A 46,154-nucleotide genomic window follows, 5' to 3' on the forward strand; every position below is an offset into this window, starting at 1 on the left:
AATAATTTAAAATGAAAATAATGGCAATTAATTGACGCTTGAGAAAATATAAACAGGAGAGGGATTTATGTTCAATATTCGTAACTACTCAGTCATACATTTCATTTAGAAGTTTGGTAAGGAGTATGATTCCAGTGAAAATACGCCCATTGTTACCTATAGAAAGTTATTTTCATTCTTCAGCATATAGATTGCTGCCATGAAGTTAAAAATGGATCTACACCTTGCTACCTCTCTTTGTTTTAAAACGTTGCGCGTGGCAGGAAAAGGCCCTGACCGCTCCTATACATAGCCAGTCCCATTTAAAAAAATGCTTTTCTGTCGGTTTTTCATAGAGTGACTGAGTAGTTACCTATATTAAACAAATTAAAGAATTTATTCCAAATTATTACCTGTTCTTATTAGTGGACCGTATTCTTGAAATTGGTATATTGTGGTTTCAAATCCACAATAATGTTATTAATAAAAATATAAAACCATTACATGTTATCATAAAAAGACAGAATATTCTTTAATGTGGAGGGGTTAATTTGCTAGATGAATTAAAACTTGTTATTGATGCGAAGGCTACTCTTGGAGAAGGGCCTTGTTGGGATAGTAAAAAACAGCTATTGTATTGGGTTGATATTTTGGAAAAGAAGGTTCATATTTATAATCCTATTACAAATGAAGATAAGGTGATTTTTCTTGGACAGATGGTAGGATCAGTGGCCCCGAGTGAATGTGGTGAAATGATTCTAGCTTTAGAGAAGGGCTTTTATTTCTTAAATCCAGATACGGAAGAACTACAGGCTATTTGTGATCCTGAAAGTCATTTACAAGAAAATCGTTTTAACGACGGGAAATGTGACCCGGCAGGTCGTTTTTGGGCAGGCACCACAGAAGGTATTGGCATTGATGGAAAGGGAGCTCTTTACTGTTTAAATACCAATTTAACTGTAAAAAAGAAAGTAGAACATGTAAGTACTTCTAATGGATTAGCGTGGTCACCAGACCATAAGTATATGTATTTCATAGATACACCGACAAGAAAAGTAGTTCGTTTTAATTATAATATTTACACAGGAAATATTGAAAATCCACAAGATGTTGTTGCTGTGCGAAAAGAAGAAGGATTTCCTGATGGAATGACAATTGACGAAGAAGGAATGTTGTGGATTGCTCATTGGGGCGGTTCTAAAGTATCGAGGTGGAATCCTTTGAATGGAGAGCAGCTGCTAAGTATTTCTATCCCGGCCAAATATGTAACTTCTTGCACCTTTGGCGGAAATGACTTAAAAGATTTATACATTACGACGGCCAAAATGGATACTACAGATGCAAGCGCTGGTGGAGTATTTCGAGTAAAAACGAATATAAGAGGATGTCCTACATATCGGTTTAGTGTAGAAGTTTACTAATTTAGAAGTGTAGGATATGTCAAAAATAATGTATATAAATACAAATTAAAAAATGACATAAAAACCACTTTTTTTAGGGAAGGACTCCTTTTTTCGCAAAAAAATAGTAGTTTTATATTCCAAAATTTTTTTATCATATGCTGTCTGGTTACACTATCTTTGAAGTAAGGGGATTCACTCGAAATTATGTTAAACTAAGAATGGGATTTATAAAATTCTGAAAAATGTGATTCCTATCTGAATAGCGATATTTCAATAAGTTATAACATTTATATACAGAAAAGAGGACTGAGATTGCCCCTTAAAAAAGAAAAAAGGTTTAACTCATCGTTGCCAACGAAAGAAAATAGGTGGTTATCAAAAGTTACACATTTACCTAGTTCCTATATGGTTTTTATTTCTAGTATACTGATTTCTCGACTCGGTGACGCTCTTTATACGTTTGCTCTTCCTTGGATTGCCTATGAGTTGACAGGTTCTGCAATAGTTATGAGTTCGCTTTTTGCTACTGGTGTATTACCTATTGTATTATTTGGTCCAATAGTTGGCGTAATGGTAGACCGATTGGATCGCCGGAAGTTGATGTGGACAGCTGATTTAGGATGTATGGTCTTGGTCGGACTAGTTCCTATTCTTCATTCCTTAAATGTACTTGAGATTTGGCACCTATATGTTATTTCTTTTATATTAGCTGTCTTATCCATGTTATTTGATGTAGCTACTGTTACAGCGATTCCGTATATTGCAGGTCAAGAGTTAACAAAAGCGAATTCAGCATACCAAATGGTTAATCAGATTGCTAGTTTAGCCGGTCCAACATTGGCAGGTATGACAATCGCCATAATAGGAGGATTTAACGCGCTCTGGTTAAATGCTGTATCATTTGCAGCTACTGTAATTGCAGTATTACTCTTACCTGAATTAGGGGGGAATAAAGAAGGCGTTAAAGAAGGTAATGTATTACAGGGCATAGGAAGGGATTTGAAAGAAGGACTGAAATGGCTGACGAATAACCGGCTTAATCTTGCTTTATCTCTTCAAGCTATGGTTGGTAACTTTGGTGCTAGTAGCGTACTGGGAGTATTTATGTATTATTTGCTTTCAACATTACACCTATCTCCTGAACAAAGCGGTTTTAATTATACCTTAATTGGAGTTGGGGGACTTATAGGAAGTATTATTGCAGTTCCACTCGAAAGGCGCTTTCGGCGTGGAATTCTTATCCCTGTTCTTCTAGGTATAGGTGCTATTGGCCTAACTTATGCAATCTGGAGCAAATATTGGTTAGCACCCGGTATTGCCTTTGGTGTTGCGATGATCTGTAATATAGCTTGGAACACGATCGTAGCGTCAATCCGGCAAGAAACTGTGCCCACCGATATGCAAGGAAGGGTTCTAGGCTTCTCACGAGTACTTACTCGTCTTGCGATGCCATTAGGAGCTTTAGTAGGTGGGATCATTTCTGGTTATAATCCAGTTGCAGTGTTTGTATTGGCGGCATTTGCAAAGGTAATGGAAGTTATGATTGCACTTATTAGTCCTATCCGTAAGCTATGAAGGAGAAAAGATGATTTTTCATATGTGCAAATAGGAGGGAATACAATGGCAGCATTTTTAATCATTTTAGGTACGGGCATACTTGTATTCATCAGTCTCATTCATATGTACTGGGCATGTGGTGGATCATGGGGGAGTAAGGTTGTTCTTCCGATGAAAAAAGATAGCGGTGAATATGCTTTTATTCCGCGAAAAATAGGGACTTTTGCAGTGGCACTTGCCATTTTATGTTTTGCTATGATTTTATTAGCACAAAGTGGATACTTTCCTTTTTGGAATCCAAGTCGTTACACAAGATGGGGATGTATCGTTTTAGCTGGGATTTTCTTGTTACGTGCAGTTGGTGATATGAAGTACGTTGGATTCTTTAAAAAGGTAAAAGGGACAAAATTTTCGGTGTATGATACGTGGTTATACAGTCCGGTTTGTTTGTATATCGCATTTGTTTTTGTAGTGGGGGTTTATTGATAGTAGTATGTGGAAGGAAACCTTTCGTTAAAGGGAGGTTTTCTTTTTTGTTCTGAATTTCTTTGTTATTTTTAACGATGTTTATTATAGTATATATATGCTTTTATTGAAGGGAATTGAGATTCTATACATAAAGGTCTAAATCATTCAATGAATTTATAAATTGAAAGGTTTACTTATACATAATAAGAGGATGTGGAAATACAATGTCACTACAGTCAAAATATTTAGCAGGAATTTCACTTGGAATAATGGGAGTTGGGTTTGCCGCAACAATTCCGTTTCAAGGAACGATAGCAGGTGGGATTATACAAGGCGGCTTTGAAGCTGGTTTAGTAGGCGGACTTGCCGATTGGTTTGCAGTTACGGCGCTGTTTCGTCATCCGATGGGAATCCCAATTCCGCATACAGCACTACTACCAAAAAATCGGAAACGAATTACGAAAGGACTTGTTTCCACACTGGAAAATGATTGGCTGACGAAAGAAAGTATAACAAGTAAGGCAAAAGAGATGGAGTTAGCACAAATAGTATTGCAGATTGCAGAAAGAGAGTTGCAATCGGATAGCGTGAGAAAAGGTATTGTTACAATTGCTGAAAAAGCGATTCTGCAAATTAATATTGAAAAATTAGCTACTATAATTGAAAAAGAATTAAAAACGTATTTGCACACGATTCATACAGGACATATACTGCAAGTCCTTATTGATCAATTGGTTGCAGAAGAGTACGATGAAAAAACATTTGATTATATGTTAGTTAAAGCAAAAGAGTGGACACTTCAAGATGAAGCGCGTTATCAGCTCGGAAGTTTAGGCATGAAAGCGATGGAAAATATAAAAGTAGAGGGATTTTTACAGTTTACGCTTAAATCTTTTATGAATATGGTAGATGAAGAAAAAATCGGAAACATTTTGCAGAAGTTTGTGATTAGTAATATTAGTAGTTTACAAAATCCTGATAATAGCACAAGACAACTTATATTAATGAAGATTCGTCAAGAACTTATTCAAGTTAAGGGAAATGAAGCGCTATTACAGGAATTAGAGAATTGGAAAGCAAGTTTGATTGCAAATTGGGAAGTTAATGAAAAAATAGCAGGAATGTTGGGTCAAGCACAGGAAAGAGTAGTTGCTTTTGTTAAAACAGAAGAGTTTACAAATAAATATCTTCTTTCATTTTTAAGGGCGCAAATGAATCAAGTAAAAGAAAATCCAGTAACGATTCAAAAAATGGAAGAATGGTTGCAAAAGCAAATTGTAACTCTTGTCGAAAACAATCATTCTAAAATTGGAAAGCTTGTACAAGAAAATCTTGATAAGCTAGATGATCAAAAACTAATTGAAATGATTGAAAATAATGTAGGAAAAGATTTGCAGTGGATTCGTGTAAATGGTGCTGTTTGTGGCTTTATGATTGGGTTAGTTTTGGAAGGGATTAAAGCAATTATATAGGAAAAAACCTTCCGCATGATGAATGTGGAAGGTTTTTTTTACTTCTTATTTTTCAAGAACACTTATGTCTATATTATAAGTTTTTTGAATGTTTAGCTGGTGTGTACCATTTCCTGTTTTTATGGTGTTTTTATACCATTGTTCTTTTTGATTTGAATCGGGATTCTCCTCTGAAGTATTATTTTCTGTTTTCGTTAGTTCTTCTACATGTTCCCAAGGTGTACTACCATGAGAATCCTTTTGAGTGGTTACAGCTGATAGTGTCATATCACTATCTTTTACAAGATGAACAGATACACTTGAACTTTCTTGTACAGACCAATTATTTTGCAATTGACCTGGGTAAAGAGAGAGTTCTCTTTCAGAACCACGAATTTCCACGTTTTTATTTTGCGGGAGGACAAGTGTTGCTGTCATTCGTGATTGTGAAGCGAAGAATTTATGGTAAACAGGTAATGGTTTTAATGTCACATACATCGTTTCGCCGACTGTTTGAATCGCAATGAATTCGTCCTGCTTTAGTTTGTCTTTTTCATTTTCTTTCATAGTCATTTCATATGTTCCTAGCAAATGTACTTTATTGCTGTTGCTTCCTTCTATCATACCTTTCGAGAGGACTCCCACCTCTAAACATATGTGAAGGTGGTGAGGTGAATCGAAAAAAATATTTTATGCTTAAGTAAAACGATAGAAACGTACGTTCTTGTTTTGGTGTAATATCTTTAACAAGGAGGTGAAAAAATGACAACGGAAAATCAAATACATTATAAAACTCTTCAGATTTGGATTAAAAAAGGACATCGTATGTATTCTTATTTTCAAGAATCTTGCCAAAACGCTAAAAATATGTATAACACGACAAACTTTTATATACGACAAGTGTATACAGGTTTGACACAAGATAAGGAATTGCAACCTTTACAAAAAGAAATTTTGGATACAATTGATAAAAACATTGGGAAGATGAATCATACACAACTTCTTGCCTATCAAAAGAAATTGGAAAAAGAGAAAACAAAACCAAAAGAAAAACAAAAAGAAGTGAAATGTAATTTGTTTTCAGAACCAACTACAGAAAAACCTTATGTAGATTTTAATTTTCTGGATGCATTATTTAAAGCGATGATTCAGAAGGATTATCGTGCTTTGCCTACGCAATCTAGTCAATCAATCATGAAAAATGTATTCCGAAATTGGAAGTCTTTTTTTGCTAGTTTAAAAAATTATAAAAAGAATCCTAACAAATATACTGGAAAACCTAGAATTCCAAAGTATATTCGTTCTTCTGAAAAGGAAATCCTGTATACAAATCAAGATTGTATCATTAAAAATGATAAGTTTTTAAAGTTTCCAAAGACAAAACTGCAATTAAACATTGGGAAATTGGGGCTTACTGAAGGTAAACTGAAGCAAGTTCGTGTGATCCCAAAATACAATGGATATGTGGTGGAGTTAGTGTTAGATGTTCCTTCAGAACAACAATCCGTCGAAGAGAATGGTCGTTATATGAGTATTGATTTAGGTATTGATAACCTTGCAACCATTGTAACAAACACAGGTATGAAGCCTGTACTTGTTAAGGGCAAGCATGTCAAAAGCATAAATCAATATTACAATAAAATGAAGAGCCATTTTACAAGTGTTCTAAGGAAGGGCAAACAAACAAATGAAGGACCTTTTACTTCTAAAAAAATAGAAAAACTTCATCAAAAGCGTTACCTGAAAATAAAAGATATCTTCCATAAGGCTAGCCATCATATTGTAAAACTAGCTCAAGAAGAGAGAGTTTGCAAAATCGTTATTGGTCAAAACAAAAATTGGAAACAAGAAACGAATATGGGAAAGAAAAATAACCAAACATTTTGCCATATCTCGCATAGTTTATTGATTCAAATGATTACATACAAAGCGAGTGCGGTAGGCATTCAAGTTGTTGTAACTGAGGAATCTTACACATCAAAAGCAAGTTTTCTAGATCACGACTTCATTCCAACGTATGGAACAAATGATCAAAATGCAACTTTTTCAGGGAAACGAATGAAACGTGGTATGTATCGTTCTGCAAAAGGAATCGAAATCAACGCAGATGTAAACGCTGCGGCTAATATTTTACGAAAAGTAGTCCCGAATGCATGGACAAACGGGATAGAGGGGTTAGGCGAGAAACAGCTCGCTAGTGTGTTAACTCCACTGACGTTAATCGTCCATTAGGTCGAAACGTTAGAAACCCCCACTTCAAACTTTGTTAAGTGGGAGTATTCATTGTAAGAGGGGCATTACTTGTATTAACTACAATTTTTTTATAGAGTCAGGTATGTCATACTGTACTTCTGGGATGTTATTTGTTCGTTCAGTTGTATGCATAGAATAACGAATCTCTTCTAGTAAGCCAGTGGATAATAAGAAATAGAAGGCAATACCAATTGTTCCTAAGACGCCGATAAAGAAAATACTAAAAATATCATATTTAATGATAGGTTGCTCTTTTTTTCTGTGAAAATAATAAAAAACAACCTAATGTAATAGTTGCAATCCCCATAGATATCGTCCCTACACGCCATGTTCTCATTCTTTCGCACCACCTTTTTCTTCTTTATTTCCTAGTAATAATTTAAAGCCACCACCAATTAAAAGGAGGGCAACGATAGATGTTTGGAAATAGCGATAATACAATTCGTTAATATGAATGTTAAATATAGTAGCGAAATAATCGTTTAAAATAGGAAGGAGTGTTTGATTTAATAAATAGTAGCCTCCTAACCCGATAAGTCCGATGCCGAGCCATTTTTGATGATTAATAAAATAATCAATAATGGGTGTGTCTTGTAAGTCTTCTTTCCCGTATTTTGCAGTTTGCTGTAATGTATCAAAAAAGCTATAAAACCAAATAATAGGTACTAAAAATAAGAAGGCTGATAATCTTAATAAGTCGAGCAAATAAATAGCAAGTAAAAAAGCTGCCATTAACTGAAGACCGCGGCGCTGTAAGCCTAAGTACATATGGCCTGCTCCAGGGAACATAGCTAAAATAGAAGCAAATGTTTTGCTCTTCTTTCCTTGTTCTCGGTGCTTTTCAAATTCTTCGAAAATAGTACAATCGATTATTATATCACCGCGTTCTTTTTTCTGTAGTTGCTGGACAACATCGAAGAAATTATAAATCCAAAGAACAGGTAAAGTAGCAAGAAAGATAAGAAAGCTTTCTTGATTTGTTAATAGTGTAACGAACATAATCATGCTACCTAGCCCTGTAAAAGCGACTAAAAATGTAAGCCCGCGTTGCATAAGTCCTAATTGAAAATGCCCAAGTCCAGGTACGATGGATAAGAGAATGATATAAAATCGTTCACTTTCACGTGCTGATTCTTGCGTTCGGTCTTTCTCTTTTTTCCATGACTGATTTACTATAGAAATAATTAAGTCTAGTAGGTTTATTCCCCATACAAGTGCTAATAAAAATACGATAAGGAAAATGAAATCGCTATACCCAAAGTTAATAATAAATCCTACCGCAGCAATGAATAGTAATAATGAACAACCACTATATATAATAAAACGCCCAATCCGCTGTAAATATAAATGGCCGAGCCCAGGGATTAGCCCTAAAACAAGCGCTAAAAAGGGATTTTTATTCATGTTTTGAACCTCCGTTCGTTTTTGTTGTGTGTACCGTTTTGTTTACAATTTGTTTTGAAATCGAAACCCCACTTTGTTTGGAAGATTTTTCAAAACTAGAAGTTACCGTGAAAATATAATGAAATAAACCGCTTGCCATAAAAATTAACGTAGCTGCAGTTGCAATTATGTAGTGAATGAGCGTACTTTTTATTTGTTTTGGTTGCTTCCTACTCATTTTTTCTTCAGACTCTAAGGCTTCAAAGTTGATTTGCTCCATAACTTCATTTGTAAATGAATCATCATTTATCATTGGAAGGTTTTCATTCTGTTCATCAATGATCTCCATATAAAGTGCTAAACAATGATCACATTCATAAAGATGTTGTTCCATAGAGTCGCGTTCACTGTTTGATAGAAGGTCTAAAATATAATTACACCAAGCTTCTTTTGAAAAATGCGTCATAAAAAATCTTCCTCCTTCCAATGTTTTTTAATCCATTTTCTTGCTCTGTAAAGTTTCATTTCCACCGTTTTGACTTCAGCATTTTGTTGAGCAGCAATTTCTTGATAACTTTTTTCTTCTAAGTAATGTGCGAGAACGACATCACGATAATTCTTTGGAAGTTCTCTTAGTTTTTGAGCAATCAACAATTTTTGCTCTTTCGTCAATAACAATGCCTCAATATTATGGGAGGATTTTATATCTTCCTGAGTTTTTTTTGATAAGGAGAGTTCTTCACTTTCCCTTGCTTTCTTTCTCTTATAATCAATGGCATGATTTGTAGCAATCCGTGTAATCCACGTTTTGAATCCGCGGAATTGATAATTAGGTAGAAAAGCGTGGATCTTTACAAACACTTCTTGTGTGACATCTTGGGCATCTTCTTGATGTCTTAAAATAGCAAAAATAACTTGGAAAATATAATCGCGATATGTTTCTATAAGGATGCGGAAAGCATGTTCACTTCCTTGTTGTGCTTTTTCAATTAATTGTTTTTCCTCAATTGTTCTCTCCCTCCTTTTTGACACATTCTATTATATAGACGTAAGAAATGTGAAGTCTCCCTACACATGTTGTAAAAAAAGAATAATATATTTTTAGAGAAGGAGCTATATCAAAAAAAGTGTAAAAAAATGGTGTAGAGAAGTATATAATGAGCAATAGGGAAATGTTACATGGAGAAAGGATGTGAATGTTAGTAGGAGAATTTCCATACTAACAAACATGAAAATAAAAATATTAATCGCTGATGATAACTCTTTTATTAGAGAAGGAATGAAGATTATTTTAAGTACATATGAAGAATTTGAAGTGTTAGAAACGGTAAATGATGGACAAGAAGCTTTAGCATATTGTAAAAAACATGAAGTGGATATTGCGCTTTTAGATGTTCGGATGCCAAATATGAACGGTGTGGAAGCAACGAAATTAATTTGTGAACAAACAAAAACAAAGCCGCTTATTTTAACGACATTTGATGATGATGAATACATTTTAGATGCAGTGAAAAATGGGGCAAAAGGTTATTTACTGAAAAATAACGACCCGGAGCGTATTCGTGATGCGATAAAAAGTGTTCATCACGGCAATACTGTGATGCAAGATGTAGTTCTCGATAAAATTAAATCTAACTTACAAGGAAATAAAGAAGAAGGATCAAAAATAGATAAGAGTCTTTTCACAGAAAGAGAGCTTAGTATTATTGCTCTGATTGCGAAAGGCTTTTCGAATAAAGAGATTTCAAAACAGCTTTTTATATCAGAAGGGACGATTGCGAACTATATTACGTCAGTTCTGAATAAAACGGGCCTTGAGCATCGTACGCAAATTGCAATTTATTATTTAACAGGAACTGTGGAATAATAAAATGAATTTTTGGATGATTATTAGTAAGCTTATCGTTTTCCTTTACATCGTGTTTAGTTATGTCCATTCTAATGTTACAAATTTGCCATGGATTGTATTTACGTTACTTTTGTATCTTTGTATAAATGTTACGATCTATATTTTCAAAATAGATGCAGTGAAAAAAGTGATTATATTTATATCAATTGTGACTATAGCTGTTTCGTATGAACAAATTCATCCATTATTACTGTTATTTTTACCGCTGAATTTATATGAATATACTTCTTATTATATACAGAAAAGAGAGATGCTTCTTTTTATTATGCTTCTTCCAGTTATGTTTGCCCAGGAAAATATACGTATGACATACGGTTTAATTGCTGTATTTAGTTTTGTTGTTTTTACAATGGCCAAGCTTTATATGGAAAGGCTATGTAAACTCGAATCAGAAAATGACATGATGCGCAAAGATTTGCAAAGGCTCACAAAAAACTTGAATGAAAATAAAGCATACATCAGACAATCGGAATACACATTTAAACTAGAAGAACGAAATCGATTATCACAAGAAATTCATGATAAAATTGGTCACTCTATGACATCTGCGCTAATTCAAATGGAAGCTGGGAAAAGGTTGATGGATACTGATAAGAAGAAATCGGCAGAGTTGCTTCAAAACGCCATCCATATTTCTAAGGACGGAATTGAGAGTATTAGAATTACGTTGAAAAATATGAAACCACCAACTGAACAAATGGGTATTCATCGTATGAAATTATTCATAGATGAATTTGCGGTGAAACATGATATGAAAATTTTATTTGTACATAAGGGGAATTTGGATGCTATTTCGCCGATACAATGGAAAATCATTGGAGAAAATGTAATGGAGGCGTTAACGAATGCTATGAAATATGCTGAGGCCACAGCTGTTTCGATTGATATTCATGTGCTTAATACTGTTGTGAAGGTGCAAGTGAAAGACAATGGGAATGGTGTAACGCAAGTGAAAAAAGGGCTCGGCATTATTGGTATGGAAGAGCGTACAGCTTCTATTGACGGGACGATAATTGTAGATGGTACAAATGGTTTTTCTGTAACAATGCTACTGCCGATACAATAAAAATAAGTGAGATGAATGATCTCATATGAAAAAAGTGAATATTCTCATGTAAAAAGAATGAACTTCTGCACTGAGCAGGTTCATTCTTTTTACTTATAATAACAGTAGAGAAACTGAAACAGGGGTGAAATGATGAACGCATTAGAAATCAAAAACTTAACGAAAAAATTTGGTAATTTCATCGCAGTAGATAATATATCTTTAGCTATCAAACAAGGCGAAATATTTGGGTTTTTAGGTTCAAATGGTGCTGGTAAAAGTACAACAATTAATATGGTTGCTGGGTTATTGCGAGGTAACGAAGGGGAGATTTGTATACTAGGGAAAAATATAAAAAAGCATAACCGTTTTGCAAAAATGAACATCGGTATTGTTCCGCAAGACATAGCAATCTACGAGGAATTAACAGCCTATGAAAATGTAAAGTTTTTTGCAGGATTATATGGATTAAGAGGAACGGAATTAAAAGCGAGAGTAGAAGATGCCCTTCAGTTTGTAGGACTTAGTGATAAGCATAAAAGCTACCCGAAAAATTTCTCTGGTGGAATGAAGCGAAGACTTAACATTGCTTGTGCAATTGCGCATCGTCCGAAGCTAATTATTATGGATGAGCCGACAGTAGGAATTGATCCGCAGTCAAGGAACTACATTCTCCAGTCTGTTCGAAAGTTAAATGAAATGGGGAGCACAATCATTTATACAAGCCACTATATGGAGGAAGTAGAAGAGATTTGTACGAAAATTGCGATTGTCGATCATGGAAAGATTATTGCAGAAGGAACGAAAGGACAGTTAAAAGCGATTATTACTGATACGAAAGATATTTGGATTGAAGTAAAAGCAATTGAAAATATGGATGTAAACCAACTGAGGGAAATTAGTGGTGTTAAGGCTGTTCAAATAGAAGAAAACGTCATTAAAGTGAATTCTGATACTGGAGTGAATAATTTAAATAAAATCATTCAATATTTTATTAGTCACGATGTAGAAATACGATCATTAGAGGAACAGGCACCAAACCTTGAAACAGTGTTTCTGACGTTGACAGGAAGAAAATTACGAGATCAATAGTAAATAGAAAAGGAGGTTCATCGCTTGAACATCTTCAATATTGCTATCACGCAAATGAAAAAAGAATATCGGGATTTAAGAACATTAGTTTTTATGTTAGCATTCCCAGTGGTGCTTATGCTCATCTTGGGAACGGCTTTAACAAATGTATTTAATGGTGACGGTCTCTCTATTAAAAATATACAAGTATTATATAAAGATGAAGCAGATAGTAAATTTTCGCAGTCATTTGAAGCGTTTATAAAAGAAACAAGTAAATCGGGAATTCGCTTTAAAAAGGTTTCAGCCGATGTAGATGGAAAAGAAGAAGTGAAACGAAATAAATATGCTGGCTATGTAGAAATGAATCAAGATGGTGTGAAATTATATGAAAGTGATCGAAATAGCATTGAAGGAAGTATTGCCCAGGGAATGCTTACTACATTTGTCGATAAGTACAACGTAGCAGTTGAAGTCGTAAAAGTAGATCCTGGGAAAGTGAGTACAGTCATTTCAAGTGGAAATCATAAGGATTATATACAAGAGACATCTTTACAAGCTGCTAAAAAACCAAGTTCCATGGATTATTATTCGGTTGTGGTGACGACAATGATTGCTTTGTACGCAGCGATGGGAGCGAGTTCTCTGATTCGAGAAGAGCGAGTACGCAAAACAGGAGAGCGTTTAATTGCAGCGCCTGTTAGTAAAGCGGAGATTTTCATAGGGAAAATATTAGGTAGTCTTGTCACAAATGGACTTTGTTTACTTCCTATTATTTTCTTTAGTAAGTTTGTATATCAGGCAAATTGGGGCGACCATATTGGCGTAGTGTTTCTTATTCTACTGACAGAAGTATTACTTGCGATTAGTTTTGGGTTAGGAATGGGATATATTATGAAAACAGGTGAGGCAGCTAGAGCGGTTATTATGGTTGTTGTACAGTTAGCTTCATTTTTTGGCGGAGCATATTTTGTAGTTGAAGAAAATACGGTTACAAATATGTCGCCATTAACATGGGCAAATACAGCACTTATGAAAATTATTTATGCGAATGATTTAGGAGCAGCATTTCCGGTAATTTCATTAAATCTTGGAATTGCAGCGCTGTTTTTATTGATTGCAATTATCGCATTACGTAGACGGGAGGGGCTATAATATGAAAGATATTTTATGGCTCATACAAAAAACATTATCTGTACTTTTGAAAAATAAGAAAAGTTTACTTCTTATTATTGGATTGCCAATAGCAGGGGCACTACTTTCATTTCTTATTTATGGAAACGTAGGGCAGGGGACATTGCGTATTGGGGTTGTCAATTATGAAAATCAGTATATAGCAAATGATACGGTGAAATTTATAGAAGGATTAGACCATGTAAAAGTAAGTAAAATTCAATCATCAGAAATCGAAGAAAACCTTGCCTCGAAAAAACTTGATGCAGTGATTACGTTAGACTCTGGTTTTTCGCAAAGTGTTCGTGATGGAAAACCGAGTCGTATTGAAGTCTCCTCCATTAAAGGTGAGCAAATCACAAGTTTTATCAAATCTTATTTGTATAATTATATTGATAATATAACGGCAATAAGTAAAGTAGCGCAAAATGATCAAAGTAAGTTTGATCAAATGTATACAGGTTATCAAAAAAATTCGTTCAAGTTAACAGCTTATACGCTTAAGGATACTTCGAAAAATAAAGATATGACGAATCAAACAGTTGGTTATCTCATGATGTTTATGCTATTTTCAGCTGTGAACTTTTCAGAACTCATTTTGAAAGAAAAAGAAAACAGAACGTATTTTAGATTATTGTCGACACCGATAGATGGAAGAAAATATATATTATCTAACGTTGCAGTGAATATGGTTATCATGCTGGTGCAAATCATTGTAACGGTACTGTTTATGACCAATGTATTTCATATTGATCCCAATATACCGTTAATTGCTATGATTGGAGTATTGATGATATTTGGCTTAATCGCAATTGGTTTATCGTTAGCGATTGTATCTTTAGCGAAAAATTCAGCTTCAGCAAATGCAATGCAAAATATTATTATTACACCGACATGTTTGCTTGCAGGATGCTTCTTTCCATTTGATATTATGCCAGCATCAGTACAAAAAATTGCTGGATTTCTTCCGCAGCGTTGGTTATTGGATACAATTACGAAATTACAGCAAGGAACGCAGTTTGTAGACCTATATTTAAACATTTTAATCTTATTCGCATTTGCCCTTTCCTTCTTCTTAATTGCTATTTATAAATTTGGGCGTAATAATGATGCAAGGAATTTTATTTAACAAAGATGTCAAAAAGAGGACGATTTGGCGCTAAGTAGTTCAGATAACGTGGAGAAACACTAGAATTAGCATTCGAAATCGAGTGTGAAATCGTACCGGTTTTATACTCGGTTTTTTATTGATATGTAAAGGCTCTATCTGCTTTTGTTATCGAGTTAACAAGTAAAACAGCATACCGATTAGCAGGATGACAACAGTTATTGTCACTTCGTTATTTTGGGTGTGAAAAATAAACAAAAAGAATAGGTGATTTATGTTAAAGTATAAAGAGAAGGAAAATTTTTATTGTTCAGTTAATGGGTTCAGTTGGTTTAGAAGTCATTACAGGGAAGAGTTGGGATTCCAAAGACTTAGATGTTCATGTACCTGGTGATAAAAGAGGGTGGGAAGCGCCACCTGAACTATCTATACATAACTGGAATGATATTGTGAAAATCATGACTTCAATGGAATATAGCCTAATTGATTTGCATGAACATGAGTTCTCTAAAGAGGGATTATCAGTTGAGTTTGGTAGTATTGACACTTTACCAAATTTTGCAGGAGTACAATTAGGGGATTTAGAAATACATAAAAATGGAGACATAAAGTATTATTTACTAAATCCTGAGCAATATTTATGTGTTTACGAGTCTTCATCTAAGGATAGTTATCGAGCAGATAAAAATAATAATAAAGATATTAGAAAAATAGATTTCTTAAAAGGTATGATATATAATGACTAAAATTATTACTAATTTTATTGTGCTAACGGAGTGCTTTAATTAAGAAACTCTTCTTAAAAAAGCTCAGAGCAATAAACGAGGGCACTAAAAAACTGTCTACTTTGAGTAAGTAACAGAATTTTTATCAATATATATCCATCAAAAAGAAGGTAATCCCCTATATACAGTAGGTGGTTATCTTCTTTTTCTCTTTTAAGGGACTTTTTCAGTTGCCTCCAATAAATCCTGAGCTTGTTCGCGTTAAGACTCTTCATCTGTGACTCCCGTATGTATATATAATAGTAAAAAAAAATATGAAATGACATGTAAACGAGCATGAAAAATAACTTCTGCTGAAATACTATGTAGAAATAATTATTTTGTGCGGAAGGAAATTGAAATGGTGAAAAAAATACTACGGGTTATTTCTATTATCATTGCTATATTCGTTTTACTGCTTGTTTGTATGCATGTTGATGTAACACTAGGAAGAAAAATAGAATCGAAAAAAAATCAAACGAAAGAATATCCACTTCACTATAGTGATTTCCAACTATACGTTGAGGGGCAATCTTTGTATCAGCAGCTATTTTCTGATATAAAAGAGGCGAAACATTCAATTTTCACTTATTTCTTTATCCTTTCAGATGATAAAAGCAGCCGTACTTTTTTGGAGTTGTTGAAAGAAAAAGCAAACGAGGGTGTAAAAGTATACCTATCAGTCGATCGGATTAATGATTTGTCTTTCAAAAGAAAAATGAAAAATGAGTTACAGGCAAGTGGTGTTCATTTTACCTATAGTAGAAAAGCTGAATTACCATTCTTTTTTTATTCGCTACATCATCGGAATCACCGCCGAATTACAACAATTGATGGAAAAATAGGCTATAGTGGTGGTTTTAACATAGGAGACGAGTATTTAGGAAAAAACAAGAAATTTGGATATTGGCGAGATTATCATATGCGAATAACAGGAGAAGGGGTGAATGATTTAGAAGAACAGTTTGCCTCAGACTGGAAACGTGATACTTCTGAAGCAATAACTAGTATTTCAAAGCAGAGTGTCCCCGGGAAAACGTTACATACATTAACTAGTTATAATGGCCATGATCTGATCCAAAAGTATATTGAATTAATAAAGCAGGCAAAACAATCTATTGTGATTGCCACTCCGTATTTTATACCAAAAGATGAAAAGCTTATGAATGCTTTAATTCAAGCGAGGCAGCGCGGTGTTTCCATTAAAATATTGTGGTCTTATAAGCCAGATGTTCCTTTTATAAAAGAAGCTGCCTATCCTTATATTCGTCAAGCAGTCGAGAATGGTATTTCTGTATATGGATATAAAAAAGGGATGTTTCATGGGAAAGCTATGGTGTTTGATAATGAAACAATTGTTATAGGAACAGCAAATTTTACCCCGCGTAGCTTTCATATCAATGATGAGCTGAACTTCTATATAAAAGGCGGTCCGATTTTGCAACAATTAAATCAAGCATTAGCGCAAGATATTCAAGATTCAAAAGAAATGACGATATCATTCTTAAACAATTTGTCCTTTTTAGAGAAGTGTAAGGAAAAGATAGTAGGGATGTTTAATTATTATTTATAGGAGCAGAAATATGAATGGGAGAAACTACGGTTTGATACTGTAGTTTTTTCTTATTTATATTAATAGTTCGTAACTACTCAGGCACCCTATGAACAAAGGGCAGAAAAGCATCTTTTTAAATGGTTAAGAGGGACTGGCCATGCATAGGAGCGGTCAATGACTTTTCCTGCCACGCGCAAAGTTTTAAAACAAATAAAGATAGCGAAGTGTAGGTCCATTGTTAGCCCGCTATTCGTGGACAGTAAAGGTTGAAGAAGCACAAGGAAGAAGACTGCCCGTAAAAGCCCGATTGGTGAGAGCTTTCCATCAGTGAGAAAAGCGTCAGGAAGTTTCACTTTATCTTCATGACAACAATCTATATGTTGAAAAATGAAATAATCTTCTATAGGTAATAAGGGGCGTATTTTTGTTAGAATCGTACTCCTTACCAAACTTTGTAATGAAATGTATGATTGAGTAGTTACAATAGTTCAAGTGATGGATACATATTTTTACAATATATACTTTGGGTGATAAACTAAACTGGCAGGGAAGAATTATTTTTCATAAAGGCTAAGGAAGTATGTGGGTAGATTCCATGAGGGGGAATTGAAATGAAACGTCAAACTGTTATTCGCGAAATTGGGGAGCATATATGTGCGCTTACATTAAATCATCCTGTAAGAGTAGGTGTTAGTGGTATAACAGCTTCAGGGAAAACAACATTTGCTAATGAATTAGCGAAAGAAGTTGAAAGTCAAGGAAGAAAAGTAATTCGAACGAGTATTGATTACTTCCACAATCCAAGAGAAATTCGATATGCACAAGGGAAGGAATCGGCGAAAGGCTATTATGAAGATGCTCATGATTATCAAGCTATTTCTGAACGATTATTAATCCCATTAGGACCGAATGGGACAAAGCGTTATGAGGTACAATCACACGATTTAGAGAGCGATCTGTATATCCGCTCTGAACCAATATTGGCTTCAGAAGATACGATATGTATAGTAGATGGAACCTTTTTATTTAAAGAAGAACTGAAACATTTATTTGACTATAAAGTATATGTGGAAACAGATTTTCAGATTGCTAGAGAACGTGGTTCCAAGAGAGAAGCAAAAGCTTTTGGAAGTAAAGAGAAAGCTGAGGATATGTTTATACAGCGATATCATGCGGCTTGTCGTATGTACATAGAAGAGCATACACCAAAGGAGTGTGCGGATGCAGTTGTAAACAATAATAATATAGAAGGACCAGTAGCTATATTTAATAGGAGTTCTTTTTAGATTATACGGAATAATCTGATGTTTTATAAATTCTAATTTTTGGTTGTATAATGAAGAAGAGTACAATTAATTGAAGATTTTAAGAAAAAAATTTGAAAGTTTTGTGACAAACTTGTAGTTTTTTGTCTGATTTTGTAGGTTCGTCTTTATCATGTGATTATGCTTTTATACATTAGGAATTGAAAGCGTTCGCATGGAAGGGATGAAATACATGAAAAAATTCGGATTAGCTACACAAATTTTTGTAGCGCTTATTTTAGGGATTGTTGTAGGGGCAATCTTTTATGGAAATAAAACAGCTATTTCCTATATTACACCGCTTGGGGACATATTTATTCATTTAATTAAAATGATTGTCGTTCCAATTGTTATATCTGCACTTATTGTTGCAGTAGCTGGTGTGGGCGATATGAAGAAGCTCGGTAAATTAGGCGGGAAAACAATCCTTTATTTTGAAATTATCACGACGATTGCTATTTTAATGGGCTTAGTAGCAGCAAATGTGTTCCATCCAGGAACGGGCGTTGATATGAGTCATTTACAGCAAAGTGATATTTCAGCGTACAAAGCAACAGCTGATGCAACGGAGAAAAAAGGTTTTGCAGAAACAATTGTTCATATTGTACCAAAAAACGTGTTTGAATCTATTGCACAAGGGGACTTATTACCGATTATTTTCTTCTCAGTGCTATTCGGTTTAGGAGTTGCTGCAATCGGAGAAAAAGGAAAGCCAGTCTTTAATTTCTTTGAAGGCGTATTAGAAGCAATGTTTTGGGTGACAAATCAAGTCATGAAATTTGCTCCAGTTGGTGTATTTGCACTAATTGCTGTTACAGTTGCAAAATTTGGAGTGGCTACACTGCTTCCGTTAGGAAAATTAGTGGTTGCAGTTTACGTAACAGTTGCGTTATTTGTTATTGTGGTACTAGGTATAAATGCAAAAATGGTAGGAGTAAACATTTTCACCTTAATGAAAGTTATAAAAGAAGAATTGATTCTTTCTTTCACAACAGCAAGTTCAGAAGCTGTTTTACCAAATATCATGAGAAAAATGGAAGAGTTCGGTTGTCCGAAAGCCGTTGCTTCTTTCGTAATACCTACTGGCTATACATTTAACTTAACGGGATCGGCTATTTATCAAGCATTAGCGTCACTATTTGTAGCGCAAATGTATGGTATACACATGTCACTAACAGAGCAAGTTACATTGTTATTTGTTTTAATGTTAACGTCTAAAGGAATGGCTGGTGTTCCTGGAGCGTCCTTTGTTGTTGTGTTGGCAACATTAGGTTCAATGGGACTTCCATTAGAAGGAATTGCTTTAATTGCTGGTATTGACCGCATTTTAGATATGATTCGTTCGTCTGTCAATGTATTAGGGAACGCATTAGCAGCGATTGTCATGTCGAAATGGGAAGGTGAATTTGATCAAGAAAAAGCAAAACAGTATGTAGAAACTGTAAATCAAACAAAAGCAGCATAAATAAAAAGTTTAATCAGTGAGAGATTATGTATCTCTCGCTGATTATGCGTGAAACGAATTGCTGTATCATAAATAGTATATCTCCAGCTTCATTTTTTATTTCTTGTGAAATTTGATGTGGGAGAATGGTTATATATTAGTGCGGGACAAAATAAGGTGAGGAGTGAACACACATGGCAACAGTAACTGAAGCTACAAAAGATGTGCGAATTGAAAGAGATTTTTTAGGCGAGAAAGAAGTGCCAATGCATGCGTATTATGGTGTTCAAACGATGCGTGCGGTCGAAAACTTTCCGATTACAGGTTATAAAATCCATGAAGGATTAATTAACGCATTAGCGATTGTAAAAAAAGCGGCAGCGCTTGCAAATACAGATGTTGGACGATTAGAACTAAAAAAAGGTACAGCAATTGCAGAGGCAGCAGAAGAGATTCTTGAGGGGAAATGGCACGAGCATTTTATCGTAGATCCGATCCAAGGCGGAGCTGGAACTTCTATGAATATGAATGCAAATGAAGTGATTGCCAATCGTGCTCTTGAATTATTAGAAATGGAAAAAGGCGACTATCATTACATTAGCCCAAATAGCCACGTGAATATGGCGCAATCAACAAATGATGCATTCCCAACTGCAATTCATATTGCAACGTTAAACTCATTAGAGGGATTATTACAAACGATGGGATATATGCGTGATATCTTTGAATTAAAAGCAGAGCAATTTGACCATGTTATTAAAATGGGACGCACGCATTTACAAGATGCTGTACCGATTCGTCTTGGACAAGAGTTTAAAGCATATGCTCGCGTACTTGGACGTGATATTAAACGTATCGAGAAATCTCGTCAACATTTATATGAAGTAAATATGGGAGCGACAGCTGTTGGTACAGGATTAAATGCAGATCCACAGTACATTGAGGCTGTAGTAAAACATTTAGCGGATATTAGTAAATTGCCTCTTGTTGGAGCAGAAGATTTAGTAGATGCAACGCAAAATACCGATGCATATACAGAAGTTTCAGCTGCACTGAAAGTATGTATGATGAATATGTCCAAAATTGCAAATGACTTACGCTTAATGGCATCTGGTCCACGCGTTGGATTGAGTGAAATTATGCTTCCAGCTCGTCAACCTGGTTCTTCTATTATGCCAGGAAAAGTAAACCCTGTAATGCCAGAAGTAATTAACCAAATTGCGTTCCAAGTAATTGGAAACGACCATACAATCTGTCTTGCTTCAGAAGCAGGCCAATTAGAACTGAATGTAATGGAACCAGTGTTAGTATTCAACTTACTTCAATCAATCAGTATTATGAATAACGGTTTCCGTGCTTTCACAGATAATTGCTTAAAAGGAATTGAAGCAAATGAAGCACACTTAAAAGAATATGTTGAGAAAAGCGTTGGTATTATTACAGCTGTAAATCCACATATCGGATACGAAGCAGCAGCTCGCGTTGCAAAAGAAGCAATTGCAACAGGTCAATCTGTCAGAGAACTTTGCTTAAAAAATGGTGTGTTATCACAAGAAGAATTAGACTTGATTTTAGATCCGTTTGAAATGACGCATCCTGGAATTGCAGGAGCATCTCTTTTAAAGAAAAATTAAAAAAAGGGGGGACTTTCCCCTTTTTTTTGTTTACAATATAGAAATGTTATATATCAATAAAGGTAGGGGTTTTATGAGTAAATTTACAGTTTCCTCGAATGGAACTTTAGAAACAACATTACGGGGAAGAGAAGTATTAGCAACACCACTTTTAAATAAGGGCGTCGCTTTCTCGGCGGAGGAAAGAGAAGAACTAGGGCTGAAAGGGTTATTACCACCAGCTGTATTGACATTGGATGAACAAGCACTTCGTGCGTATGAACAATTTTGTTCACAGCCTGATGACTTATTAAAAAACGTATACTTAACAGCACTGCATGATCGTAATGAAGTATTATTTTATCGTATTCTTACAGATCATTTGCGAGAAATGCTTCCAATTGTATACACGCCAACTGTTGGTGTAGCGATTCAAAGATATAGTCATGAGTACCGTAAGCCACGTGGTGTATATTTATCAGTTAATGATCCAAATGGTATCGAGGAAGCCTTTTCTAACATTGGTGCAACTGCGGAAAATGTTGATTTAGTTGTAGTAACAGACGGTGAAGGTATTTTAGGAATTGGAGACTGGGGCGTTGGTGGTATAAATATTGCTATCGGAAAACTAGCTGTTTACACAGCAGCAGTTGGTATTGATCCAAGTCGTGTATTACCTGTTATTTTAGATGTTGGTACAAACAATGAAGATTTATTAAATAATCCGTTTTATATCGGAAATCGTCATCCACGTGTAACGGGAGAAGCGTATGATACATTTATTGATTTGTTTGTAAAAGCTGTATGTGACAAGTTTCCGAATGCATTGCTGCACTGGGAAGATTTTAGCACACGTAATGCACGCAAAATTTTAAATAAATATCGTGATAATGTATGTACATTTAACGATGATATTCAAGGAACGGGCGCTGTTTCACTAGCAGCTGTGTTATCAGCTGTGAAAGCCTCTGGTGTTCCGTTATGTGAACATCGCGTTGTTGTTTTTGGTGCGGGTACCGCAGGGATTGGAATTGCAGATCAAGTACGTGATGCGATGGTCCGCTTAGGTTTATCACAGGATGAAGCAAACCGACGTTTTTGGTGTATTGACCGTAATGGTTTACTTACTGACAATATGGATGATCTTCTTGATTTCCAACGTCCTTATGCACGTGAGATGTCTGAAGTCGAACAATGGAAGCAGTCAGAAACGATTGGTCTTGCTGAAGTTGTAAAACATGTACAACCAACTATTTTAATTGGGACATCAACAGTTGCTGGTGCATTTACAGAAGAAATTGTAAAAGAGATGGCAGCACACGTGGCAAGGCCAATTATTTTACCAATGTCTAATCCAACACCTCTTGCAGAAGCGAAGCCAGTCAACTTAATTTCTTGGACAGAAGGGCGAGCGCTTGTTGCAACTGGTAGTCCATTCGAACCAGTTACATATAATGGAGTTACTTATGTAATTGGACAATCTAACAATGCACTTATCTTCCCAGGCCTTGGTCTTGGTACAAATGTTGTTCGTGCTCGTGTCATGACAGATGGTATGTTTACGGCGGCAGCAGAAGCGGTAGCAAGTATGGTAGATACAAGTCAACCGGGTGCACCAATTCTTCCAGAAGTAGAAGAACTACGTAATATTTCAGAGATTGTTGCTGTTGAAGTAGCTAAAGCGGCAGTTGCTGAAGGTGTTGCTCGTGAGGTATTAAATGATAACGATATCAAGAAGGCTGTTAAGGATGCAATGTGGCAACCTGTTTATCGTCCAATCAAAGCAATTGAAAAAGTAACAGTATAGGAATAGAGCCCGTTTATATATTAAGCGGGCTTCCTTATTATATGTAAAGACTAAATAATGGGAAGTGACGTATTGAACTGGCATCAACTGTGGAAGAAAGATATTTCACTTTTAATTATGTTAATTTTGATTGTTCCGGTTGCTGGAGAGCTGAACTTTCATCCATTTAATGATACATTTCGTGTTAGCTTTGGAACACCGATTTTCTTCTTTTTACTATTATTGTTAAGGAAAATTCCAGCTGCTATAGCGGGAGTTCTTGTCGGGATATCTGTCGTAACATTTCGAATTGGCCTTGATTGGATGTTACAAAGTTCTTTTCATTTCTCAGACTCCTTTTGTATGCGTTATCCAGTTTTCTTTTATTATTTCGTATATGGAAATCTTTTTTCAGTGTGCAGAGTAAACCGATTTCATCAAAAGCCATTTATAATCGGGTGTTTTGGTATTACGATTGAAATTATTTCAAGCATGGCAGAACTTACTTTTTATCATATTTTTGTGCTAAGCACGATGATTACAGTTTCAGAAGTCAATAAAATTATTATTATTGCTATTTTTCGCAGTTTTTTTGCGCTTGGCTTTTTAAATATGATGAGTTTATATGAGACAAAATTAAAAGAAGCACAGGTCCGAAAAGAAAATGAAAAAATGTTTATGCATCTTTCTAATTTGTATGTAGAATCTGTTCACTTGAAGAAAACGTTGCAAGATGCAGAAAGGATTACACAAGAAGCTTATCAATTATATCGAGATCTACAAAAGAAAGGTAGCGCTGATAATGAGATAGAGGCGTATAGTAAGAACGCACTGAAAATTGCAGGAGAAGTGCACGAAATAAAAAAAGACAATCAAAGAATTTTTGCTGGGTTATCTAAACTTCTTTTAGATAAAAATCTTTCAGAATATGTAAATGGAAATGAATTAGCAGAAATGATTATAAGAATTAACGAGAAATATGCGCAATTATTACAGAAGGAAATTGTATTTTCTAAACAAGTAAAAGGGGAACATACGCAGTATCATGTATATACCGTACTGTCGATTTTAAATAATTTAGTTGCAAATGCTGTAGAAGCGATTGAACGTGCTGGTATAATTGCAATTTATATTAAGAAGCAAGGAGCGGTTGTTACGTTTGAAGTAATAGACGATGGTCCGGGCATTTCAGGAAAATATAAGGAGTTAGTATTTAAGCCTGGTTTTACTTCAAAATATGATCAATCAGGAACGCCGTCAACAGGAATCGGCCTATCTTATATAAAAGAGATGGTGACGGAACTTGAGGGGGAGGTTATACTACAAGACAGAGACGCTGAAAGAGGCTGCAAGTTTATTGTACGGCTGCCGGAATCTAGCCTTATTAAGGAAGGATGAGTCTATGTTTTATTACATCGTAGATGATGATGAAGTATTTCGTTCTATGTTAGCGAAAATTATTGAAGATGAAGACCTTGGAGAATTAATTGGAGAAGAAGAAGATGGGGCTTTCGTAGAAGGCGATCAGTTAAACTTTAAAAAAGTAGATATATTATTTATTGACTTATTAATGCCAATTCGTGATGGGATTGAAACGGTTCGGCACATTCTCCCATCATTTTCGGGGAAAGTGGTTATGATTTCTCAAGTAGAATCAAAACAATTAATAGGTGAAGCTTACTCTCTTGGTATTGAATATTATATTACAAAACCTCTTAATAAAATTGAAGTTGTATCCGTTGTACGAAAAGTGATAGAACGTATTCGTTTGGAACGGTCTATTCAAGATATTCAAAAGTCATTAAACAATGTATTTCAATGGGAGCAACCAAAGGGACGAATAGAATCAGGACTAGAAGAGAAAAAATTTGTTGATTTTTGTCGTTTTTTATTAGCAGAACTAGGGATTGCTGGGGAGAACGGAAGTAAAGATTTACTAAGTATGCTGGAATACTTATATCAATATGAAAAGAAGGCAACCTTTGAACATGGATTTCCAGTATTAAAAGATATTTTTCAACATATTACGGTTAAAAAGTTAGGTGAAATGGCTTCGGAATGTGAGATTGATAAAGAGAGAAAAGCTTCAGAGCAAAGGGTGCGCCGAGCAATTTATCAATCACTCAATCATTTAGCTTCTCTTGGTTTAACAGATTTTTCGAATCCGAAATTTGAAAGCTATGCTCCGAAATTTTTTGATTTTACAATTGTGCGTAAGCGAATGACAGAGTTAACAAACGAATCATTAGCAACAGCCGGTCATACACGAATTAATACGAAGAAATTTATTCAAGTGTTATATTTTGAAGCGAAGCGGTTGACTGAAGACGACTAAGTGGAGAAAGAACGATAAATGAAAAAGATGTTTGCTTATTTGTGGCAAACATCTTTTTGTATATCATTTTTACTGTTTTATATAAATACAAGTTGACTTTTTAACATATAAGTCGCTGCTATGCAGAACAAAACATGGCCGCCACTTGCTTTCTATCTTTGTTGTAAACTTTGCACGTGGCAGGAAAAGGAACTGACCGCCTCTATGCATGGCCAGTTGCTCTCGCCCACCGAAAAAGAAGAGGGTTTTCATGTTAGTTTTTCAATTTGCATCTATATATACGCCCATTTTTCCATAATATAGATTATCGTATTAATGAATTTTAAAAAGTTGTCTTTTAAAAATGAGTAACCACTTGTTTTGTTGTTTTAAATCTTTGCTTTTCTCTGCAAAATAAACCCACACATACACTTACACGAAAGATATAAAACGGAAATAGCAGTCCCTATCTTTCGGATTTGTCACCTGTATTACTGTTTGTCTTTGCGCCACCTGCTTTTTTAACACCTTTGCTTGTATAAGGTTTGGCACTCTTTTTTTTGTTGGCACTGGCTTTCCATCGATTCCAGCCCTTACTGCCTGTTCCTCTACCTGTTCCGCCTTTACCTTTAGCTTTACTCATATAATATAATCACTCCGTTATTATTGTATAGCAAATCTGTTTCCACAGTAGTCAATAAATCTTTGGAATAAAATTCTGATTAATGACTTTTTCCTTTCCGACAGTTGCTCATAAAAATGAACAGCAGGATATAATAGTATATCATAACATGGACAGTAATGCGCAAAATTCTCAGGTTAATGAGATGAAAGATGTGATAGACATTTCATTTTATATTGATACGCCATTAGACATAGCAATGGCGGGAAGATTTATTCGTAATCCTTTACATACTATTGATGAGGTTCTTTTCGAATGTGAGGTATACTTGCAAGCTGGGAGAGAGGCATATTTAGAGATGGAGAAAAGTGTGAAACCAAATGTTGACTACGTAATTGATGGGGAGATGGCGGTTGAACATATCGTAGAAGCAATTATGAATAAGTTGTAAGATCTCTAGCATAGTAATAGATGGTTTTTTATTATAAATACAAATTGAAAAAATGACATTTTAGATAGGCAAGAGCGTCTGGCCATGCATAGAAGCAGTCAGGGCCTTTTCCTGCCACGGACAATGGTTAAAACAAAGAGAGAAAACGAGTGCAAGATATTTTTCTCTCTAGCAGCAACTTGTAAGCTGAAACATTAAAATGGATTTATATAGTAAATTTTTCGATTCATGTCACGATTTATAAACCCAATTTGTCTTATATATGAACTGCAAAATAACAGTCTTAAAAAACAAGACGGATTAGTTGAAACATATATAGGGGGAATAGAATTGAACATTTTTCTTGCCGGAGCAACTGGTGTAATCGGACGCTCTTTAATTCCTTTGTTAGTACAGGAGGGCCACGATGTGTTCGGAATGATTCGTGATGAATCAAAGGCAAGTACAATTACAAAATTGGGTGCAAAGCCCGTGGTGGCCGATGCATTTGATCGCGATGCTGTATTCACTGCATTGCAAAATAGTCAGCCGGATGTAGTGATTCATCAACTTACATCGTTAAGTGGGGGAAGCTCCGTAGATAATGCAAAAATGCGAATGGAGGGGACAGAAAATCTTGTAGATGCTGCAAAATCAGCGGGAATTAGACGAATCATTGCACAAAGTGTTTCGTGGGCGTATGAACCTGGAGAGGTTCCAGCTACAGAGGAAGAACTGTTAGATATTACTGCTCCGTTTCCGCGAAAAACAACGATAGAAGGTATTATGGCGTTAGAAGAAAAAGTGTCTCAAATGCCAGAGTTTGTTATACTTCGTTACGGAACGCTTTATGGACCGGGAACTTGGTATGCAATAGATGGAATGATCGCTGAACAAGTACGACGACAAGAAATGGCCGCAACGGATGGTATCGTTTCTTTTTTACATGTAGACGATGCAGCTAGAGCTGCATTACTCGCACTAGAATGGCCACCTGGTTCGGTCAACATTGTCGATGATTATCCTGCACAGGGACAGGATTGGTTACCAGTTTATGCTTCTTCAATCGGTGCCCCTCAGCCTTCTGCTCAAACTGGTAGTAATCGAGGGGAACGCGGCGCTTCCAATACAAAAGCCCGAAAGGAATATGGGTGGGAACCCATTCATTCTTCTTGGTCTAAAGGGTTTCAAAATCATTTGTAGAATTTTATGTATACAAATTGAAAAACACTTTTTTAGGTGGGGGAGAGTGTTTGATCATGTATAGAAGCGATCAGTCCCTCTGCTTGCCACTCGCAGTAAAAAAACAACAGAGAACACAAGGCAGACCATTTTTGTGCTGCATGGCAGTGAGTTCTATCTTGGAAAATTAAAATAGATTTATTTAGTTAGTAATTTTGTTATCAATATTATTTTTAAAATATGTTTTTAAGAAATTTGCATAGGTAATCACAAGACAAATTGCTATGTAGCGATTGCGAAATAATGTAAACATATCAAGCCAGTATGCCATAGATAATGGACGATCACTTTTGATAGATGCAGGGAGAATGAAAGATAAGAGTATTGCACATAAAAGATGAATGAAAGCGAAAAAATAAAAAAGAGTAGGAAAAGCGTATAGAGATATAAACCAATTGCTGACTATTTGTCCTAATAGGCTAGACATTGTAAACGCTGTGCTTAAAATCCCGATAACATAGCCTTGACGCTTTGAAAGAAACAATTCAAATGCATATGCAAGAGCTAAAGGTGTAAATGTTGCTGCTACTAGTCCTTGCAAAGCTCTAAGAAACAAAAATAAGTTGTATACTTTGCAAAAGCTAATAGTCAGCGTACAAAAGGACAAAGCAAATAGTCCGAGAACTAATATATTTTTCTTCCCAAATCGATTGGATAAAGGAGCGAAAATTAAGAATCCAATGGCGTAGAAAATGGAAAATATGCTGCTTGAGAGATAGGCAACATTTTTAGGGATTTGAAAATAGAATATAAGTTGACTTTCGATTGGAATCATGATGAACCCTTGAGAAACGACACTTATCCCAGCGATGCAAAAAATAAATACGTATAACCATTCAGGAGCTTTATCCCGCATTAACGGGCAGTAAGACCCCCACCTCAAGATAGAGAGAGAATCGAAGAAGATAGGTGGGGGATAACTGCCCGTAAAAGCCCGATTGGTTCAACTAATAAGCAGTGGGGGATGAAGAACCCCCCACTAAAGTTCACTTTATTGGTTAAATTACTCATGAAGACCCTCCTTATAATTAATCTGCATTAATAAGACAGATTAATTTGTTGGAGTGTGACACATTGTATTGTGAATGTTTCTTTATAACGAATTATTCATAAATACATAAAATAAAAAATTGAAAAACATTTTAGAACTTTTTGTTGACTTTCTTCTTTTTTTGTATAGAATAAACATTAATAAAATGTTTCAGAGATGTGACAGTAAAACGACTGTGAAAGGAAGAGTAGTAATAGGACGTAGTCCAAGCGAGTCAGGGATGGTGTGAGCCTGATACGAAGCCTGTTATGAAGAACCTCCTGGAGTCGCTAACCGAAATCCTTTTTAGGAAAGTAGACTTAGCCGGGATCTTCGCCGTTACAAGAAGAACAGTATCGAGTTATCTCTAATCTCCGTACTGATAAGTGAGCAACCTCTGTTGCTAATTTGGGTGGTACCGCGGAACCAAAGCCTTTCGTCCCAGTTTTTTGGGAAAGAAGGGCTTTTTTTTAATGGTTTCTTTCCTCATTACATCAAAACATTTTAGGAGGAAAACATCATGTATCAAACATTAATGACAGTAAGAGAAACACAAATCGCAATTAAGGAAGTTAAAACATTTTTTGAAGAGCAATTATCAAAACGTCTTGAATTATTCCGCGTATCTGCGCCATTATTTGTAACGAAAAAATCAGGATTAAACGATCATTTAAACGGTGTGGAGCGCCCAATTGAATTTGATATGCTGCATTCAGGAGAAGAGTTAGAAATTGTACATTCACTTGCAAAATGGAAACGATTCGCACTGCATGAATATGGGTATGAAGCGGGTGAAGGTTTATATACAAACATGAACGCAATTCGCCGCGATGAAGAGTTAGATGCAACGCATTCCATTTACGTTGATCAATGGGATTGGGAGAAAATGATTCAAAAAGAATGGCGTACAGTAGATTATTTACAGGAAACAGTACAAACAATTTACGGAATATTCAAAGATTTAGAAGGTTATTTGTTCGAAAAATATCCGTTTCTTGGAAAATATTTACCAGAAGATATCGTATTTATCACATCACAAGAGCTTGAGGATAAATATCCAGAATTAACACCAAAAGATCGTGAACATGCAATTGCAAAAGAACACGGTGCCGTTTTTATTAGCGGAATTGGCGGAGCGTTGCGTTCTGGTGAAAAACATGATGGGCGTGCAAGTGACTATGATGATTGGAAATTGAACGGAGATATTTTATTCTGGCATCCAGTATTGCAATCTTCATTTGAATTATCATCGATGGGAATTCGTGTTGACAGCAAATCTCTTGATGAACAATTAACAATAGCAGGAGAAGATTTCAAACGTGAATACGATTTCCATAAAGGAATTTTAGAAGATGTACTACCGTTAACACTTGGCGGCGGCATTGGGCAATCAAGAATGTGCATGTATTTCTTACGTAAAGCACATATCGGTGAAGTACAATCTTCTGTATGGCCAGATGAAATGCGTGAAGAGTGTAAAAAGCAAAACATTCACTTGTTCTAAAAAACAGCTTCGGCGGCTAGACCATTTTTGTGTCGAATCGCCAATAAATGCGTCATTTCCGCCGATATATCGTTGGACAAGTAAGAAGGAACCGATTTCCGAAAGGCATCTGCTTTTCGGAGTCGGCTCCTCTTTTTTAATTTACTGATAAAAACGGCTCAATTTTTGCCATAAATGATTCATGAAGTGCTTCGACAGCTTTTACTAAATGAAGGTGGTCGATTACGACAGATACTTTAATTTCCGATGTACTTACCATTTTAATGTGAATATCTTCTTCTTGTAATGTGGAAAACATTTTCGCAGCGACACCTGGATTAGATACCATACCTGATCCAACGATTGATACTTTTGCTAAGTGGTTTTCATGCTCTACAGATTCATATTGCATTGATTCACGATTTTCTTCTAAAACGGTTAATGTTTCATTTAAGTCATTTGAATGTATAGAGAAGGATAAATGTACAGTTCCTTCATTTGTAATACTTTGGATGATAATATCTACATTAATATGAGCGCTCGCTAATGTGGAGAAGACTGTGGAAAGCTTTCCTTGTTGTAAGCCTTTCATTGTTACACGTGTAATATTATCTTCAAATGCAATGCCTTTTACGATTGATTGTTGTTCCATGTTACATTCTCCCCTTACAATTGTTCCATTTTTTTGTTCCATGCTTGAACGAACTTCTAACATCACATTATGATTTTTTGCGAATTCGACTGCTCTTGGGTGAAGTACGCTAGCGCCTAGATTAGCAAGTTCTAACATTTCATCATAGGAAATTTTATCTAATTTGTAAGCATCTTTTACAAGGCGTGGATCAGTTGTGTAAACGCCTGTTACATCTGTATAAATATCACATTTTTTTGCTTGTAATGCTGCAGCTAATGCAACTGCAGTTGTATCGGAACCGCCGCGGCCAAGTGTTGTAATTTCTTGGTCTGTGCTTAATCCTTGGAAACCGGCTACAACGATGATCGTTCCTTTTTGTACATAGGATTGAATACGCTCTATATTTATATCGGTAATTCTTGCATTGCCGTGTACGGACTCTGTTGTAATACCAGCTTGCCAGCCTGTGAGTGAAATTGCCTCGTACCCTTTCGTTTGCACAGCCATTGTTAATAAAGAAATTGTAATTTGTTCACCTGTTGTAAGTAACATGTCCATTTCTCGTTTACTAGGCTGAGCGGTAATACTAGCAGCTAAAGATACTAATTCATCTGTACTATGTCCCATTGCAGAAACGACCGCCACAATTCCATGTCCTCTTTCATACTCTTCAATGATTAAATCGGCAACATGTTGAATTCGTTCAACATTTCCAACAGATGTACCCCCAAATTTTTGAACAATAATTTCCATGATAAGAGCCCTCTTTCAAGTTTTTATAGATAAATAAACTACGAAAAGTGTTGTTAAACATAAGATGGGAAATATAGATCCCTTTTACTCCTGTAAAAAAGTAAATAAAAAACACCACCTCAAATAGACGAGGATGGTGCTGTTACAGGAAAAAAAGAAACAGAAAACGGAGCTAATAAAAAAACGCCAAAAAAGAAGATGATCATAAAAACATGATCTCCCTTTTTTGTAGATAGCTCTTCATATATACCGCTGTATATACGACAGTTCTGTTTCTATTTGAAAACAGCCCCAATGTATATGTTCAGAGACACATATACATTTCGGCAACTTTTCCTTTCATCCATATTCACTGACAATCTCTATGTCTCCTATAGAATACTCATAAAAGTTGCGACCTCTATCTCACTTCGTTAGGCGAGAGTAATTGGTTGTATGAAGTTGTTTGTAACATTTGTTTTATAGTAATCAAAATGTCCAGAGAAATCAAGTAGGTTATAATTATTTCGAAAATTTAAACTGTTGTAGAAAAAAATAAAAGTGGTATAAAATGTGGTTAAAAGAAGTAGTTCTAACAATATTTTACACGTAATTGGAGTGGAGGGGTGAGAATGAAAAAACAAAATCCTATTTATGTAAAAACAGAAATAGAAACTACAATGGATGAACTTTGGAAGTATACACAAGATCCAAAGATACATACGGAATGGGATGCACGGTTTACAGAAATATCGTATTTAGAGAAGAGCCAAGACGAACCACAGCGTTTTTTATATAAAACAAAAATTGGTTTCGGACTTGAAATTGCTGGAGCAGGAGAATCAATAGGAGAATTACAAAAAGAAGGCGGGGAACGCATTTCGTCACTGAAATTTTGGACAGATAGTAAGCTTTCGTTAATTTCGGTAGGGAGAGGCTATTGGAAGTATACACCGAATGAGAATAAAGTTCGCTTTGAAACGCAGTATGATTATGAAACGAGATTTGGAGGTATAGGAAGATTTATAGATTCATATATATTTCGTCCGTTATTAGGGTGGGCAACAGCTTGGAGTTTTGATGCCTTGAAATTGTGGTTAGAAAAAGGATTTCATCCGCGTTTATTATTAAAAAGAACAATTATATATCATCTCATTTGCCTTTTGCTATTTTTTGTGTGGATCTATCAAGGTCTTATTCCGAAAATTTTATATACTCATCCAGAAGAGCTACAGATGCTTTCCAAGCTTATTGGTTCAGAAAATGATGCTGCCGCAATGATTAAAATGGTTGGATTTTTGGAAATTGTGTTTGGGGTGATCTGGTTGTTACCTTTCCAAAAACAGAAATTATTTGTTCTTCATGCTTTCATAATATTAATATTGACAGTTGCGGCGGGATTTACAAATATCAATAGTTTCATAAAACCTTTTAATCCGATTACGTTAAACATCATATTAATTGGATTCTCAATAATCGGTTATATGAATAGTAATGATTTACCGCAAGCGAGGAATTGTAAGAGAAGTAGAAAGGAGTAGAAAATTGTCTTCCATTTACGAAACATTATTAGGAGAATCCTATCATCGATTACATCCAAAATTACAAAAACGGTATGCGATTACAGAAGAACTTGGTTTTACAGGAGAAGGGAGGATGGATGAAATTACAGAAGGTTCTGCGGCTGTAAGAATGTTTTTAAAAGTAGCAGCAAAATTCCGGATGTTCTTTTCAGAAAGAGGGACAGAAGTACCATTTGTTATCCAAAATAATGCAGAGAAAGACAGGGAAGGAGAGACATTTGTAAGATGGAATCGGATGTTTTTGTTCGGTGAAAAAAAGCGTTATTTTCATGCTGTCATGTATTTGAATGATAAACAAAATGAAATTGTCGATTATTTTGGTGAACCGCATTTGCTTGTATCGACGCTTGCGTTTCATGTTGATTCAAAAGGAGCAATGCATATTTCATCTAAAAAGCAATGGTTTTACTTATGCGGAATGAAGATTCCACTGCCAAAGTTTTTATATGGGCAGGCAAAGATTGTAGAAAGTTATGATGATGAATCAGAGTGTTATCGGATACATGTACAAGTACAAAATCCATTATTAGGACCACTTTTCTCCTATAAGGGGACGTTTACAGAAAGGGATACGAATCTATGCGAAATATAATGATTGGCTGCATGTGCTATGTCATTTTTCTTATATTAGAATGGCCAAAATTACACCCTGTTGAATCGATTATATTATTGTCTATTCTTTTATTTATCCCAATAGCGTTTTTTATTGTAGATAAGAAAAAAAGAAATGGAGACGAACTGTTTTGTTATAAGCTCGCAGCATTTTTTTATCCGGTTGCAGCAATAAGTGCAATGCTTGCTTTTGTAACAGACTATTTTCTATTAGCGATAATTTGGTTTTTATATACCGGTATTGTCGCGCTATTTGGAGTATCCCGATTATTAGAAAGAGGATGGAAACCGTTAGAAGAAACTGCAATTGATAGTGGATCTATATATTTATTTTTAGGTGGATTTTGGTTTTTTGCCTCTGTAGCAAATATACCAATTATGCAGTTTAGTTCAGATATTGTTCTACTTACAGCGGCTCATTTTCATTATTCTGCTTTTTTACTGCCCTTGTTTGCAGGTTTATTAGGAAGAAAACAACAAGCGAAAAGTAGGGTGTATACAACCGCTATGTTTATTATGATCATTTCCCCAATGACAGTTGCAATTGGGATTACATATTCAAGAACGTTTGAATTTTTTGCAGTGTTACTTTATCTTATTTCCCTTTATATTTACGGGATTTTTGTATGGAAAACAAAGTTTACTTCAAAGAGTGCAAAGATTCTTCTTATCATCTCTTCTAGTACACTTATGGTAACTATTCTTTTTTCGATTTTCTATTCATATGGCAACTTTAAGCAAGTCATGACGATTACAATTGCGCAAATGGTTTGGATTCATGGCGTTGTGAATGGATTGGGCGTAGCATTACCTGGTTGTATTGGCTGGATGATTGAAAAAGCTGCACCTATATATATTCGTTATGGAAAACCGGTGAGTCGTATAAAAGGTAAGATGAAAATTGGAGAAACTATTTTATTAGAAAATAGTTTAATAGAGGAGAAGGAATATACAGGCCTTATAAATAAAGTGATAGATTTTGATAGTAAACAGTTTAATACAAAGAATGTATCACCGCTTATTATTGATTTTTATGAGAACACGAAAGAATACGAGTTAAAAGCAACTATTCACTGGTCACGTTGGTTTTTGCCATTTGCTTTTCTATATGAAAAAATAAGTCGGCGTGTACAACAAATTCATTTAGGGATGGGAAATCGCTTAGAGAGGATGTATGGGGAAATTGTTGCTATAAAAGATGAAAAAGATGGTAGAAATGATGTTAGAGCGTGGGTTCGGAAAAATGAACAAAATGAAACAATCTTTGTCGCGCTCTATTCTCAGCATGAATATAACGAGGAAACATACATGAATATTGCATTGCCATTACCGTATGCAAATATGACGGGGATATTAAAATTTCGTAATGATAAAAACAATCTTATCATTACGAGTCGATTAAGGAATAGTGCAAGAGGGGATGAGGGGATATATTTACATAACCGCTTCTTTACCATTCGCTTGCCACTCGCAGAAACGTTTACGATAAGAGAGAAGGCTACAACAACGTTAACAGCACATCATCAAATGTGGCTGTTTGGTGTGAAGTTTCTCGAGATTGATTACGAGATAGAACAAAAAGAGAATATTGCTTAACGAAAAATGAGTTTGGTATGATACCAAGCTCATTTTTTTTTCGTATTTATATCGTAAATCTTAAGAATTCTTAAGAATTTACCTACAAGAAACTTAAAAAATTTCTGGGAAGATACTAATAGATACTAAGAGATAGGGGATGAAGTGATGAAAAATGATGTAGTAGAAGTAAATCAAGTAGAAAAAATATATGGAAAGAAAAAAGAAAACCATTCAAGGGTATTAAAAGGAATAACGTTATCGGTAAAAGAAGGTGAGTTTGTTGGAATAATGGGTCCATCGGGATCAGGGAAAACGACGTTGTTGAATGTAATTTCGACACTTGATCAAGCGACTAGTGGTACCGTGAAAATTGCTGGAACAGACATAACAAATATGAAAGGAAATGCATTATCTGATTTTAGAGCGCAAAAGCTAGGGTTTATTTTTCAAGATTTTAATCTTCTTGAAAACCTTTCAATTTATGAAAATATTGCGTTGCCGTTGTCACTGCAAGGAGTGCCTTCAAAAGATATTGAAGGAAAAGTACAAGAGGTAGCGATAAAACTTGGGATAGAAGCAATTCTAGAGAAATATCCAACTACAGTTTCTGGTGGTCAAAAGCAGCGTACGGCAGCAGCTCGTGCACTCGTACATAATCCAGCTATTATTCTTGCAGATGAACCAACAGGAGCGCTTGATAGTAAAAATGCGAAAAGTTTATTAGAAGCGATGCGTGATTTACATGAAAATCATCAAGTTAGCATTATGATGGTAACGCATGATGCATTTAGTGCTAGTTATTGCGAACGAATATTATTTATCCAAGACGGATTGCTCTATGAGGAAATTCACCGCAATGGAAGTAGAGAAGCATTTTATCAAGATATTTTAAATGTGCTAGGAAAAATGAGTTCTTCTAAGGAAGCGATATAAGGAGGTGGGGACATGTTACTGAAATTATCTGTACATAGTATACGAAAGATGATGAAAGATTATCTTGTTTTGTTAATTGGTCTTATCGTTAGTATAAGTATTTTTTATATGTTTCAAACGATGGCCTTAAATACTGAATTTACGAAAGAAAATAGTATCATTAACAGCATTCGTATTGTCTTCGGGATTGGTTCTGTGTTACTTTCGTTTATCACCTTATTTTACATTCTTTATGCAAATTCATTTTTGCTTACATTGCGCCGAAAAGAATTAGGTATGTATATGATGCTTGGGGCAAAAAAGAAGAAGGTTGCACAGTTGCTATTTATCGAAACATTAGGGCTTGGAATAGTTGCTTTAATGATTGGAAATGCGGTAGGGATTGGATTAGCCAGTGCAGTAGGAAAGACTCTTATAAAAAGTATGGATGTATCAGCGAAGGGATATGAGGCATTTTATTTTCCTGCTTTAATTGCAACGTTCCTTTTTTTCTTTGTTCTTTTTGTAGTGACAGGGATAATTAATAGCTTTCGTCTTCTGCGCAAAACAGAATTAGAGCTTATACGAGAAGATGAAACGCAAGATGAGGTTGAAAAAAGTAAACTTCGTATTACGGTTTTTACGGTGCTCGGAATTTTGATGTTAGGTATTGGATATTACGCAATCATTCATGTGAATGACTTGCAGGAACTGGGACTTATAGTTGCAACATTTTGTACGACAATTGGAACTTATTTTATATTTGGTTCATTATTTCCTTTATTTGTTACGATGTTAAAAAGAAATAAAAAAAGAAACGAAGCAGGACTTAATAGCTTTACGCTTGCACAGCTACGTTTTCGAATTAATAGTTTATCAAGAGTGTTAGGAACAGTTTCTATGTTAATTGCACTAGGTGCTGGTGCGATGACAGCTGGGATGGCATTTCAAAAAAATGTTGGGATGACAACGGAATTTTCGCGAGTGTATGATGCGACGATTCATGATCCCAATGCTGAAGAAATAAAAGAATTAAAGCAAATGAACATTTTAGAAGAAAAGAAGTATGCTTATAAAGAAACTGAAGAAGCGGTATACTTTTTACGTGACGATTTACTTGATCATCCACCGCTTATTTCAGAGCACAAAAGTGCGAAAAAAAGTAAAGAGCCAATTCGTGTCCGCGTAAGTGAGACACTACCTGAATCTATATATACATCGCTTGAGAATCCATCAACAAGGAAATATCCAAGCATGCCTCAGCAATGGGAGGAGGCGCTCGTTCGTGAATTTCAAATTAGTTACAATCAATTTGAAGGAAAGCCGCTCCGCATTGCTGACAAAGAAAATTATGAAAAAGTACAAGGGACAACACATTTACTCCTTTTAGTTCGTGTTGATGATCTGCAAAAATATAAATCGTTTCTTACGAAAATTGATCAACGCCAAAAAGAAGCCGCTGAAAAACATGTTGGTGAAGAAGTACCGATGCAAACGAAAATGACAACGTACCAGTTTATGTATACTTTTATGAGCGGCACAATGTTTATGGGTTTTTTCCTAGGCGCTTCTTTTCTTGCGATGATGGCTAGTTCACTTATGTTTAAAATTTTAACAGGAGCATCTAGAGATAAACGCCGCTATGCTATGCTTCGAAAAATTGGTGTTCGAAAAGGAGTGCTTTCTCGCAGTATCTATAAAGAAGTATTCTTCATCTTCTTATTTCCGGGGATTGTTGGAATCACTCATGTATTAGTAGGTATGAATCTATTTTCGTTCATTTTACTTGATCCGTATGTGAAAATTTGGATGCCGATTAGTTTGTTTGTTCTCATTTATTTTGCATATTACTGGACAACAGTACAATTGTATAAAGGTATGGTATTGCCAAAGGGATAGTAAAAGGAGAGGCGATTGTTTGAAAATAGCAGTCGCCTTTTGCTAATAATAAATATATAAAGGTAGTTTTATAAAAGAATTACAAATAAGTTTAAAGAATCCTCGAAAAAATGGTTTGGTTAATGTAGGTTACATTTTTGATAAAGTAAGGAGAATTATATGAAAAAGAAAAACTTTGTATACATAGTAGGAAGTGTTATCTATATATAGACCATCAGTGGGGGATGAAGAAAAATCTCACTGATGGAACTTTTACTTTATAACGTTATTTGATTATTATTGTTCCTGCGTTTGTTCATTTTGTTTAGTAGTCATTATTTAAATAGATGAAAGTAGGTGTATACGGCTATAATAGAGGCGATAATTGGAGCGATAACAGGTACCCATGCGTAGTGCCAGTGTGAGCTTCCTTTTCCCTTAATTGGCAAAAGTGTATGAGCCAGACGAGGCATAATGTCACGGGCAGGATTTAGAGCAGGGCCAGTTGGACCTCCTACTGAAAGAACGAGTCCCCATACTAAAAAGCCAATAACTACATGAGCTGTTAGATGTTCCTTTCCCATAAGCGGAGAATGTACGATCCCTAATGCACTAAAAATTAAGATGAACGTACCAATGAATTCCGTTATAAATGCGTTAAAATATGTCTTTTTGTAGGAAGGGACAGAGCCGAAACAACCTAACACTTCTATAGCGTCTTCTGTATCATCCATAAAAGGTTTATACATCAACCAAACAATAACAGCACCAATAAACGCACCAATGAGCTGTGCAATGATGTAGGGAACAACTTTCTCCCATGGGAATTTTCCATTAAGTGCTAAACCGATGGTGAAAGCAGGATTAATATGATTCCCACTAATACCACCGAAGATAACAGCAGGGATTCCAACTGCAAATCCCCAGCCGGTAGCTATTACCATCCAACCTGTTTTGTGTCCTTTTGCTCCTTTCAAATGAACATTTGCAACCACGCCGTTTCCTAATATGACAAGTAAAGCGGTGGCAAATATTTCTGCGATGTATGCTTGCATAGGTTCTCCTTTCTAAATACGAGAATGAAATATTACATCTAGTCTGTGTAAAAAGATGGGAGATTATTGCAATAAATAAGTAGTTTTTACGTCTAGGTAGAACTTGCTTCCTAGTCTGAAATTTCTAAAAGATAGTCTAGTGTTTGTGATGGATATCCATGCCGATTGCCGACTGATGAATAAAATGGAATGGAAATGGTACTCTCAAATAATCTCTTTTTTTTGATATGTTTTTGTTGAAATGATAATAATGAGAAAAGTGGCAATAATAATATAAGCGATACCTCCAATCAAACCTAAGGCACGTGGCGTAAGATATTGTAGCGCCACTCCGGAAATAAGCATAGATACTCCTAATACAGTATTTGTAATTGTTACTAATAGTCCAAACATGGTTCCTTGGTGTCGTTCAGGAACTTCCTTCATAAGAATGGTGTCAAAGCAGGCATTACCAATTCCGGACATAAATGCAATCCCGCAAAACATAAGAAATACAAAAACTACTAAATGTGTTTGACTTAATAGCAGTTGAAATATCCCCTCTAGCAATAGACATATTAAACCTGTAACAAGGAAGTTTTTTCGTAGTCGATTTGCAACAGAAAAGCTTAATATTAAGCCAATACCTAATGCGCCATAAAAAAGACCTACACCAACATCACCAAGATGGAATTCGTTAATCGCATAGACGCTAATTAATACATTATCAATTCCATTTATAGAAGCTATTAATATTTCACAGAAAAAAAGAATTTGTACTGTAATAGACATCAAAATTACCTTTTTGAAGGTAAAGATTAGATTTTCAGATTTCTCTAGCCTTTTTCTATTTTCATTCTCTGGAAACTTAATCGTATAGTTGATGGCGGCGGCCCCTAAAAATGATCCTGCATTTAACCAAAACGTCACATTAGGTCCAAAAATAGACGAAACGATTCCGCCCGAAAGTGCTCCAATGATTAAAACGATTCCTATCATGACTTGTTCCAAACTATTAACTTTTACGAGGTGTTTTTTATGAACAAGCCTAGGTATTGCTGATTTTCTTGCCGGTCCATATATAGCTTCTCCTGCGGCTAACATAAACGAACTTAAATAAATAATCCAAATATCTTCTTTACCTTGAACAAATAGGAAGGACAGGGCAAATATAATTCTTATAAGGTCTGTTACAACTAATATTGTTTTTCTTGAAAATCGATCAGCCAACCTTCCGCCTATTGGTCCAAAAAATAAAGAGGGTATGAGGCGAATTGCTAAAGTCATTCCTACAGCCAACCCTGAACCGGTTACATGTAGTAGCATCGCTAGCACAGCTACGGAACTAAAACGATCCCCAATCCCATTCACAATACCAGCTAAAAATAACTTCCGATATTGTTTTTCTTCATTTACAAATGAAATATTCATAGCCATCCTCCTTGTTTTATAAATATCTAATTTTATAAATATCTAATTAGTGGGTTGAAAAAATAAGGGCGTGAAGTAACGCCCTTTATCCCGTATTAACAGGAAGTAAGCTTCCACTGAGGGAAGTTTCGCTTTATTTTAACCACCATAACTCAACGGGGTTTAACTCATATTGATTATTTTCTCGGTACATATATTGGCACATAATGAGTTCGCGTCTTAATGTTGCGTAATCTTCATGAAATTGCTTTAAATATTCATTGATTTCCTTTTCTGGGTAAACTTTTCCGAATTCTAATCCTTTAACCATATGTGCAAGTACCACAAGTTTTTTCTTTCTCTGTGCAGGATAGGTTTTTAGTTTTCCATCATTTGTGAAGAAATTATTGATAATAGCTGACCGCTCTTTTTCAGTAACCGACATTTCCATATTTGAATCGCCTCCTGTTCCTACAGTAAAAATAGCCTTAGCATTCATCTCCAATATTTTTGTATTAAGAGAAAAATAAATCGTATTTTTATCACGACGTTCTTTGATAAGTCCAACCTCTCGGAGCTTTGTCATATGGTGGGTAATTGTTGGGGGCTTAAGACCTAACTTTCCAGCGATCTCTTGTCCACTTAAATGACCTTGCTGTAGTAAGGCAATAATTCGAACACGTGTAAGATCACCTAACGCTTTATGAAACTCAACAATTTTGTTTAATTGCATTTAGAAATCACCTACTTTCATATTTATCTAATTAGATTATAATCGAATTAATTTTGTTATTCAAGTAATGAAATGATGAAAGTGTTTATAGCGATAGTCGGGTTTATATTTCTACTCTGTTTAACGTGAGTACAACAGGATAGTAAGAAGAGAAGAGAAACACAAGGAGTGTATTATATAAATCCAAATTAAAAACCTTACATAAACCCCTTTTCTTTTTAGATGGCCCGGCCATGCGTAGAAGCGGTCAGGGCCTTTTTCTGCCACGTGCGAAGTTCAAACAAAGAGAGAAAGAAAGTAGCCGGTTATTTTTTGTTCAGCATGGCGGCAACTTGTGTGTTGGAAAGTTAAATTGGATTTATATATAGATATTTTTGTAATATATTTCGAAGTTTTTCCGAATTTATTGAAAGAATTTAAAAAAACTACCCCCACAAAATGAGTAGTTGATTCGAATGTTATACAAGGGGAGGAGAGAATGATTGTAATCCTTGGTTTAATGTACTCATTTTAAATCTACTATTTTTATATTGTTATTGAATATAAAAATAGTAATGTGTAAGGGCAGTAGAGAGGGACATAGATGTTAGGAATCTTATTTATTAAAACATTACATATAAAATAGACCTCTTCCAGCTACAAGATTATTACAATTTAAGGAGAGTGTGTCTAGAAGTGAAGAAATTTTGGCTATCTGTATGTACCGCGATTACTGTTTGTGGTACCCAAACAGTAATTGTTGGAAATGCGAACACGGCTTTGGCAGCTAGTGCAGTTACAAATGAACAAGCGGTAAATGTCGATGGCTTGATGAAAACTAATATGAATGGTAACGGTATATGGTCAGTACCATATGGCTTACAAGGTGCTAGTTATCTTGGAGACGTTACTAAATATAATGGTAAGATGGTTCATGTTATTGGTAGTGTGCAGGTAGGGGGTGTGCTTTGGTATCATGTGCAGGTAGAAGGAAAAGATGGAGGATACCTTGATAGTAAAGTATTAAATGTTGCAACGAATGTTAATCAAAATCAGCTAATCGTCTATACAGCAGGGAATGGAGTTTGGTCTAGTCCATATGGTGTAAATGGTGCGAGCTATGTCGGTTCTACTAATAATTATGTAGGAAAAGACATAAAGTTGCTTCAGAAATTAACGATTGGAAATGTTACATGGTATCAATTTAGCATGAATAATCAAGTCATTGGATGGCTCGATGGTCGTACGTTAAGTGGCTTGACAAATATACAAGCCATAAATCAGGCGGCTGTTATGGGGTCGACAAATGACAATGGTATATGGAGCATGCCATATGGCCTTCCAGGTGCAAGTTATTTAGGGTCGACCAATCAATATACTTTTCGAGATTTGCAGTTAATCGAGAGCGCTACATACCAAGGTATACAATGGTATAAGTTTAGTTTAAATGGCCAAGCTATTGGCTGGATTAGCAGCTATGCATTAGACAATGCAGGAGTAGTAAAACCGGCAAATTTTTCGGTTGTTATCGGAAGTACGAATGGCAATGGCATATGGACAGTACCGTACGGAGTTGTTGGAGCACAATATGTACAAAGTACGAATGATTATGCTTATCAAACGCTTCAAGTTGTGAAAACTGCAACAATTGGAACCGTTAATTGGGATCAAGTAGCAAAGAACGGTAAGATAATTGGATGGCTTGATGCTGGAAAGTCTCTTACAGATTTAACTAATATTAAAGATGAGAATCGATCGGCAGTTATTAAGCCGTCTACAAACGGTGATGGTATATGGAGCTTACCGTATGGAGAATATGGAGCGAATTTCGTAGCGCCTACAAATGATTACAAATTTCAAATGGTACAAGTTGTACAAAGTGCAACAAAAGGTTCTACCACTTGGAATAAAATTAAGCAAGGTGATCGTGTTTTAGGTTGGGTTGATGCGAATATACTTTCTTGGCAAACTGCCTATACTCAGCTCGATCCAAACGGTGAAGTTCATTATAACTGGGGATATGGAAGTCCTGCTGGTTTTCCTTCTCAACAGTTCCAAGGTGATTTTGTTCAGAATAAGCAACTGTCTGGAGGAGATTATTTTGTTCAGTCGTTTGCAGACGATGGCGTAAAGGTTTCGGTTGATAATAATTTAGTTATTAATCGCTGGTCGTTAGCTGCCGGTGAAACGAATCGTGTTTTATTACCAAACGTAGCAGCTGGTTCTCACAATATTCATACGCAATATTATCAAGATGGTGGACAAGCAGCTGTATTCTCAGATGTAGTACCATTTGGTAGTTGGCTTGCCTATTACTATTCGAATGAATCTCTTTCTGGATATCCGGTTGCAGCTAAGACTATTCCACAAGCAGCAAATGGCGGCTTGCAAGATGATAATGGTTTTGAAAGATCACCGGCTACAGGTGTACCAGGAACCCATTTCTCAGCACGTTATGTTACAGCTAAGCGCCTGAAAGCTGGTCAGTACCTTCTGTATACAGGAGCAGATGATGGAGTTCGTGTATATATAGATGGAAAAAAAGTTATAGATACATGGGGATATAATGCTTACAATGAAAAGGCATCAAGAATTAATATTCAAGATAACTCAAACGCAGAAAATGGATTGTCCAATGTCCACTGGATTGAAGTGGAATATATGCAAGGGGCAGGATTTGGTAAGGTAACGACAACACTGAAGCCTTCTTATACATTTATTGACGTTTCACACTGGGAAGGAAATATAGATTGGAATCAAGTTAAGCAGTCTGGTATTAATGCTTCTTACATGAAAGCGACTGAAGGTACTTCATATACTGATCCAACCTATGGGCAATACGTACAAAATGCATCTGCAGCAGGTCTTTTAGTTGGAGCATATCACTTTGCTCGTCCAGAACAAAATGACCCGATTGCGGAAGCAAAACATTTTGTTGATGTATTGAATCGATATCATACGGATTTAATGCCTGTCCTTGATCTGGAATCACCATCTAGTCCGACAGGTAATATAACAGGGCCATATGTGACGAAATGGGCACGTACTTTTATTGATTATGTGCAGCAGACAACAGGAAAACGCGTTATGCTTTATACAGGGCCTTGGTATGTAAATGGTTTTAATATATCGGGACTTGGCGATATACCTCTTTGGATTTCCAGATATAACTCTACTACTCCAACTATATTAGGTGATTGGAACGGATTTAATGCTTGGCAATATACAGAAAGCGGGAATGTAAATGGAGTAGGAACGGTTGATATAAATGTTACTACTTCTTTAGATGGACTTAGACCATAACGGATTTCTTGTCTATATAATCGAAGAGAAGAAATAGCGAAACTTAATGAAAAAGCAGACCTTTTTAGAAAAGGGTCTGCTTTTTCATGCGCTAATATAATTTAGTATATATTTTTAGGTTCAGCATACAGGAGTTTTTTTGTTGAGGGAAATTTTTAATAATCTAGATGAATAGAAGTAATACACTTCATAGTTAGAATACTTTTATCTTAAAAATGTAGTGTAGAGTAGATATACATTTAAAATAGCGATAACTATTGCAATAAACCAAGCGATCACTTTGGTCCAAAGTGAGTTTGTAAATTCACCCATTTTCTTTTTGTCACTAGTAAACATAACAAGTGGAATAACTGCAAAGGAAAGTTGAAGAGATAGGATAACTTGGCTTAATACTAAAAGCTCCGTGGTTCCTTTTTCTCCATATATTAGCGTTATAATGACCGCAGGTATAATTGCGATTAAACTAATGACAATCACTTCAATATAACGAAATCCTTTATTTTGCAATAAAAGGATTAGTAAGATATCAAATGAAGTAATGCATACACCCCATACAAGAGGAACATGAAATAAAAGGTTTAATGCAATAGCAGCACCTATTACTTCCGCTAAATCACAAGCTACAATAGCTAATTCACATAATATCCATAAAACAAATGACACAGGTTTACTGAAATGATCATGGCATGCTTGTGCTAAGTCTCTTCCTGTTACAATCCCTAACTTTGCTGATAGTGCTTGCAAAATAATAGCCATAAAGTTAGAAATCAAAATGACAGATAGTAACGTATAGTTATAAGCAGACCCTCCAGCTAACGACGTAGCCCAGTTTCCGGGATCCATGTATCCAACTGCAACGAGATAACCAGGTCTCATAAATGCTAGGAGCTTTCGAAGAGAATTTCCTTTCTTTGGTACCTCATACTTTTGTACACTTCACGTAAACTAGGATCGCTGTTCTGTTGCCGCCAGCCTTCCTGGTGTGGCATAGCAACCGTATTTTTCTCTTTGACTGCTTCTAATTCATCCATTACATATCCTCTCCTATTTAATTTGGTTTATTTAAAGTGAAAAGAAAGATAATATTTCACGTCTGTTGATTATCTAAATTCTACCAAAAAATGAATACAAAAAGAGAGATTCCTCTTGTACAATGTAAGTTACCACACCAACATTGACGAAACGAGGAATCTCTCATGAACAAGAATACCACGTCCCACACATTGATTCAAAACTTTCTTTCAGAAGCAGAGCTCCAGGCGATTTTAACGGAGTTCAACCACACCGAGACAGCCCGAAAATGCACGGTTTCTACTGTTATTTCTTATTTGATTAGTGCTGCGACAAATGAATGGAAAAGCTTGCGTCACGCAGCCGAT

Annotated in this window: 35 protein-coding genes, 6 pseudogenes, 1 riboswitch and 1 other annotated feature; of the genes and pseudogenes, 29 read left to right on the forward strand and 12 right to left on the reverse strand. The window is 35.5% G+C overall.

The window, feature by feature from the left end:
- Window positions 1–530 precede the first annotated feature (530 nt).
- The 4 genes from H280_RS0107920 to H280_RS0107935 all read left to right on the forward strand — a co-directional run bounded on the left by H280_RS0107920 (window position 531) and on the right by H280_RS0107935 (window position 4,879).
- Entirely contained in the window at window positions 531–1,400 is an 870-nt protein-coding gene (locus H280_RS0107920; RefSeq protein WP_020060582.1) for an SMP-30/gluconolactonase/LRE family protein, read from the forward strand.
- A 387-nt stretch (window positions 1,401–1,787) separates the two neighbouring features.
- Window positions 1,788–2,957 (forward strand): MFS transporter, encoded by a 1,170-nt coding sequence (locus H280_RS0107925; RefSeq protein WP_051094759.1) that lies wholly within the window; start codon window positions 1,788–1,790, stop codon window positions 2,955–2,957.
- 45 nt (window positions 2,958–3,002) lie between these two features.
- Complete coding sequence (locus tag H280_RS0107930; RefSeq protein WP_020060584.1) at window positions 3,003–3,425, forward strand: DUF3995 domain-containing protein; 423 nt, start codon at window positions 3,003–3,005, stop codon at window positions 3,423–3,425.
- 206 nt (window positions 3,426–3,631) lie between these two features.
- Window positions 3,632–4,879 (forward strand): DUF445 domain-containing protein, encoded by a 1,248-nt coding sequence (locus tag H280_RS0107935; protein WP_020060585.1) that lies wholly within the window; start codon window positions 3,632–3,634, stop codon window positions 4,877–4,879.
- Window positions 4,880–4,924: 45 nt separating this feature from the next.
- On the opposite strand, the pseudogene H280_RS23290 reads toward H280_RS0107935, so the two are convergent.
- A pseudogene (locus H280_RS23290) lies at window positions 4,925–5,479 on the reverse strand (exosporium protein E); the annotation flags it as partial.
- 141 nt (window positions 5,480–5,620) lie between these two features.
- Here H280_RS23290 and H280_RS0107945 point away from each other — a divergent pair.
- Window positions 5,621–7,090 (forward strand): RNA-guided endonuclease InsQ/TnpB family protein, encoded by a 1,470-nt coding sequence (locus H280_RS0107945; RefSeq protein WP_020060587.1) that lies wholly within the window; start codon window positions 5,621–5,623, stop codon window positions 7,088–7,090.
- Between the two features lie 49 nt (window positions 7,091–7,139).
- Here the strand turns inward: H280_RS0107945 and H280_RS24880 are convergent.
- From H280_RS24880 to H280_RS0107965, 4 genes and pseudogenes are all read right to left on the reverse strand, one after another.
- A pseudogene (locus H280_RS24880) lies at window positions 7,140–7,448 on the reverse strand (exosporium protein E); the annotation flags it as partial.
- Complete coding sequence (locus H280_RS0107955; RefSeq protein WP_020060589.1) at window positions 7,445–8,515, reverse strand: hypothetical protein; 1,071 nt, start codon at window positions 8,513–8,515, stop codon at window positions 7,445–7,447. The gene H280_RS0107955 and the pseudogene H280_RS24880, both read right to left, overlap by 4 nt.
- Window positions 8,508–8,960 (reverse strand): hypothetical protein, encoded by a 453-nt coding sequence (locus H280_RS0107960; RefSeq protein WP_020060590.1) that lies wholly within the window; start codon window positions 8,958–8,960, stop codon window positions 8,508–8,510. The genes H280_RS0107955 and H280_RS0107960 overlap by 8 nt, the downstream gene beginning before the upstream one ends.
- Complete coding sequence (locus tag H280_RS0107965; RefSeq protein ID WP_020060591.1) at window positions 8,957–9,526, reverse strand: RNA polymerase sigma factor; 570 nt, start codon at window positions 9,524–9,526, stop codon at window positions 8,957–8,959. Before H280_RS0107965 ends, H280_RS0107960 begins: the two co-directional genes overlap by 4 nt.
- A gap of 196 nt (window positions 9,527–9,722) precedes the next feature.
- Between H280_RS0107965 and H280_RS0107970 the strand changes: the two genes are divergently transcribed.
- From H280_RS0107970 to H280_RS0108035, 13 genes are all read left to right on the forward strand, one after another.
- Window positions 9,723–10,361, forward strand: coding sequence for a response regulator transcription factor (locus H280_RS0107970; RefSeq protein WP_020060592.1), 639 nt, complete (start codon window positions 9,723–9,725; stop codon window positions 10,359–10,361).
- A 4-nt stretch (window positions 10,362–10,365) separates the two neighbouring features.
- Entirely contained in the window at window positions 10,366–11,469 is a 1,104-nt protein-coding gene (locus H280_RS0107975) for a sensor histidine kinase (protein ID WP_020060593.1), read from the forward strand.
- A gap of 132 nt (window positions 11,470–11,601) precedes the next feature.
- Entirely contained in the window at window positions 11,602–12,540 is a 939-nt protein-coding gene (locus H280_RS0107980; RefSeq protein WP_020060594.1) for an ABC transporter ATP-binding protein, read from the forward strand.
- Between the two features lie 24 nt (window positions 12,541–12,564).
- Window positions 12,565–13,674 carry an ABC transporter permease gene (locus H280_RS0107985; RefSeq protein ID WP_020060595.1) on the forward strand — a complete coding sequence of 370 codons (1,110 nt, stop codon included), beginning with the start codon at window positions 12,565–12,567 and terminating at the stop codon, window positions 13,672–13,674.
- 1 nt (window position 13,675) lies between these two features.
- Window positions 13,676–14,821 (forward strand): ABC transporter permease, encoded by a 1,146-nt coding sequence (locus H280_RS0107990; protein WP_020060596.1) that lies wholly within the window; start codon window positions 13,676–13,678, stop codon window positions 14,819–14,821.
- A gap of 296 nt (window positions 14,822–15,117) precedes the next feature.
- Window positions 15,118–15,546: a hypothetical protein gene (locus H280_RS0107995; protein WP_020060597.1), complete on the forward strand. Its 429-nt coding sequence runs from the start codon at window positions 15,118–15,120 to the stop codon at window positions 15,544–15,546.
- A 379-nt stretch (window positions 15,547–15,925) separates the two neighbouring features.
- Window positions 15,926–17,137 (forward strand): phospholipase D-like domain-containing protein, encoded by a 1,212-nt coding sequence (locus H280_RS0108005; protein ID WP_020060599.1) that lies wholly within the window; start codon window positions 15,926–15,928, stop codon window positions 17,135–17,137.
- A 593-nt stretch (window positions 17,138–17,730) separates the two neighbouring features.
- On the forward strand, window positions 17,731–18,405 hold the full coding sequence (locus H280_RS0108010) for a hypothetical protein (RefSeq protein ID WP_020060600.1): 675 nt from the start codon (window positions 17,731–17,733) through the stop codon (window positions 18,403–18,405).
- Between the two features lie 211 nt (window positions 18,406–18,616).
- Window positions 18,617–19,888: a cation:dicarboxylate symporter family transporter gene (locus H280_RS0108015; RefSeq protein ID WP_020060601.1), complete on the forward strand. Its 1,272-nt coding sequence runs from the start codon at window positions 18,617–18,619 to the stop codon at window positions 19,886–19,888.
- A 173-nt stretch (window positions 19,889–20,061) separates the two neighbouring features.
- Window positions 20,062–21,501: an aspartate ammonia-lyase gene (gene aspA, locus H280_RS0108020; protein WP_020060602.1), complete on the forward strand. Its 1,440-nt coding sequence runs from the start codon at window positions 20,062–20,064 to the stop codon at window positions 21,499–21,501.
- A gap of 52 nt (window positions 21,502–21,553) precedes the next feature.
- Window positions 21,554–23,287, forward strand: a complete 1,734-nt coding sequence (gene malS / locus H280_RS0108025; protein WP_155894983.1) for an oxaloacetate-decarboxylating malate dehydrogenase — start codon at window positions 21,554–21,556, stop codon at window positions 23,285–23,287.
- A 72-nt stretch (window positions 23,288–23,359) separates the two neighbouring features.
- Complete coding sequence (locus H280_RS0108030; RefSeq protein ID WP_020060604.1) at window positions 23,360–24,664, forward strand: ATP-binding protein; 1,305 nt, start codon at window positions 23,360–23,362, stop codon at window positions 24,662–24,664.
- A 4-nt stretch (window positions 24,665–24,668) separates the two neighbouring features.
- Window positions 24,669–25,601 carry a response regulator gene (locus H280_RS0108035; RefSeq protein ID WP_020060605.1) on the forward strand — a complete coding sequence of 311 codons (933 nt, stop codon included), beginning with the start codon at window positions 24,669–24,671 and terminating at the stop codon, window positions 25,599–25,601.
- Window positions 25,602–26,046: 445 nt separating this feature from the next.
- Here H280_RS0108035 and H280_RS24890 read toward each other — a convergent pair whose 3' ends face one another.
- On the reverse strand, window positions 26,047–26,223 hold the full coding sequence (locus H280_RS24890; RefSeq protein ID WP_020060606.1) for a DUF3934 family protein: 177 nt from the start codon (window positions 26,221–26,223) through the stop codon (window positions 26,047–26,049).
- Window positions 26,224–26,416: 193 nt separating this feature from the next.
- Between H280_RS24890 and H280_RS23295 the strand changes: the two genes are divergently transcribed.
- Both H280_RS23295 and H280_RS0108050 read left to right on the forward strand, forming a co-directional pair.
- Window positions 26,417–26,653 carry a hypothetical protein gene (locus tag H280_RS23295; protein ID WP_155894980.1) on the forward strand — a complete coding sequence of 79 codons (237 nt, stop codon included), beginning with the start codon at window positions 26,417–26,419 and terminating at the stop codon, window positions 26,651–26,653.
- 330 nt (window positions 26,654–26,983) lie between these two features.
- The gene (locus H280_RS0108050) at window positions 26,984–27,835 is read left to right on the forward strand and encodes an NAD-dependent epimerase/dehydratase family protein (RefSeq protein WP_020060608.1); all 852 of its coding nucleotides are present in this window, start codon (window positions 26,984–26,986) and stop codon (window positions 27,833–27,835) included.
- A 181-nt stretch (window positions 27,836–28,016) separates the two neighbouring features.
- Here H280_RS0108050 and H280_RS23300 read toward each other — a convergent pair whose 3' ends face one another.
- The gene (locus H280_RS23300) at window positions 28,017–28,730 is read right to left on the reverse strand and encodes an MFS transporter (RefSeq protein ID WP_020060609.1); all 714 of its coding nucleotides are present in this window, start codon (window positions 28,728–28,730) and stop codon (window positions 28,017–28,019) included.
- 361 nt (window positions 28,731–29,091) lie between these two features.
- Window positions 29,092–29,351 (forward strand) — a binding site (T-box leader).
- A 73-nt stretch (window positions 29,352–29,424) separates the two neighbouring features.
- On the opposite strand from H280_RS23300, the gene asnA reads away from it, so the two are divergent.
- Window positions 29,425–30,408: an aspartate--ammonia ligase gene (gene asnA / locus H280_RS0108060; RefSeq protein WP_020060610.1), complete on the forward strand. Its 984-nt coding sequence runs from the start codon at window positions 29,425–29,427 to the stop codon at window positions 30,406–30,408.
- A 136-nt stretch (window positions 30,409–30,544) separates the two neighbouring features.
- Here asnA and H280_RS0108065 read toward each other — a convergent pair whose 3' ends face one another.
- A complete protein-coding gene (locus tag H280_RS0108065; protein ID WP_020060611.1) occupies window positions 30,545–31,774 on the reverse strand; it encodes an aspartate kinase in 1,230 nt (409 codons plus the stop codon).
- Window positions 31,775–31,999: 225 nt separating this feature from the next.
- Window positions 32,000–32,185: riboswitch (Lysine riboswitch) on the reverse strand.
- Between the two features lie 200 nt (window positions 32,186–32,385).
- Between H280_RS0108065 and H280_RS0108070 the strand changes: the two genes are divergently transcribed.
- From H280_RS0108070 to H280_RS0108090, 5 genes are all read left to right on the forward strand, one after another.
- Entirely contained in the window at window positions 32,386–33,294 is a 909-nt protein-coding gene (locus H280_RS0108070) for a DoxX-like family protein (protein ID WP_020060612.1), read from the forward strand.
- A 4-nt stretch (window positions 33,295–33,298) separates the two neighbouring features.
- A complete protein-coding gene (locus tag H280_RS0108075) occupies window positions 33,299–33,928 on the forward strand; it encodes a DUF4166 domain-containing protein (protein ID WP_020060613.1) in 630 nt (209 codons plus the stop codon).
- Window positions 33,916–35,544, forward strand: a complete 1,629-nt coding sequence (locus tag H280_RS0108080) for a YndJ family protein (RefSeq protein ID WP_020060614.1) — start codon at window positions 33,916–33,918, stop codon at window positions 35,542–35,544. The genes H280_RS0108075 and H280_RS0108080 overlap by 13 nt, the downstream gene beginning before the upstream one ends.
- A gap of 147 nt (window positions 35,545–35,691) precedes the next feature.
- Window positions 35,692–36,459, forward strand: coding sequence for an ABC transporter ATP-binding protein (locus tag H280_RS0108085; RefSeq protein WP_020060615.1), 768 nt, complete (start codon window positions 35,692–35,694; stop codon window positions 36,457–36,459).
- 12 nt (window positions 36,460–36,471) lie between these two features.
- Window positions 36,472–38,337 (forward strand): ABC transporter permease, encoded by a 1,866-nt coding sequence (locus tag H280_RS0108090; RefSeq protein WP_020060616.1) that lies wholly within the window; start codon window positions 36,472–36,474, stop codon window positions 38,335–38,337.
- A 314-nt stretch (window positions 38,338–38,651) separates the two neighbouring features.
- On the opposite strand, the gene H280_RS0108095 is transcribed toward H280_RS0108090, so the two are convergent.
- The 3 genes from H280_RS0108095 to H280_RS0108105 form a co-directional block, all read right to left on the reverse strand.
- Entirely contained in the window at window positions 38,652–39,371 is a 720-nt protein-coding gene (locus tag H280_RS0108095; RefSeq protein ID WP_020060617.1) for an MIP/aquaporin family protein, read from the reverse strand.
- 204 nt (window positions 39,372–39,575) lie between these two features.
- The gene (locus H280_RS0108100; protein WP_020060618.1) at window positions 39,576–40,781 is read right to left on the reverse strand and encodes an MFS transporter; all 1,206 of its coding nucleotides are present in this window, start codon (window positions 40,779–40,781) and stop codon (window positions 39,576–39,578) included.
- Window positions 40,782–40,914: 133 nt separating this feature from the next.
- Window positions 40,915–41,493 carry a DUF2087 domain-containing protein gene (locus H280_RS0108105; RefSeq protein WP_020060619.1) on the reverse strand — a complete coding sequence of 193 codons (579 nt, stop codon included), beginning with the start codon at window positions 41,491–41,493 and terminating at the stop codon, window positions 40,915–40,917.
- A 675-nt stretch (window positions 41,494–42,168) separates the two neighbouring features.
- Here H280_RS0108105 and H280_RS24400 point away from each other — a divergent pair.
- Both H280_RS24400 and H280_RS26380 read left to right on the forward strand, forming a co-directional pair.
- Window positions 42,169–44,160, forward strand: a pseudogene (locus tag H280_RS24400) (GW domain-containing glycosaminoglycan-binding protein); the annotation flags it as partial.
- Window positions 44,134–44,769 (forward strand): annotated as a pseudogene (locus H280_RS26380) (glycoside hydrolase family 25 protein); the annotation flags it as partial. The pseudogenes H280_RS24400 and H280_RS26380, both read left to right, overlap by 27 nt.
- Window positions 44,770–44,979: 210 nt before the next feature.
- Here H280_RS26380 and H280_RS23310 read toward each other — a convergent pair.
- Window positions 44,980–45,764: pseudogene (locus H280_RS23310) on the reverse strand (Nramp family divalent metal transporter).
- 207 nt (window positions 45,765–45,971) lie between these two features.
- Here H280_RS23310 and H280_RS24900 point away from each other — a divergent pair.
- Window positions 45,972–46,154, forward strand: a pseudogene (locus H280_RS24900) (IS4 family transposase); the annotation flags it as partial.

The sequence above is a fragment of the Bacillus sp. 123MFChir2 genome (genome assembly GCF_000383235.1).
Classification (GTDB): Bacteria; Bacillota; Bacilli; order Bacillales; family Bacillaceae_G; genus Bacillus_A.

Bases quoted from the DNA above. Each gene is read 5' to 3' on its own strand.
- H280_RS0107925 (WP_051094759.1), top strand. From the start codon at position 1,788: ATGGTTTTTATTTCTAGTATACTGATTTCTCGACTCGGTGACGCTCTT.
- H280_RS0107930 (WP_020060584.1), top strand. From the start codon at position 3,003: ATGGCAGCATTTTTAATCATTTTAGGTACGGGCATACTTGTATTCATC.
- H280_RS0107935 (WP_020060585.1), top strand. From the start codon at position 3,632: ATGTCACTACAGTCAAAATATTTAGCAGGAATTTCACTTGGAATAATG.
- H280_RS0107945 (WP_020060587.1), top strand. From the start codon at position 5,621: ATGACAACGGAAAATCAAATACATTATAAAACTCTTCAGATTTGGATT.
- H280_RS0107955 (WP_020060589.1), bottom strand. From the start codon at position 8,515: ATGAATAAAAATCCCTTTTTAGCGCTTGTTTTAGGGCTAATCCCTGGG.
- H280_RS0107960 (WP_020060590.1), bottom strand. From the start codon at position 8,960: ATGACGCATTTTTCAAAAGAAGCTTGGTGTAATTATATTTTAGACCTT.
- H280_RS0107970 (WP_020060592.1), top strand. From the start codon at position 9,723: ATGAAAATAAAAATATTAATCGCTGATGATAACTCTTTTATTAGAGAA.
- H280_RS0107975 (WP_020060593.1), top strand. From the start codon at position 10,366: ATGAATTTTTGGATGATTATTAGTAAGCTTATCGTTTTCCTTTACATC.
- H280_RS0107980 (WP_020060594.1), top strand. From the start codon at position 11,602: ATGAACGCATTAGAAATCAAAAACTTAACGAAAAAATTTGGTAATTTC.
- H280_RS0107990 (WP_020060596.1), top strand. From the start codon at position 13,676: ATGAAAGATATTTTATGGCTCATACAAAAAACATTATCTGTACTTTTG.
- H280_RS0107995 (WP_020060597.1), top strand. From the start codon at position 15,118: ATGGGTTCAGTTGGTTTAGAAGTCATTACAGGGAAGAGTTGGGATTCC.
- H280_RS0108005 (WP_020060599.1), top strand. From the start codon at position 15,926: ATGGTGAAAAAAATACTACGGGTTATTTCTATTATCATTGCTATATTC.
- H280_RS0108010 (WP_020060600.1), top strand. From the start codon at position 17,731: ATGAAACGTCAAACTGTTATTCGCGAAATTGGGGAGCATATATGTGCG.
- H280_RS0108015 (WP_020060601.1), top strand. From the start codon at position 18,617: ATGAAAAAATTCGGATTAGCTACACAAATTTTTGTAGCGCTTATTTTA.
- aspA (WP_020060602.1), top strand. From the start codon at position 20,062: ATGGCAACAGTAACTGAAGCTACAAAAGATGTGCGAATTGAAAGAGAT.
- H280_RS0108035 (WP_020060605.1), top strand. From the start codon at position 24,669: ATGTTTTATTACATCGTAGATGATGATGAAGTATTTCGTTCTATGTTA.
- H280_RS24890 (WP_020060606.1), bottom strand. From the start codon at position 26,223: ATGAGTAAAGCTAAAGGTAAAGGCGGAACAGGTAGAGGAACAGGCAGT.
- H280_RS23300 (WP_020060609.1), bottom strand. From the start codon at position 28,730: ATGCGGGATAAAGCTCCTGAATGGTTATACGTATTTATTTTTTGCATC.
- asnA (WP_020060610.1), top strand. From the start codon at position 29,425: ATGTATCAAACATTAATGACAGTAAGAGAAACACAAATCGCAATTAAG.
- H280_RS0108065 (WP_020060611.1), bottom strand. From the start codon at position 31,774: ATGGAAATTATTGTTCAAAAATTTGGGGGTACATCTGTTGGAAATGTT.
- H280_RS0108070 (WP_020060612.1), top strand. From the start codon at position 32,386: ATGAAAAAACAAAATCCTATTTATGTAAAAACAGAAATAGAAACTACA.
- H280_RS0108080 (WP_020060614.1), top strand. From the start codon at position 33,916: ATGCGAAATATAATGATTGGCTGCATGTGCTATGTCATTTTTCTTATA.
- H280_RS0108085 (WP_020060615.1), top strand. From the start codon at position 35,692: ATGAAAAATGATGTAGTAGAAGTAAATCAAGTAGAAAAAATATATGGA.
- H280_RS0108090 (WP_020060616.1), top strand. From the start codon at position 36,472: ATGTTACTGAAATTATCTGTACATAGTATACGAAAGATGATGAAAGAT.
- H280_RS0108095 (WP_020060617.1), bottom strand. From the start codon at position 39,371: ATGCAAGCATACATCGCAGAAATATTTGCCACCGCTTTACTTGTCATA.
- H280_RS0108100 (WP_020060618.1), bottom strand. From the start codon at position 40,781: ATGAATATTTCATTTGTAAATGAAGAAAAACAATATCGGAAGTTATTT.
- H280_RS0108105 (WP_020060619.1), bottom strand. From the start codon at position 41,493: ATGCAATTAAACAAAATTGTTGAGTTTCATAAAGCGTTAGGTGATCTT.